Below are 55,620 nucleotides of genomic sequence, written 5' to 3' on the forward strand. Positions count from 1 at the left end.
TGCAGGCGGCCGGCGAAGACGGCAAACGGCTGCCCGTCGTCGTCACCGAGCACGGTGACCCGCTGGTGGAACCCTCCGACGCCGAGCTGGCCGACAAACTGGGCCTGTCCTCCACCCCGTCGCAGGAGTTCTACGACCTGATCGTGATTGGCGGGGGGCCCGCGGGCCTGGCCGCCGCCGTGTACGGCGCGTCCGAGGGACTGCGCACGGTGCTCATCGAGCACACCGCGACCGGCGGGCAGGCCGGGCAGAGCTCGCGCATCGAGAACTACCTGGGCTTCCCGGACGGAGTATCGGGTGGCCAGCTGGCCGAGCGGGCACGCCGGCAGGCCGAGAAGTTCGGCGCCGAGATCATCACCGCCCGCAGGGCGACCGGCCTCGAGGTGAACGGATCCAAGCGCACCGTGCGCTTCGCCGACGGCGGGTCGATCGACGCGCACGCCGTCATCCTGGCCACCGGTGTCTCCTACCGTCAGCTGAGCGCCGAGGGACTCACGGAGCTGACCGGCTGCGGCGTCTACTACGGCGCCGCGGTGTCGATCGCCTCGGACTGCGAGGACGAAGAGGTCTATGTGATCGGCGGCGCCAACTCCGCCGGCCAGGCCGCGATGTATCTGTCGCGCACGGCCAAATCGGTCAACATCGTGGTGCGCGCTCCGTCGCTGGAGGCGTCGATGTCGTACTACCTGATCCAGCAGATCGAGGCGAATCCCAAGATCAACGTGCTGACCTGCACCGAAGTGCGACGCGCCACCGGCGACGGCCACCTGGAGAAGCTGACCCTGGTCAACAACCGGACCGAGCAAGTCGAGGACGTCGCCTGCGGCCGGATGTTCATCTTCATCGGCGCCGCCCCGCGCACCGAATGGCTGGACGGGGTGCTGGCCCGCGACCACCACGGCTTCATCCTGACCGGCCCGGACCTGCGCAACGTGTGCGGCTGGACGCTGGACCGGCCACCGCATCACCTGGAAACCAGCGTGCCGGGCGTCTTCGCCACCGGCGATGTCCGCTCCACGTCCGCCAAACGGGTCGCGGCCGCCGTCGGTGAAGGGTCGATGGCCGTGATGCTGGTCCACCGCTACCTGGCCGAGTCCTAGGAGGGTCGCGCGTCATGACCGCCGATACGCCGTGTGAGCCCGACGAACTGCGCTCCCTGTTCCTGTTCGAGTCTCTGACCGACGAACAGCTCGCGGTGCTGTGCAGCAACGGGTGCATCGAGGAGTACCAGCCGGGGCCGATCTGTGTGGAAGGCGAACCGGCGACCTGCTTCTACGTGCTGCTCGAGGGCGAACTGACGATGTCCAAGCTGTCCGGCGGCCAGGACATCGAAACCAACCGCACCTCGCAACGCGGCGTGTACGCGGGGGCCTGGCGGGCGTTCACCGGCGGGAAGCAGAAGACCTACGACGCCTCGGTGCACGTGACCAAGCCGTCGCGGTTTTTCGTGATGGACGCGCCGGTGTTCGCCCAGTTCATGCGCGACCAGTTCCCGATGGCGGTGCACCTGCTCGACGGCATCGCCGTCGGCACGGACCGGACCCGCCGCATCATCGACAACCGGGAGAAGCTGCTGGCGCTGGGCCGATTGTCGGCCGGGCTGACGCACCAGCTCAACAACCCGGCCGCGGCGATCGCGCGGGCCGCAGCGGATCTGCGCGAACGCGTGGCCAATATGCGCCACAAGCTGGCGATGCTCGCCGACGGGACGATCTCCCCCGAGGTGCTGGGCGCGCTGGTGCGATTGCAGGAGCGGGTCGCCGAGCAGGTCGCCAAGAAGTCGTCCGAACACCTGAGTGCGCTGGAGACCTCGGACCGCGAGGACGCCGTCGGCGACTGGCTGGACGAGCACGGCATCGACGGCGGCTGGGACATCGCGCCGACGTTCGTCGAGGGCGGCATCGACACCGATTGGCTGGAGCGAATCGCCGCGGTCAGTGACGAGCTGGCCGCGTCGGCATCGCTGGAGATGGCGATTCGATGGATCAACTACACCATCGAGAGCGAGCTGCTGATGAACCAGATACTCGAAGCGAGTAAACGGATTTCGGCACTGGTCGCCGACGCCAAGCAGTACTCGCAGATGGATCGGGCCCCGTTCCAGGTGGCCAACGTGCACGACCTGCTCTACAGCACGCTGGTGATGTTCGCCGACCGGTTGACCAAGGACGGCAGCAAGGACGAAAAATCGATCACCCTCGTCAAGGATTTCGACAAATCGTTACCCGAAATCCCTTGCTACCCAGGCGATCTCAATCAGGTGTGGACCAACATCATCGACAACGCGCTCGCCGCGATGCGCGATACGGGCGGCACGCTGACCGTGCGCACCTGCCGCTACCACGACAACATGGCGCGGGTCGAAATCTGTGACACCGGGCCGGGCATCCCCGCCGATATCCGCGAGCACATCTTCGAGCCGTTCTTCACCACCAAACCCTTCGGCGAGGGCACCGGCCTCGGGCTGGATCTGGCGTTCAACATCGTCGTCAAGAAACATCGCGGCGACCTGCGGGTGGAATCGGTGCCCGGCGACACCCGATTCATCGTCCTGCTGCCGCTGGAGATGCCCGTCGCCGACGTCGCCGCCGTGGATGACGACGAGGATCTGGACGAGGCGGAATAGCACCCACGGCGACCGGGTTGGAGACGGCATGACCGATGCAGCTGCAAGCAAGCCCGATCTTGGCCGGTTCGGATCGTTCGGACGTGGCGTAACGCCGCAACAAGCAAAGGAAATCGAGGCACTGGGCTACGGAGCCCTCTGGGTAGGCGGGTCACCGCCAGCCGAGCTGGCCTGGGTGGAGCCCATCCTGGAAGCGACGAGCACGTTGCAGGTGGCCACCGGCATCGTAAACATTTGGACCGCACCCGCCAACGAGGTCGCCGAGTCGTTCCATCGGATCGACCAGGCCTATCCGGATCGTTTTGTGCTCGGCATCGGCGTCGGCCACCGCGAGGTGATCAGCGAATATCGCAAGCCCTACGACGCGCTGGTCGAGTACCTGGACTCACTCGACGAGTACGGCGTGCCCGCCCATCGCCGGGTGGTGGCCGCGCTGGGGCCACGGGTGCTGGGCCTCTCGGCGCAGCGCAGCGCCGGCGCGCACCCGTATTTGACGACGCCGGAGCACACCGCGCAGGCGCGCGAGCTGATCGGGCCGTCGGCATTCTTGGCACCTGAGCACAAGGTGGTGCTGACCACTGACGCCGACGAGGCCCGCGCCGTCGGGCGCAAGGCGCTGGACATCTACTTCAACCTGGCCAACTACCGCAACAACTGGAAGCGGTCGGGCTTCGGCGAGGACGAGGTCGTCCGTCCGGGCAGCGACCGCCTGGTCGACGCGGTGGTGGCCTACGGCACTGCCGACGCGATCGCCGCGCGGCTCAACGAGCATCTCGAGGCAGGGGCCGACCACGTGCCCGTGCAGGTCCTCACCAAAGATGAAAACCTGGTGTCGGCTTTGGCTGAATTGGCGGGGCCGCTCGGACTGAACCGTTCGTAATCGACCGCGGAGGGGACCTCGATGAACGACGCCGCAGCACTCAAACCCAACCTCGGCCGCTACGGCGCCTGGCTGCCGACCCGATCCATCACGCCCGAGCTGGCCGCCGAGATCGAAGCCCTCGGGTATTCGGCGGCCTGGATCGGCGGGTCACCGGACGCCGATCTGGCGTGGGTGGAACCGGCGCTGGCGCAGACCACTTCGCTGCAACTGGCCACCGGCATCGTCAACATCTGGACGGCGCCGGCCGCACCCGTCGCCGAGTCGTTCAAGCGCATCGAAAGTGCTTACCCTGGAAGGTTTTTGCTCGGCATCGGGGTGGGACACCCCGAGCACACCCAGGAGTACGTCAAGCCCTACGCCGCGCTGGTCGGCTATCTCGATGCCCTCGACGAGGCACTGGTGCCGACCAGCCGGCGGGTGCTCGCCGCGCTCGGGCCCAAGGTGTTGGCGCTGTCCGCCGAACGCAGCGCCGGTGCCCACCCGTACCTGACCACGCCCGAGCACACGGCCAGGGCGCGCGAACAGCTCGGCAATTCGGTGTTCCTGGCCCCGGAGCACAAGGTGGTGCTGACCACCGACCGCGATAAGGCACGCGAGGCCGGCCGTCAGATCGTCCAGCACTATCTGGGGCTGAGCAACTACGTGAACAACTGGCTGCGGCTGGGATTCACCGAGGCCGACGTGCGCACGCCCGGCAGCGACCGGCTGATCGACGCGGTGGTCGCGTACGGCACCCCGGAGGCCATCGTGAAGCGGCTGAGCGAGCACCTCGACGCCGGCGCCGACCACGTCGCCATCCAGGTGCTGGGCGGCTACAACGAAGAGACGCTGCTGCCCGCGCTGAGAGAACTGGCTGGGCCGCTTGGGCTGACCCCCGCGAGCTGACCGCTGCCCTCGGTTAGGGTTTGACCATGCGGCTGCTGGTCACTGGTGGCGCCGGTTTCATCGGCGCGAATTTCGTGCACAGCACCGTGCGCGAACGTCCCGACGTTTCAGTAACGGTGCTGGACGCCCTGACTTACGCCGGCCGGCGTGAATCGCTGGCCGACGTCGACGACGCGATCAGGCTGGTCGAGGGCGACATCTGCGACGCCGAGCTGGTGTCTAGGCTGATCGCCGAATCCGACGCGGTGGTGCACTTCGCCGCGGAGAGCCACGTCGACAACGCGCTGGACAATCCCGAGCCGTTTTTGCACACGAACGTGGTCGGCACGTACACGATCCTGGAAGCGGTACGCCGTCGCGGGGTGCGGCTGCACCACATCTCGACCGACGAGGTCTACGGCGATCTCGAGCTCGACGACCCGCAGCGCTTCACCGAGTCGACGCCGTACAACCCGTCGAGCCCGTACTCGGCAACCAAGGCCGCGGCCGACATGCTGGTCCGGGCGTGGGTTCGCTCGTACGGCGTGCGCGCGACGCTGTCCAACTGCTCGAACAACTACGGGCCGTATCAGCACATCGAGAAGTTCATCCCGCGCCAGATCACCAACGTGCTGACCGGCAGACGGTGCAAGCTGTACGGCGCCGGCGCCAATGTCCGCGACTGGATCCACGTCGACGACCACAACAGCGCGGTCTGGCAGATCCTGGACAAGGGCCAGATCGGTCAGACCTACCTGATCTCCGCCGAGGGCGAGCGCGACAACCTGACCGTGCTGCGCACGCTGCTGCGCATGATGGGGCGCGACGAAGACGACTTCGACCACGTCACCGACCGCGTCGGCCACGATCTGCGCTACGCCATCGATCCGTCGCTGCTGTGTGACGAATTGCACTGGGCGCCAAAGCACACCGACTTCGAAGAGGGATTGGCTGAAACCATCGACTGGTATCGGGCAAACGAATCCTGGTGGCGTCCGCTGAAGGACGCATCGGAAGCCCGCTACGAACAACGGGGGCAGTGAGATGGAAGTTCGTGAACTCAAGGTGCCCGGCGCCTGGGAAATCACCCCGAGAATTCACGGCGATTCGCGCGGCATGTTCTTCGAATGGCTGAAAAACACCGATTTCGGTTCGTTCGCCGGTCATGGGCTGAATGTGCAACAGGCCAATTGCTCGGTATCGGCCGCCGGGGTGCTGCGCGGGCTGCACTTCGCCCAGCTCCCCCCCAGCCAGGCCAAATACGTGACCTGCGTGCGAGGTGCGGTGTTCGACGTAGTGGTCGACATTCGGGTCGGCTCACCGACATTCGGCCAATGGGACTCGGTACTGCTCGACGACCAGGACCGGCGCACCATCTACATCTCCGAGGGCCTCGGGCACGGTTTCCTTGCGCTGCAAGATGATTCGACAGTGATGTACTTGTGCTCCGCGGAATACAGCCCACAGCGCGAGCACACCATCCGCGCCACCGACCCGGCCCTGGGCATCGACTGGCCGCTGGTCGACGGTGTCGCCCCAAGTTTGTCCGACCGCGACGCCGTTGCCCCCAGCTTCGCCGAAGTGCGCGCCGCCGGGCTGCTGCCCACCTGGGACGAGGCGCAGCAGTTTGCATCCCAGCTGCGCGGCAAATCCTGAAATACTGACCGCCGAACCGCAACTGCTGAAGCTTGTGGACGTCGGCGCCACCTGCGCGTAGCAAAGCGGCAACGTCGGGTTGGCATTAAACCCACGTTTGTCGCGGGTTCATCGACTAACTTGGGCATTCCGTGCGGAAATTCTGGCCGGCCGCGCGGGTCGACGACAGATACGGATTTGTACGCATGAAGTTAGCGGAGGTGTTCGATCCTCGATGTAACGCGTTGAACCTGTTTCGGCTGGGGTTGGCCGCTGAGGTCATGCTGTTTCACTCCTGGCCGATCACGGGCCACATGCCGCCGCACGCGCTACTTCAGCTGATGTTCGCGGTGGGCGTCGACGGGTTCTTCGCGATCTCGGGATTCTTGATCACCGCGAGTTGGCTCCGCGACCCGCACGTCCGTGACTATCTCGCCGCCCGAGCCCTGCGCATTCTGCCCGGGCTCTACGTCTGCCTGATCGTCACCGCGTTCGTTTTTGCCCCGCTCAGCGTCGCGGTCCAGGGCGGCTCGCCGGCGAAGCTACTGCTGTCCAGCGCGCCGTTCGAATACGTCTTGAAAAACGCCACCCTGGTGGCGGTGCTTCAGTTCGATGTCGCCGGGACACCGCTGCAGGTCGCGTCCCCGGGAATCTGGAACGCTTCGCTATGGTCCCTGATCTGGGAAGTGCTGTGCTACATCAGCATTGCCGTGATCGGCCTTGTCGGGCTTGCCAACCGCCGCTGGATTTCGCCCGCGATCCTGGTGCTCGCGGCGAGTGCCGCGACACTGTTACCGCCACTGACCTTCCCCGGGTCATGGACCATCCCCCAGCTCGCCGTGCGCTCGGCCATCATGTTTTCCGCTGGCGCCCTGATGTATCAGTGGCGTGACGTGATTCCCGCTCGGTGGTCGCTCGTCGCGGTCAGCGTGGTCATCGTCGTCGCAGCCGCCGTGCTGTTGCCGGATTACCGGGTGGTCGCTGCCCTTCCGCTGGCATACGCCGTGATTGTTTCGGGTGCCCTCATCCGCAAGAAGCGCCTGACGTTACGTACGGATCTGTCCTACGGCTACTACATTTATGCATTTCCGACTCAGCAGTTGCTAGTGGTTTTTGGGCTCGGATTCCTACATCCGGCGGTGTTCTTTGTCGTTGCGGTAGTCGCGACGCTGCCGCTGGCTGCGATGAGCTGGTTCTGCGTCGAGAAGCCGTCGATGGCGCTGAAGTCTCGTCTCAAACGGAAGTGGGCTACTCCCGTAGACGCCGAAGCTGACAATGCACAAGGCACCCCGGCGATCGATCCGACCGCCGGGCAGCCGGCTTCCGACGCTCAGGGCACGGCGTAGACAGGCCTGCTTTCGCCCTCGCTCGCCGGGGGCGTGAAATCGACTACCTTGGGCATCCGGTGCCGTATTCGGGCGCCCGACAGGGGTTGTCGAGGGATGCAGGCGGGGGCTATGAAGCTGGGTCAGATTTTTGATCCCCGAAACAACGCGCTGAACCTGTTTCGACTGGGGCTGGCCGCCGAAGTCATGCTGTTCCATTCCTGGGCGGTCACCGGCCGCACCCCGCCGCACGTGCTGCGCCAGCTGCTCTTCTCGGTGGGTGTTGACGGCTTCTTTGCGATTTCGGGATTCCTGATCACCGCGAGTTGGCTCACCGATCCGAAGCTGCGTGACTTTCTCGCGGCTCGGGCGCTGCGCATTCTGCCCGGGTTCTACGCCTGCCTGATCGTCACCGCGTTCGTGTTCGCCCCGCTCAATGCGGCGATCGCAGGTGGTTCGGCCGTGCGGCTGCTGAGGTCGTTCGCGCCGTTCGAGTACGTCCTGAAAAACGGTGCGGTGGCCTACATCCAGCACTTCATCGGCGGAACCCCGCGCGGCGTCCCCTTTGCCGTCGGTGGCTGGAACGCTTCGCTGTGGTCGCTGATCTGGGAACTGATGTGCTATCTCACCGTTGCCGGTATCGGGCTGGCCGGCCTGGCCAATCATCGCTGGATTTCACCAGTACTGCTGGGCGTGGCCACAATTGGCGCGATGTTGGTGCCGCCGCTAGCCTTCCCGGGAGTATGGACTTTCTCACAGCTCGCGGTGCGTTCGGCGATCATGTTCGCCGCGGGTGCGCTGCTGTATCAGTGGCGCGATGTGATGCCCGCTCGATGGTCACTCGTCGCGGTCAGCGTCGTCATCGTTGCGGTCGCCGCCGTCCGGCTGCCCGACTACCGGGTGGTCGCTGCCCTGCCACTGGCCTATGCCGTCATCGTTTCGGCAGCCAAGATCCACCACCGACGCTTGCGCTTGCGTACCGATCTTTCCTACGGCGTCTACATCTACGCGTTCCCGACTCAGCAGTTGCTGGCCAGTTGCGGTCTCGCGACGCTGAATCCGATAGCGTTCGCCGGTGTGTCGGCGACAGTGGTGGTGCCGCTGGCCACACTGAGTTGGTTCGCGATCGAAAAACCCGCGCAGTCTCTCAAGTTTCGGCTCAAACGGAAATGGTCTGGCGCGCAGCTCGCCACAGCGGGCAAATCCTGACGCCGGCCGGGATGGCGAACCGCGTTTTCGGGACCAAAGACCCGATGCGAAGACGACACAATGCGCTTAAATGCAGGAACAGGTTAATGCCGGGAACGGGGACGGCTGGTGATAACGGATGAAACTCGGGCAAGTATTCGATCCGCGAAGCAATGCACTGAATGCGTTGCGGCTGGCCATGGCCGCCGAAGTGATCCTTTGGCATTCGTTCGCCGTCACCGGTGGCGTCCTGCCGTCCGCGCACATACGGCAATTGCTGTTCGGGGTGGGCGTCGACGGGTTCTTTGCGATCTCGGGCTTCCTGATCACCGCGAGCTGGCTCAACAACCCGCAAATCCGTGACTATCTCGTCCACCGCGCTGTTCGCATTCTCCCCGGGCTCTATGTCTGCCTGGCGGTGACCGCGTTTGTCATCGCGCCGGTCGGTGTGGCGATTCAGGGTGGGCCGGCACTAAGGCTGCTGTTGTCCAGCGCGCCATTCGAGTACGTGGTGGAAAACGCCGCCGTCGCGGTGCTCAAGTTCGATGTCGGTGGCACGCCGACCGGAGTCCCCATTGTGGGGATGTGGAATGGATCGCTGTGGACCCTCATCTATGAGGTGCTGTGCTACGCCGGCGTGGCGATCCTCGGGCTGGTGGGACTGGCCGCGCGTCGATGGACTTCTGCGGTGGTGTTGGCATTGGCGTTGCTTCTCGCTGCGTGCTTGCCGCCCATGACATTTCCCGGAATATGGAGCAACGAGCAATGCATCGCGCGCTTCGCCATCGTGTTTGCCGCGGGCGCCTTGGTATACCAGTGGAAAGACATGATTCCCGCTCGCTGGTCACTGGTCGCGCTGTGTGTGGGCATCGTCGTGCTGAGCGGCCTGCTCCCTGACTACCGGCTGGTCGGCGCCGTTCCGTTGGCATACGCCGTCATCGTTTCCGGCGCGCTGGTCCACAACAGGTATTTGCGGTTGCCCACGGATCTGTCCTACGGCGTCTACATTTACGCTTTCCCGGTCCAGCAGTTGCTTGTTATCAGCGGGCTGGTCGGTACGAATCCCTTTGTGTTCGCTGTCATTGCGACGATCGCTACCCTGCCGCTGGCCGCTCTGAGCTGGTTCCTGATCGAAAAGCCGGCACTGGCCCTGAAATCTCGATTCAAGAAGAAGCCGGTTGACGCCGAGCTCTCCGAAGCCAGCCGAACCTGAGGCCGCCGGGAAGGTCGGCAAGCGTCCACAACAGCACGGTCAGCACTTCGGCTCCGACGCTGATCGCCGCGTACGGCGCCGGGTCCCAACCCTGCTCGGAAAAGCCGAAAAGTCCGGCGGTGCGCGACAATGCGAAGGCTACCAGCGAACCGCCGGAGATCGCGGCCCCGGCCCAGCGCAGCCACCAGGGACCACCCACCAGGATCAGCACGGCTACCGCGAACGAGACACTGGCCTGCACCAGGAACCCGGTACCGATCGTTGGAATATGCTGGTATCCATGGACATACAGGTAGGCATGGCTGGCGGCACTGGCGAGCAACGACGCGGCAAAGCCCACCCGGATCAAGATATTCATTGCAGCCTCTGTTCTTTCAACGCCAGGGCGGTCTCACCCTTGGTGTAACTGACCTCCCGAATGCCGAGCGCGTCGTGCAGCTTGCCGGCCGGCAGCGTGATCGGCTTGGGTGCCGGCCCATCGCCGGGGTGCGGCAGCGGGTAGGCGGTCGTGGTCCCGCTGTAGAACGACACATTGCCTTCAGTCTTCGAAAACACTTGGTGGACATGGCCGTTGATGCATGTCACCGAGGAAAACCGGCGCAGGTAACTGAGGGCCTGGGTGGCGTCGTCGGTGCCCCAGCCCCAGTCCGGGTACATCGCGAACAGCGGGATGTGACTGAACACGATGATCGGCGTGTCGCTGGACAGGCCCGCGACGTCCTTCTCGACGAACTCCAGCTGATCGACGCCGAGATGTCCGAGCTTGCGCAGGTTCAGCGTGTTGACCAGTGCGATCACGTGAACGCCGGCGGTGTCGAAGCTGTACCACCCGTCACCTACCGATCCCGCCCCGAATACCTTGCGGTACTTCTGACCCGCGTCGTCGACCGAGTCGTGCTCCCCCGGGACGGTGAACACGTGCGGCGTCTTCAGCCCGCCCATCATCTGCTTCACCTGGTCGAACTGCTCGGGGGTGGACAGGTGCGTGAGGTCACCGGTGTGGACGACGAAATCGGGTGTGTAGCCGAGGTTGTTGACCTGATCGATGGCGTGGCCGAAGGTGCCGGACACGTCCGGGTTGGGCGCACCGGTGAAGCCGAGGTGACTGTCGCTGATCTGGGCGAAGCGCAGGGCGGGCCGGGTCTTCGCGTGCTCGGCCGCGGCGGCCCCGGCGACATGGGAGATCACCTCGCCACCGGCGACGGCGAACCCCACCGCCGCACCGAACCATGCCCCGTGCCGGATCAGCTGCCGGCGACTCATCGTGTTGGGGCCGCGGTTGGTGTTCGTGTCGGTATTCACTGCGTCACCACCACGGTGCCGTGCATCATCGGGTGAATCGAGCAGACGTAGTCGAAAGTCCCTGCGGTGGAGAAGGTATGGGTGAAACTGGCTCCCGTCCCCATGCCGGGTGAATGAAACGAACCGTCGCTGGCGGCCACGGTGTGGGGTTCTTCGTCACGATTGATCCAGGTGACCGTGGTACCCACGCTGACCTTCAGCGTGGCGGGAGCGAACGCGAAGCCGTCGATGGTGACCTGGTTACCGCTGGCCGGTGCCGACGGCGCGGTCACCGATGGCGTCGCACCGGAATCCGGCTTCATGGTGACCGACGCGTGCGCATCGGGCCGCGACGCGGAGCACCCGGCCAGCAACAGCGCCCCCGCCGCCAGCAAGGCAAGGTGTTTTCGGAACGTGGCAATCATCATGCCCAGTGATAGGGCCGGTGGTTACACCGCTAGGCCGGCCGTTCCGGGTACGGCGGCGGGGCGAGCACCTCGACGACGCCGTTGACCTCACGAACCATCAATGTAGGCAATGGCTTTGGGGCGATCGGTAATTGATGGGTGAGCACTTCTCCCGCGGGAGAGAACGAGGTCGAGTGGCAGGGGCAGCGCAACCTGTCGTCTGGGGCGTCGAACCACAATTTGCATCCTTGATGCGTGCACACCCCGGACACCGCCTCGAGCTTGCCGTCGACGCGGCGAACGAATCCGCTGACCGATCCCAGATCGAACGCATGCATGCGGCCGTCCGGAACATCCGAACTGGCCGCGACTTGCTGCCAGCTTCCGTCGTTGGGCCTGAGTTGTCCTGCGACCGCGGGACCTTCGGTGACGCCTCCGGTCACGGCTCGATCGATCGAAACCGCGGTGACGGCGGCGGCCGCCGCGGCCGACGTGCCGACGATCACCTGGCGTCGCGTGGTGTTCTGCTTGGGTGCCGGCGGCGCGGACGGTACGCCGGACATCTGTTCGGCAAGCCGCCGGTGCAGTTCGGTGAGGAATTCCTGGCGCGGGGCGGCCCCCGCCTCGCAGCCCTGCCCGGCAGCGCGCAGCTCGATCGCCATGCGGATCTGGGCGGCCTCGAAATCAGTGGGCGCAAACGGTTTTGGCCGCCGTCCCCGCAGCATATCGTCGACGTAACGGCGCAATCCTCGCGCGTTCATGACTGGCCCCCATCGTTGACCTGTGCCGCCAGCCGCAGCGCGCGATGTTGAAGCACCTTGGCGTTGGCGACGCTGATTCCAAGTTCCGCGGCTGACTCCTTGATTGAATTGCCTTGCAGGAACCGTAGTTCCAAAATTTGTCGATAGCGGTCGGGCAGGCTTTCTAGTACGTGGGCGACACGTGCCGGCGCATTGCTGATCGCGTCCTCGCTATCGGGCGGTTGCTCGATGTCCTCCTCGATCGACGTTATCTCCCGTCCAAGGGTCTCGCGCCAGTGCGCGGCCAGTACCGTTCGCGCCGTGGCGCGCAGGTACGCGCGCACCTCACCGACGCTCGCGGTCAGCCGCAGCGGCCGCAATGCGGCCAGGAAAACCTCGGCGGTGAGATCCTCGGCGTCCGCCCGGTTGCCGACCCGGGCGAACAGCGTGCGGTACACCCAGTCCGCGTTGTCCTCGTACACGGCTTGCCAGTCGGCATAGCCATGAGCGCCTGGGTCGGGCACCGCGCGCAGGGGGCGCGATCCCGTGGGTTCGTTTCGTGACGTCACATGTCTCCCTCACCCGATCAATAACAGCGGGGGTTACACGCGGTCAGGCGCGGCGCGCGAAGATTCATCGACAATCAGCTCGTCGAGCTTCGCCGCGGTGGCGGACAGGACTGTTTTGGCCACGCCGAGGATCCGGTCGCGCACCCGGGGTTTGGCCGAGGCCGGTGGCAGCAACTGGCCCACCAGGTGACCGAAGAGATCCAGGCGCGAGCCGGACAGCCAAGCAGTCAGGTCGGGGTCGTCGAACCAGCGCAGTTGATTGCTGTAGTCGGCCAGCGCGATGCGTAACCAGTCCAGGTCGGTGTCGGGGTGCGGCAGCGGCACCCCCAGCCGGTTGCGGGTCGCGTCATCCGGATAGGCCGCCTCCAGGTGGGCGATCAGCGAGGCGCTGAATATCTGTTGGCAACCACGCACGCTTTGCAACGTGATGCGCCCCGAATCGAAAATTGGAGTGGCAGGACGCTTTTCGGCTCCGTCGGCGGTGCAGTCGATAAAGAGTGCGCGCCCGCGGATCGCCACGTCGCCGCCCTCGAGGACCATCCTGTCGTCCGCATTGTCCTTCTCAATGGCCAGCAGATGGCCCTTGCGCACGATGTCACCGATGCGGCGCAGCTGCTCCAGCTCGGCCTGGGTGACGGTCGCGCAGCGGTACATGGTGGGGCGCACGGCCGGGTCTATCCGCAGCAGGGTGCCGGCGTCCTCGAGCCGGGCGAACAGGTCGTCGGCCGAGGTGGCGTCCCTGATCGCGCGCAGCTGGGCGATGAATCCGGCTTTGATGCGGTCGGCGAACGCCGCCCCGGGCTGCATCGTGGCGCGATCCAGCAGCCACGAGTCGCGCGGCATGATCCAGGTCAGCCGGTCCGGCGCGACGCCATGGCCGAGCAGCCACAGGCAGGTGTCGACGCCCGTCTTGCCGGCCCCGACGATGACGTAGCGCTCGTGGGCGCCGCGACCCGGCAGGTCGTTGGGTGCGACGCAGACGGTGCCGGGCGCGATCGGATACGGCGGCGGGCGCATCGCGGGCACCATCACGCGCATGTAGGTGGCATCCACCACCCGGCGGGCCACGTCGACGGTGTACTCGTCGCCCGCCAGTGTGACGAAGCGGCCCGCACCGAGGTACTGGCTCATCGGGAAATAGCGGACCCGCCCGGTCGGCACCAGCTGCTGGCGCATGACGTGGTCGTAGTACGAGCAGACTTCTCCGGCCGTTGCCAGCTCGTACAACCCCCGGTTCCAGCCGGCCTGGTCGATCGTGTCGCGGCCCAGCCGCAGCGAGTTGACCCCGTAGAAAACCGACGGCTGATGCAAGCGGACGAACGGGTAGGCGGTGGTCCAATGCCCACCGGGCGCGTCGTTGCGGTCCACCACCACGACGCTGGCCTCCGTCTCGGAGACCAGCGTGTCGATGAACGCCATGCCCATGGCGCCCGCGCCGATGACCAGGTAATCGGCCTCGATGGTCTGCATACGGCTCAACGCTAACCCGCGTTGTCAGCGCGGGTAACCCACCTTGCCAAGGTCAGAACGCGGTTACTAGGATATGCAAGTATCCGCTTACGCACTGGAACAAGACCCAAGGGCACCCCATGACCACACAGATCCCGCACTTCATCGACGGGAAGCGCGTCTCCGGCCAATCCACTCGCACGGCCGATGTCTTCAACCCCAGCACCGGCGAGGTGCAGGCAGAAGTCCCCATGGCATCGGCGGCCGACGTCGACGCCGCGGTCGCCTCGGCGGTCGAGGCCCAAAAGGGCTGGGCCGCAACGAACCCGCAGCGCCGCGCCCGGGTCATGATGAAGTTCATCGAGCTGGTCAACAGCAATATGGACGAGCTGGCCGAGTTGCTGTCGCTCGAGCATGGCAAGACAGTGCCCGACGCACGCGGCGACATTCAGCGCGGCATCGAGGTGATCGAGTTCGCCATCGGCATCCCGCATCTGCTGAAGGGCGAATACAGCGAGGGCGCCGGCCCGGGCATCGACGTCTACTCGCTGCGCCAGCCCCTGGGCGTGGTCGCGGGGATCACCCCGTTCAACTTCCCGGCGATGATTCCGCTGTGGAAGGCCGGGCCGGCGTTGGCGTGTGGAAACGCGTTCGTGCTCAAGCCAAGTGAGCGCGACCCCTCGGTTCCGGTGCGGCTGGCCGAGCTGTTCCTCGAGGCCGGTCTGCCCCCAGGCGTCTTCCAGGTCGTGCACGGCGACAAGGAAGCAGTCGACGCGATCCTGGCGCACCCCGACATCAAGGCCGTCGGCTTCGTCGGCAGCTCCGACATCGCGCACTACATCTACTCGACAGCCGCGGCCAACGACAAGCGCTCGCAGTGCTTCGGCGGCGCCAAGAACCACATGATCGTGATGCCCGACGCCGACCTGGACCAGGCCGTCGACGCGCTGATCGGCGCCGGATACGGCAGCGCCGGCGAGCGCTGCATGGCGATCAGCGTCGCGGTGCCCGTTGGCGAGCAGACCGCGGATCGGTTGCGCGCCAGGCTGGTTGAGCGGATCAACCAGCTGCGGGTCGGCCACAGCCTGGACCCCAAGGCCGACTACGGCCCGCTGGTCACCGAGGCCGCCGTCACCCGGGTGCGCAACTACATCGACCAGGGCGTGGCAGCCGGCGCCGAGATCGTCATCGACGGCCGCGAGCGGCGCAGCGACGACCTGACCTTCGGTGACGCCAACCTCGAAGGGGGCTTCTTCATCGGGCCGACCCTGTTCGACCACGTCACCACCGACATGTCGATCTACACCGACGAGATCTTCGGGCCGGTGCTGTGCATCGTGCGAGCCCACGACTACGAGGAGGCCTTGCGCCTGCCGTCGGAGCACGAATACGGCAACGGTGTCGCGGTCTTCACCCGCGACGGGGATGCCGCGCGTGATTTCGTGGCACGCGTCGAGGTGGGCATGGTCGGTGTCAACGTGCCGATCCCGGTGCCGGTGGCCTATCACACCTTCGGCGGCTGGAAGCGCTCCGGCTTCGGCGACCTCAACCAGCACGGCCCGGCGTCCATCCAGTTCTATACCAAGGTGAAGACCGTGACGTCGCGGTGGCCATCCGGCATCAAGGATGGCGCCGAATTCGTCATCCCGACAATGGATTAGGTCATGTTCACCCTGAACGACGACGAACGGGTCATTACCGAGACGGCAGCGGCATTCGCTGCCAAGCGGATTGCTCCGTATGCCCTGGAATGGGAAGCAGCGCAGCACTTTCCGACCGATGTCTTGCGGGAAGCCGCCGAGCTCGGCATGGCGGCGATCTACTGCCGCGATGACGTCGGTGGCAGCGGGCTGCGCCGCCTCGACGGGGTGCGGATCTTCGAGCAGCTGGCCATCGCCGATCCCACCACCGCCGCGTTCCTGTCCATCCACAACATGTGCGCGTGGATGATCGACAGCTTCGGCACCGACGAGCAACGTAAGGAATGGATTCCGCGGCTGGCGCCGATGGACGTGATCGCCAGCTACTGCCTGACCGAGCCCGGCGCCGGATCCGATGCCAGCGCCCTGAGCACCCGTGCCGTCAAGCACGGCGACGACTACGTGCTCGACGGCGTCAAGCAGTTCATCTCCGGCGCGGGCGCTTCGGATGTCTACCTGGTGATGGCCCGCACCGGCGGCGAGGGACCGCGCGGCATTTCCGCCTTCATCATCGAAAAGGGCACGCCCGGAATGAGTTTCGGCGCGCTTGAGGAGAAAATGGGCTGGCACGCCCAGCCGACCGCACAGGTGATCCTGGAGGGCGTGCGGGTTCCCGCCGACGCGATGCTGGGCGGTGCCGAGGGTGAGGGCGCCGGCTTTGGCATCGCGATGAACGGCCTCAACGGCGGCCGGCTCAACATTGCGGCGTGTTCGCTCGGCGGTGCACAGTCGGCCTTCGACAAGGCCGGGGCGTACGTGCGCGAGCGTCACGCGTTCGGCTCCGCACTGCTCGACGAGCCCACCATCCGCTTCACCCTGGCCGACATGGCCACCGGGCTTCAGACCTCACGACTGATGTTGTGGCGGGCGGCAAGCGCATTGGACGCCGACGACCCCGACAAGGTCGAGCTGTGTGCGATGGCCAAACGCTACGTCACCGACACCTGCTTCGATGTCGCGGACAAAGCGCTGCAACTCCACGGCGGTTACGGCTACCTGCGCGAGTATGGTCTGGAAAAGATCGTCCGCGATCTTCGGGTTCACCGAATCCTCGAGGGGACCAACGAAATCATGCGGGTGGTCATCGGTCGCGCCGAGGCCGGCCGATTCCGGGCCACCGCTTAGGAAGGCAGCAATGACGGAGCATCTGACGGTGGCGTTCCTGGGGCTGGGCAACATGGGCGCGCCGATGGCGACCAACCTTGTTGCCGCCAACCACGCGGTGCGCGGGTTCGACCCGGTGCCGGCGGCCCTGGCCGCGGCAACCTCGGCCGGCGTCACCGGTTTCGACAGCGCCGCCGACGCGGTGGCCGGCGCGGACGTCGTCATTACGATGCTGCCCAACGGCGAGTTGGTCAAACGCTGTTACGCCGAGGTGCTGCCGGCCGCGCGCGCCGGCGCGCTGTTCATCGACAGCTCCACGATCTCGGTCAGCGACGCCCGCGAAGTGCACGCGCAGGCCAGGGAGCACGGGGTTGCCCAGCTGGACGCCCCGGTCTCCGGTGGGGTGAAAGGCGCTGTCGCCGGAACGCTGGCATTCATGGTCGGCGGCGAGGAAGACGCGGTGCAGCGGGCCCGCCGGGTGCTGGAACCCATGGCGGGCAAGATCATTCACTGCGGTGCGGCCGGTGCCGGGCAGGCCGCCAAGGTGTGCAACAACATGGTGCTGGCCGTACAGCAGATCGCGATCGGCGAGGCATTCGTGCTCGCCGAGAAGCTCGGGCTGTCGGCGCAATCGCTGTTCGACGTGATCACCGGCGCGACCGGCAACTGCTGGGCGGTGCACACCAATTGCCCGGTGCCGGGCCCGGTTCCGACATCGCCGGCCAACAACGACTTCAAGCCCGGATTCGCGACCGCGCTGATGAACAAGGACCTGGGGCTGGCGATGGACGCGGTGTCGTCGACGGGTTCGTGCGCGCCGCTGGGCACGCACGCCGCCGAGATCTACACTGCGTTTATCGCGTCCGACGCCTCCCACGGCGCCCTGGACTTCAGCGCGGTGATCGAGGCATTGCGGTAACAGTCGCCCGGCTGGACGCACAGCCTTGCGCAATGCGGTTGTCAGAAAGGAGCATTCGATGATCGAAGTGCTGGACGACATGCCCGCGGGAGTCACCGGCATCCGCGTATCGGGCCGGTTGAACGGTGACGATCTGCGCGACTTCAAGCCCGCCATGGAAGAGCTCGTGAGCGGCGACGAGATCAGGATCGTGGAGGTCATCGCCCCCGATTACGAGGGCTTCGGGCCCGGTGGCCTGGTTGAGGACCTCAAGCTGGGCCTCGGCAGCGTTTTCAAGCATCATTCGGCGTTCAAGCGGATCGCGGTGGTGTCCGACAAGGAGTGGGTCGCCCACACCCTGCACGCGCTGGCCTGGATGGTGCCGGGTGAGATTGCCGTGTTCGGGCTCGATGACCTCGAGCGCGCCAAACAGTGGGCCGCCGGCTAAAAGTCACCGGCGTTGCGGCGCAACGTCTCAATCGAGGACACCAGCGCCTGCGATTCGGCGGTTTCCATGCCGATGTCGGCGAACACCTGCTCGTTGAGCGTGACGGTAGCGTCCTCGACCGTGGACCGGCCGAGCTCGGTGATCTGCACCAGCGTCGTGCGCCCATCGGTGGGGTGCGGCATCCGCTGAACCAGCCCGTCGGCCTCCAGTCGGCGGATCGCGTGGCTGACGCTGGTGACGTGGACCTGCAGCCGGTCGGAGGCCTTGGTGATGGGCAGCGCCCCGGTCCGGCTGAACGCGAGCAGCCGCAGCAACTCGTAGCGCGAGAAACTCAGGTCGTACGGCCGCAGCGCCGTCTCCACACGGGCCAGCAGGATTTGATGCGCACGCATCACCGAGGTCACCGCGACCATGCCCTGCGACACATCGCCCCAGCCCGCACGTTCCCAGTTGGTGCGTGCGGCGGCGATCGGGTCGCGCTTCTTATCGGGGGCCACGCCTTTTCTTACCGCACTTGCGGCGAAAGCGGGTCAACTGGCCTGATTCAGCGGCCGTCTATTTACCGACCGCGGCCAGCACCGCGAGGGTGGATTCGCGGCTTCCCACGGTAATCCGCGCGCCACCGTCGGGATAGCAGCGCACCCGCAGCTCGCCGTCGGCGAACACATCGCTCCACGGCCGGTCGGTCTTCGACGGCAGGTACATGAAGTTCGCGTGGGCGTCGGTCGTGTATATCCCCAGCGCGGATAGCCGCATCCGCAGATACCGCCGCTCACACGTGATCATCCGGATCCGTTGCAGCAGTTCGTCTTCCGCGTTGTAGGACGCCGCGACCGCCGGCAGGCTGGTCATCGCGATACCGAACGGCAGCTGGTGTGACCACATCGTCGCGGCCAACTCGGGTGCGGCCACCCCATAGCCGATCCGCAGCCCGGCCAGCCCGTAGGCCTTGGAAAACGTCCGCACCACCACCACATTGGGGAATCGACGCGCCAGCGCCGACACCTCCACCCAGTGTTCGGGTGCGGCGAACTCGATGTACGCCTCGTCGAGCAGCACGATGGTGTCGCGATGCACCCGGCGCAGGAAACGGAACAGGTGCGACGTCGGCTCCAGCGTGCCGGTGGGGTTGTGCGGCCGGCACACCACCACAACGCGGGCACTCGCGGCCGCATCGGCCAGCCGGTCCAGATCGTTGTGGCCGCCCTTGTTCAGCGGCACCGTTACCGGGTTCAGCCGCGCCATCTGCGCGATGATCGGGTAGCCGTCGAAAGTGGGAGCCGACATGACCATCGTGTCGCCCGGAACGGTCAAAGCCTGCAAGGCCTGCAGCACCACCCCCGTCGCCCCGGCGCCCAAGACCACCTGCTCCGAACCGACCCCGATACGATTGGCGATCAGGTTGCGCAACCGCTCGGGCAGGAACTCCGGATACCGGTTGGCCGCGTCGATGGATTTGATCAACACCGATCGCACCGCGGGAAGCGGTGGGAACGGATTTTCGTTGAGCGACAACGCCAGTGGGTCGACCGCGTGCGGAACCGCGTCATCGACCTGCGCGGTGGCAGAGCTGACAAGTGGTTGCATCAGGCTCGCCCGCCCCAGCGCACCGCCGCCGCACCGGCGAAGTCGCCGGCGTGGGCGAAGCCCGCCATCAGCACCACGTCACCGGACTTGAGCTGCCCGTCGGATATCGCGCGATCCAGATTGATCGGGATCCCGGCGCCGAACAGGTTGCCGCACTCCTCGAAGGTGTCCCGGTGCCGTTCCGGTGGCAGCTCGAGCGCGTCACGCCAGTTGCGCAGAAACGCCCTGTTCGGCTGATTGGTGACCATGAGGTCAAGGTCTTTGGTAGACAATCCGATTCGGTCACAGACCGCGTACGCCACCTCGGGAACCTGCCGGTTGCCGCGGGCCAGCACCTTGGTGATCTTGCTTTCGGTGAAACCGATGCTGCCCTCACCGGGGCCGGCCTGCCACCACTGGCGGGGCGGGTCGAAGGAAAGGGTCATCTCTCCCGCGTATTCGCCGAAGGTGCGGCATTCGACATCGAGAATAGGCGACTCGTCGCCCACCTTGACGAGTCCGACCGCGGCCCCGTCACCGGGCACGGCCGACTGCGCCTTGCGGCGAATCGTCGGCTGATCGAAGAATTGACCGGCCGCGTTCTGCGCGATCGCGATCAGCGCGGTGTGCCCTTCGCCCGAAGACAGCAGTTTACGGGCCACGTTGAGCGCCAACACAAATGCCGCGCATCCACCGTTGTTCAGGTCGAGCACCCACGACGGTCGCAGGCCCAGCCGGTGGGCAATGCCGCCACCTTGCCCGTAGAACGCCATGTCGGGTACCTGCGTGTGGGTGATCAACACGTCGGCGCCTTCGACGACGTCATGGCCGTGCCGCTCGATGAGTCCCTGCACCGCGCGTTCGATCATGTCGATCGAACTCTCTTCCGGCGCAACGTGGTGGCGGAACTTCGGAGCCCGGAACATGACGTTCTCACGGAGCTCGTCGGATTCGGCGAACTGTGCGTAGTACTCGGCGGGAATCGGCTCGCCGGGCAGATAGCTGGAGACGTCGATCAGGCTGACGGTTTGGTTACCCATGATTGGCTCATCTCATCCATTCGGGGGTCACCGGCAGGCCAGTGTGGTGGCGGTACTCGGCGATTGCCTTGAGGTTCTTCAGTTCCAGCAGGTGGCCTGCGCCAAACATGTCCCAGAAGTCGCCGACCCACACCGGGCGCTGCGCAGGGGCGGTCTCCGGATACGGGTTGTGGTCGTAGAACGGGTGATGGCAATTGGTCCACAGCACAACAGAACCGGGCTTGTCGAGGACCACCTGCGCGTCGATGACGCGCATCAGGTAGATCATCCACAGATGCTTGCCTTGATCCCAAGCACAGTGATAGTCGACGGTGCGGGCCTGCTCGTTGGCGATGGTGCGCGTGTAGATCTCGGTCTGCGAGCCGAGCCGGTCGTAAGCCAGCCACAGGCCGGGCTCATCGGTTGGGGTGAAGCCGCGCAGGCTGTAGGTCCACTCTTCGAGGCTGCGCGTGTCGGATAGGTACTCGAACAGCTCGTCGGGCGGGCAGTCGATGTAATCGTTGACGGTGCAGTACTCCCCGAAGACCTGATCGTGCGGGTACACCGATCGCATCATGTCCATGATGATCGGCGTGGCCTGCTCCCTGGGGCTGGTTTCGATGCGAGTAACCCCGTCGATGAGGTCGGGGATGTCTTCAAGCGCTGGCAGCGACATTGGGGCATTTCTCCTTAACGGTCGGAATCTGGTCAATAGCAATGGTTTCTGTCTTGGCGGCGCTGAGAAATGGGGCGAACGGCGGGATCTCGTCGGCGGCACACTCGACGCTGACCACAGCGGGGCCGTCGATGCCGAGTGCCGTGCCCATTGCGGCGGCGAGCTCTTTGGCGTCGCTGACGTCGATCGACCTCAGCCCGGGGAACATGGCCGCCAGCCCGGCACCGAGCCGGCTGCGGCGAAATCGGTTGTAGCTGTAGAGGTTGTCGTAAAACAACTGCTCGCGGGTCACGCACATCGCATGCGCGTTGTTGTTGAACAACACGAACGTCACCGGCAACCGGTACTGGACGGCGGTGTGAACTTCCATGCCGTGCATGAAAAAAGCTCCGTCGCCGGCGATTACCACGGTCCGGCCCCTCGGTCGTCCGCTGTTGGCCCGTCCGAAAGCCATCCCGATACCGGCCCCGAAGCTGTAGCCCATACCGCCCATTCCGAGTGCGACGGTGAATCTGCCGTCACGCCGGGCCGGCAGGTAATGCACCGCGGACGCACCGGTGTTGCCCGCGTCGACCACGATGTCGGTGCCGTCGGGCAGCACACCGTCGAGCACCGCCATGGCATCGCGGTAGCGCAAACCCTCGCCAACCCAGGACGGAGGCGTCAATTCGGAGCGCGACACGGCGTCGGGCACCCGCACGCCGGTCGGACGGCCACTGCCGGACAAGGCATGAGTCAGCATCCGCAGCGACGTGCGCAGGTCGTCGGTGTGCACGTGTGTACACGGAACATAAGGCCGCGCAGAGCCGATCGATACGGTGCGCACCGTCGCCAGGGCGTCGTCGAGACCGGCACGTGCCGTGACGGAGAGACGGGTGCCGATCACGAGGCACACCGCGCTGGCGGTCAACGCCTGGGCCACCCCCGGGTGCCCCATCACGCCGGTCACCCCGAGCGCGGATGAGCAGCCGAATCCCGGTGTACCAGAAGCATCCTTGGCGTCGGGCACAGTAGCGACCCGGGCTCGCAGCAATGCGCGCAGCTCTTCGAGCTCGGCGCGAGCATTGTCGCGGGCCACCTGCTCGCCGGCGATGATCGTGATCGGCCCGGTGATGTTGCGGAGCACCGGAACGATCGGCTGCGGGTTCCCGATCGGCCGCGGCTCGACAGCAACAGAGCCCGATCGGTCTGCGTAGACGAATGCCTGCTGAATGTCCTTGGGCAGCAATAACACTGCTGGCCCACCCGTGCACGCTGCCGCGATGGCCCGGGACATCGCCGCGGCGATATCGGCCGGCCGCAGCACCCGCTCGCAGGACACCGACACCGCGGAGAACACCGCTTCGGCGTTCAGAGATCCATTGTTGCCGCTGGTGTCCTGGAAGCTGCCGCGGCCATCCATGGTCGCCGGAGTCTGCCCGACCAAAGCCAACACCGGGACCCGGCTCGTCAGTGATTCCCCAAGTGCCGCAACGAGGTTCAGTGCACCGCCGCCCGAAGTAGCGGCTACCACACCGAGCCCGGCACCGCTGCGGCTGTAGCCGTCGGCCATGGTGGCGGCGGAAAACTCGTGTTTGGCCAGGACCGCGGTGACCTCGGAGCGGAAATGTGCCGCGTCGTAAAGGTCTTCGATGTTGGCGCCATCCACTCCGAAGATGTGGTCGACACCGATTGACGCTAGGCATTCGACGATATGGTCAACAACCCGGTGCTTCCGAGGCATCTGCTCACCTAAGTTCGATTGAGACGATGCCTAAGGCACGAGTCAGGTGAGCCGCCGGTTCACCTGAGGAGGTTCTACAGCGAACGCTGCAACAAAACCTGACCACTGTCGGCGGCGACCACCTGCACGGCGGCGATCTGCTCGATCGGTGTCGAGATGCTCGCGGCGGGCGTCGCGGTGTGGCCGGGTTCGGCCACCCAGGTCGCCAGCCGGGTTTGGCTGCCGTCGCGGCCGACCACAACCATCGCCAACGTGTCGTGGTGCGCATACGGCGGCGCCAGGCAGACGCACTTCAAGTTGATGGACGTCCCCCAGTGCTGGCTGGAAATCTGCACCGTCGACGCCAGCAGGTTGGTACCCACCTGCGCCATCTCCGACGAAGCGGCCACCGGCTGCGGCGGGGTCGCCGACGGGCTGTGACCCTGAATGCCGACGAACACGCCCACCGCTAATACCGCGGCCGCGGCGGACGACGCCACCCAGGTGATCGCCCGCGTCCGGCGGCGGCGCCACGCCACCTTCGCCAGCAACGACGGCAAGAGCTCGGGTGAGGGCTCCGGCGCCGTCGGTGGGAGATCACCGGACTCCGCGATCGCGGCGACTTCTTCGCGATCGAGTTGCGAAAGCAGGGCCGGCACTCCACTGAGCTCGGCGACGGCGTCCCGGCAAGCCGGGCATTGCAGCATGTGCCCTTCGAATTCACGGCGGTCGACCGACGACAGCGACCCCAGCACGTATGCGGCATCCCACATCGCGTAGCGGTGATTGTCGCCCATGATCAGTCCAAAGACCTCGTTGTCGCCGGGCGGGCCTACCCCCGGAATCGGCGTCTTCATTTCATCCATCTCCTGTCACCCTTCAAGCATTCGGAGCCGATGACCACCCGGACTGGTGCCCCGAGAAGGCATCGCGCTGTCATCGAGTAACTCCGAGTTCCTGCAGAGTGAGCCGCAAAGCCCGCACGGCATAGTGTAGTCGCGACTTCACGGTTCCTTCGGCAATGTCAAGGTCGGCAGCAATCTGCGCGGTGGTCCATCCGCGGTAGTACGAACGCTCGATAACGGCGCGGTGTTCCGCGGACAATTGCGTCATCGCGTCGGCGATCAGCAACCGGTCCAGCGCCGCGTTGACCTCGTCGGGCGTGGCCTGCTCGGGCGCTCCGTCTTCGTCGAGCGAGCCGACCACGTTGCGATACCGGGCACTGCGGCGATCGTCGATGATCATGTTGCGGGCCACGGTGAACAACCAGGCCCGCGCCGACCGCTCGGTGTCGCCGACGACTTCCGGATGCTGCCAGGCCCTCAGCAGCGTTTCCTGAACGACGTCCTCGGCGTGGGCGGCATCGCCGGTCAGCCGCAGCGCATAGCGCCACAAGACCGCCGCGTGCTCGTCGTAGAGCGCCTTCATCAACGCAGCTTCTGCCGTCCCCGAAGCCCGCCAAGTACCAGCGCCCCGAGCCACTCGATCACCTCCTGCCCATTGAAACGAGGGGAACAGGCGTTTAGTTCGAGATCAGCTCACGGTGAGAATGCGGGGCCCGTCCTCGGTGACCGCCACGGTGTGCTCCCAGTGCGCCGCACGTGAGCCATCGGTGGTGGTGACCGTCCAGTCGTCGTCGAGAACCAGCGTTTTACCTGTTCCGAGGGTCAACATCGGCTCGATGGCCAGCACCGAACCGGGGGCCAGCAGCGGTCCGCGGCCGGGTGATCCCTCGTTGGGCAGGAACGGGTCCATGTGCATCTGCCGGCCGATGCCGTGGCCGCCGTAACCCTCGACGATGCCGAAGGCGCGACGGTGGCGAACCTCGGCCGCCCGCGTTCCCATTTCGATGGCGTGCGCGACGTCGGTCAACCGGTTGCCCGGGATCATGGCCGCGATGCCGGCTTCCAGCGACTCCCGGGTCGCCGCGGAGAGGGCCTCGTCGTTGGGATCGAGTGCTCCGATCCCGAACGTGATCGCGGCATCGCCGTGCCAGCCGTTCAGGACCGCACCGCAGTCGATGGAGACCAGGTCACCGTAGGCGAGAACTTCCGCGGCGGAGGGGATGCCGTGCACCACCCGGTCGTTGACCGACGCGCAGATCGACGCCGGGTAACCGTGATAGCCCAGGAACGACGGCGTCGCCCCGGCCTCCCGGATCACCGACTCGGCGATTTCGTCCAGGCTCAGCGTGGATACTCCGGCAACCGCGGCCGCGTGCACCGCCTGCAGGGCGTTGGCCACCACGGCGCCGGCCGCAGCCATCGCGTCGAGTTCGCCGGCGCTGCGCTGCGGCACTACCTTGCTTCTGCGCAGCCGCGCCAGCGCGCGCATCACTACTTGCCCAGCGCTCGCAACGCGCGCGCGAATACCTCGTCCAACGATCCGATGGCGTCGATCGTCTTGAGTTCGTCGCGGTAGTACTCCAGCAGCGGCGCGGTCTCGTCGTTGTAGACCTTGAACCGGTTGATGATGACGTCCTCGGTGTCGTCGGCGCGGCCGCGGCCCTTGAGGCGCTGCAGCAACTCGTCCTCGGACACCCGGAACTCCAGCACCGCGTCGATGTCGGTGCCGCGGCGTTCCAGCATTTCGTGCAGCGCTTTGGCCTGCTCGATCGAGCGGGGATACCCGTCCAGGATGAAGCCGTTGGCGGTGTCCGGGTCGTTCAGCCGGTCGTCGACGAGCTGGTTGGTCAGTTCGGAGGGCACCAGGTCGCCCGCGTCCAGGTAGCGCTTGGCCTCCAGGCCGAGCTTGGTGCCCTGCCCGATGTTGCTCCGGAACAGGTCCCCGGTGGAGATCTGCGGAATGCCGAGCTTTTCGCTGAGTTTCTCCGACTGTGTGCCCTTACCCGCCCCCGGTGGCCCCAGCAAAACGACTCTCACTTGAGGAACCCTTCGTAGTTGCGCTGCATCAGCTGACTCTCGATCTGTTTGACGGTATCCAACCCGACGCCAATCATGATCAGAACCGCCGTACCACCGAATGGCAGATTCTGCACCGTCCCGGCGTTCCCGATCTGCAGGAACAGGTTGGGCAGCACCGCGATCGCACCGAGGTAGATCGAGCCCGGGAGCGTGATCCGGCTCAGCACGAAACGCAGGTAGTCGGCGGTGGGCTTGCCCGGCCGGATGCCGGGGATGAAGCCGCCGAACTTCTTCATTTCGTCAGCGCGCTCGTCGGGATTGAAGGTGATCGACACGTAGAAGTACGTGAAGAAGATGATCAGCCCGAAGTAGATGCCGATGTAGACCGGATCGCTCGGGTCCGACAGGTAGGTGCCGACGAACTTGTCCCACCAGCTGTTGCCCACACCTCCGCTGCCGCTGCGGATCAACTGGGTGATCAGATGCGGGATGTAGATCAGCGACGAGGCGAAGATGACGGGGATAACACCGGCCTGGTTGACCTTGAGCGGCAGATACGTCGAGGTGCCGCCGTACATGCGCCGGCCCACCATGCGCTTGGCGTACTGCACCGGGATCCGGCGCTGGCCCTGCTCGACGAACACCACGCCGACGATGATCAGCAGCGCGGCGAGCAGCACGGCGGTGAAGATCATCCCGCCGCGGCTGTCCAGGATCGTCTTGCCTTCGGACGGAATGCGGGCGGCGATGCCGACAAAGATCAGCAGCGACATGCCGTTGCCGACGCCGCGCTCGGTGATCAGCTCACCCATCCACATCACCAGCGCCGCCCCGCTCGTCATGACGAGCACGATGACGACCAGGGTGAAGATGCTCTGGTCGGCGATGATGTCCAGCGAGCAGCCCTGCAGCAGGCCGCCGTTGGCCGCCAGAGCCACGATGCTGGTGGCCTGCAGGATGGCCAGCGCGATCGCCAGATAACGCGTGTACTGCGTCATCTTGGCCTGGCCGGACTGGCCCTCTTTGCGTAATTCCTCGAACCGTGGAATGACCACGGTGAGCAGCTGCACGATGATGCTCGCGGTGATGTAGGGCATCACGCCCACCGCGAACACGGTGAGCTTGAGCAGCGCGCCGCCGGAGAACAGGTTGATCAGCGAATAAATCTGCCCGGCTTCGCCACCGCTGGCCTCTTTAATGCACTGCTGCACGTTCGGGAAGTTGACGCCGGGCGATGGTAAAGCGGCGCCGAGGCGATACAGCACGACAATGCCAAGCGTGAAGAGGATCTTCCGTCTCAAGTCGACTGTTCGCAGCGACGAGATGAAAGCCGAAAGCACTTCTATCCTCCTGCGCGGCCGGGGGTATTCCTGCGTTTACGCGCGCTCAACACCCGCAGGCCAGGACGTACGGCGTCACGCGTCAAATCGTGTACGAGACTAACAGCTGGTCGGAGTAGATCCTTAAAAGGGCGTCATGGAGGCGCACCAAAAGGGCTCAGAAAATTCAGGAAGCGGACAGCAACCAGGCGTAGAGTTCTGAGAGCTCGTTGCATTTGCTAAGTATCAAAGCTGGCTGCCGAGGATCGAGGAGCACGATGACACGCACTGACCAAGACAGTTGGGATCTGGCCTCGAGCGTCGGCGCCACGGCCACGATGGTCGCCGCGGCCCGCGCGGTGGCCAGCAACGAGGAAAACCCGATCATCAACGATCCATTCGCGGGACCGTTGGTGCGGGCGGTCGGGCTGGACTTCTTCACGCGGGTGGTCGACGGCAATCTGACCACGGCCGAGACGCCCGAGGGCGGCCTGGGCGACCTGCAGGTCGAGACCGACTCGATCGCGGTGCGCACCCGCTTCTTCGACGATTTCTTTCGGGCCGCCGCTCGTGACGGCATCCGCCAGGCGGTGATTCTGGCCGCCGGACTCGACGCGCGCGCCTATCGGCTGTCCTGGCCGGACGGCAGCGTCGTTTACGAGGTAGATCAGCCCCAGGTCATCGAATTCAAGACCACCACGATGTCCAGTCTGGGCGCCCTACCGTCCGCGCAGCGACGCACCGTCAGCATCGACCTTCGTGATGACTGGCCAACGGCCTTGCGCAGCAGCGGGTTCGACGTGACCCAGCCGACGTCGTGGAGTGCCGAGGGGTTGCTGATGTATCTGCCCCCAGATGCCCAGGACCGGCTCTTCGACAACATCACCTCGCTGTCGGCACCCGGCAGCATGCTGGCCACCGAGTTCCATCCGCCCTCGGAGACGACGATGTCCGAGCGTGCGCAGGAGTTCAACCAGCGCTGGCTCAATCTGGGCTGCGACATCGATCTGTCGCAATTGTTCTTCGACGGCGATCGCAGCGACGTCGTCGAGTACCTGAGCGACCTCGGCTGGCAGGTGAGCTCGCGGCCACGGCGCGAACTTTTCGCCGACTACGGCCGCGATTTCCATGACAGCGAAGCCCTGTCCCAACTACGCAACATCGTCTCGGTTACCGCCACTCTCGGTTAGGAGCGCAGGCATGACGAGCGCCGACAGCAAGCGATTCGACGGCGACAGCTGGGATTTGGCGTCCAGCGTGGGCGCCACCGCCACCGCGGTGGCGGCCCGCCGGGCCATGGCGTCCAAGGGCCCCGATCCGTTGATCGACGATCCCTTCGCCGAGCCGCTGGTCAACGCCGTCGGGGTGGACGCCTTCATCCGGATGATGAACGGCGAGGTCGAACTCTCCGACGACGATCCGGCGTTCACTGCGCAGCGGCTCAGCGAGGGCATGGCCGTGCGAACCCGGTACTTCGACACCTTCCTCCTCGATGCCGCCGAGGCCGGGGTGCGCCAGGCGGTCATTCTCGCGTCCGGGCTGGACACCCGCGCCTACCGGTTGCCGTGGCCGGACGGAACCGTGCTCTACGAGATCGATCAGCCACAGGTGATCGAGTTCAAGACCCGCACCCTGGCCGACCTCGGCGCGGCCCCGACCACCGAGCGCCGGACGGTGGCGGTGGATCTGCGCGACGACTGGCCCGCCGCGTTGCGCGGCAACGGATTCGACTCGACGCAGCCGACCGCCTGGATCGCCGAGGGTCTGCTCGGGTACCTGCCGCCGGACGCCCAGGATCGCCTGTTCGACAACATCACGGCGCTGTCCGCGCCCGGCAGCCGGATCGGTACCGGCTACGTCCCCGACATGCGTGACCGGGTCGAAAAGCGGGGCCGCGAAATGAGTGAACGGTGGCGCCGGATGGGCCTGAACCTGAACTGGTCCGAACTGGTTTACACCGGCGAGCGCAACGACGTATCGGCCTACCTCACCGAACGGGGCTGGCAGACGACGGTGCACAGCACTCCGGAGATGTACGCGCACAACGGTTTTGAATTTCCCACCGAACCGTCCATGGTCGCGTTCGGTGACATCCGATACTTGTCCGCAACGCTGGGGGGTTGAGCGTGGCACGCACCGATCAAGACACCTGGGACCTGGCCTCGAGCGTGGGGGCGACCGCGACCTGGGTCGCCGCCTGTCGCGCTCTTGCCGGCAAGGGCCCGGACGCGCTGATCCACGACCCGTTCGCCGATCCGCTGGTGCGCGCGGTGGGTGCGGATTTCTTCATCCGAGTACTCGACGGCGAAATCACCGATGAGACCGGCGGTCTCGACCCCGACGCGGACCCCGATGCAGAATTCAATCTGCAGCGAATGGTCAACATGATGGCCGTGCGCACTCGGTATTTCGACGACTTCTTCACCGAGGCGACCGCCGCGGGCGTGCGCCAGGCCGTGATCCTGGCCGCGGGCCTGGATTCGCGTGCCTATCGGTTGGACTGGCCCGCGGGCACCGTCGTGTACGAGGTCGATCAACCGGCGGTCGTCGAGTTCAAGACCACCGCGCTGTTGAACCTGGGCGCCGAACCCACGGCCCAGCGCCGGACCGTTGCCGTCGACCTGCGCGACGATTGGCTAAACGCGTTGCGCCAAGCAGGTTTTGACGAGACAAAGCCCGCGGCGTGGAGCGCCGAGGGACTGCTGATGTACCTGCCGCCGGAGGCGCAGGACCGGCTGTTCGACGCGATCACGACCCTGAGCGCGCCGGGTAGCTGGCTGGCGACTGAATACCATCGCGACGGCAGCATGCCGCTGCTGCAACGGCGCGCCAAGGCGATGGCCGACCGCTGGGGCAAGTTCGGCTTCGACGTCGACGTGTCGACACTGGTCTACTACGGCGAGCGCACCCCGGCAGCGGATTACCTGACCGCGCAGGGCTGGCAGATAACGGCGCGCACCCGCGCCGATCAGTTCGCCAAGGCCGGGCTGCCCGTGCCGCCCGGCGAAGGACTCGAGGCGCTGGAGAACCACATTTCGGTGGTTGCCACCTTGCCGTAGCGGTTACTCCGGTTTGGCCGCCGGCGCCCTGACCACCAATGGCACGGCGGGAAAGCACCATGCCAGCTCCGAGCGCGACTTGCGCAGGGCAGCGGTGCCGTAGCCGTGCTTGCGGTGCTCGGGGTGAATCCAGATCCGCACGTTCACCTCGCCGGCGAGGAGCTCGCCGAACACCATTCCGACCTTCTCGCCGGAATCGATCGCCACGAACCAGGCGGCCTCTTCGTCGTCCACCCGCTTGAGGGCAGCACGGATCTCGTCGTCGATGTTCCCGGCAGGGACCCGAGAACCATCGCCGGCCTCGCCGATTTCCGCGGTGCGCGTCGCGAACAGGTCGCGGTCCTCGGCAGCGGAGAACGGCCGCAGCTCTAGGCTCTCCCCCGAGCTCGCCGGCCGCTCGCCGAGCGTGAAGCTCAGCTGCTTGTTCAGGTCTTCGAGTTCGGTGAGGATCTTGCGGCGCGAATCGATGGTGAGCTGCTCGAAGCACATACCCATTACCGCTTCGGCGGCGGCGTGGGAGGTGTCGAGCAGTTTGACGATCCCCTCGACGGCGACTGCCTTGTTTTCCGACTCCACCACGACGTCGGCTATTTCATGCCGGCGTTCAAGAGCTTTCAGAAGGGCGTCTGCGATCTCTCTGCGGGCGGCTTTGCGGTCCTGGTCAGTCATTGCACCAGACTAGAACGCCAACCCGAGTATCGCGCTAGATCCTCGACTCCGATCGGCGCGACGGGCGCTCGCCCAGTTCCAGGAAACGCCGGTAGCGGTCCTGCACCGCGGCTGTCCAGGCGGGATCGGGGTCGACGATGCGCCCGGTGCGGGCCCAGCGGGCGGCGTCGGCGATCGACGTTTCCAGCCCGGCGGCCATCCGGGCCAGGAAGGCCGCTCCCAGCGCCGCGCCCTCGGCCACCGCGGATACCTCCACCGGACGGCCGGTGGCGTCGGCGATGGCCTGCATCCATGGCTGCAGCCGGGTGCCGCCGCCGGTGGCCACGATGCGCGACACCGGCGCTGCACTGAGCTCGATCAGCTGACGAACGACGAATCCCGAAGCCTCGTACGCGGCTCTGCGCAATGCGCCGGGGCCGTGGGTCAGGTCGATGCCGTCGAGCACGGCGCGGCGGTCCGGGTCGTGGAACGGCGTGCGTTCGCCGCGAATGTAGGGCGACCACACCGGGATCCGGCGCGGATCGATCGGAGGGAAGACGTCGCCGGGTCCGGCGGGTCCCAGGACGCGATCCACCCAGCCGAGAAACAGCCCGCCCGCATTGCTGGCGCCGCCGATCTGGCTCTTGGGCGCCTTGGTGTGCGGAATGGTCCACAGCCCCGGCACCTGGCGGGCCTCGGGAATGATGACCCACACGATCAGGGTGGTTCCGCACATCACCAGCACCTCGCCGTCGCGATCGGCGCCGGCCACCATCTGCTCGCACAACGCGTCGACGGCACCCGTGCCGAGCACGGTTCGGGTCCCGGGTAGCTGCCCGGCCGCGGCGCCGATCGTCTCCACCCGCGGCAGCTGCGCCGGGGCGGCGCCGCGTTCGGCGCAGGCGGCCTGATTCCAGCCGGTGCCGTCGAACAGGGGGTACGTGGTGGCGGCGGTGGCGAAGTCGATCACCGCCTCGCCGGCCAGCGCGTGGTTGGCCACCGCCGGCGCCGGCCAGTACCCGGCCGCCCCGGGCGCTTCGGCGGCCGTCCAGCGCAGGAACTCGGCGGCTTCCCCCAGCGCGGGAAGCGATTGATCGCCGTCGACCCGGCCACGCTCGTCGCCGTACAGCAGTCCCGGGGTAACCGGCCGGCCCGCGGCATCGACGGCGGTCAGCGAGGGAACCATCGCCGAAACGGCCACCGCACGGGGTTCGGGCCCGGGAGCCAGCTGCCGCACCTGATCGAGGGCGGCCACCGGGCCGCGCCGCCACGCCTCGTCGGCGTCGTGCTCGAGCCGGTTGGGCGCGGGCACCCGAACGTGATGGGGAATGCGCACCCGCGCCGTCACGCGGCCGTCAGCGTCGGCGGCGACCGCTTTGACCGCCGTTGTCCCGATGTCGATGCCGATTGTGACGCCGTTGCGTGACACGGGCGTCACCGTACGCCAGCATTGGCATTCGTGACATCAAGACCGCGTGCCCTGGTGACGGCCCCGCTGCGTGGGCCGGGATTCGCCAGACTCCGCCAGCTGGCCGATGTGGTGTACGACCCCTGGATCGAGGCGGCCCCGTTGCGGATCTACGGCCCCGAGCAGCTGGCCGAACGGATCACCGCCGAAGCCGCCGACGTCGTTGTGGTGGAGAGCGACTCGGTGCGCGGACCGGTGTTGGAGGTGGGTCTGCGTGCGATCGCATCCACCCGCGGCGACCCCAACAACGTCGACATCGCCGGAGCCACCGCGGCAGGCATCCCGGTGCTGAATACGCCGGCCCGCAACGCCGATGCGGTCGCTGAGATCGCGGTAGCCCTGCTGTTGGCCGCCACCCGCCACGTGCTGGTCGCTGACTCGGATGTGCGCAGCGGCAACATGTTTCGCGACGGCAGCATTCCCTATCAGCGCTTCCGGGGGTGGGAGATCGCGGGGCGCACCGCCGGGCTGGTGGGGCTTGGCGCCGTCGGCCGGGCGTTGCGATGGCGGTTGACCGGGCTGGGCATGCGGGTCATCGCGCACGACCCGTATCACGACGAAGCCCGGCACAGCCTCGACGAACTGCTGAGCGAGGCCGACGTCATCTCGTTGCACGCACCGGTCACCGACGACACCACCGGGATGATCGGCGCGAAGGAATTCGCCGCGATGCGCGACGGCGTGGTTTTCCTCAACACCGCCCGCGCGCAACTGCACGACACCGACGCGCTCGTCGACGCGCTGCGCACCGGCAAGGTGGCCGCGGCGGGTCTGGACCATTTCGTGGGCGAGTTTCTGGCGACGGACCATCCGTTGGTCGGTATGCCCAATGTCGTGCTGACACCACACATCGGCGGGGCCACCTGGGACACTGAGGCACGGCAGGCGCAGATGGTCGCCGACGATCTGGAAGCCTTGCTATCCGGCAACACGCCCGCCCATATCGTCAACCCGGAGGTACTGGGGTCATGAAGTTCGTCGACAACCCGGAAACCGCGGTGCTGGACGCGGCCAAGGACATGCTGCGTCGCGGGCTCGTCGAGGGAACCGCCGGCAACATCTCGGCACGACGCCGCGACGGCAACATCGTGATCACCCCCTCGTCGGTCGACTATCGCGACATGGAGCTCGACGACTTGGTGCTCATCGACGAACACGGCGCCGTACAGCACGCAAAGGACGGCCGGGCGCCGTCCTCGGAAATGCAACTACACCTGGCGGCCTATCACGCATACGACGACATCGGCAGCGTCATCCACAGTCATCCGGTGTGGGCGACCATGTTCGCGATAGCCCATGAGGCGATTCCAGCTTGCATCGACGAATTCGCGGTCTACGTCGGCGGCGACGTTCGGTGCGCCGACTACGCCGCGTCCGGAACCCCCGACGTCGGGGTCAACGCGGTCAAGGCACTGGAGGGCCGCGGCGCCGCGCTGATCGCCAACCACGGCCTGGTCGCGGTGGGACCACGCCCGGACAAGGCCCTGCACATCACCGCCCTCGTCGAACGCACCGCTCAAATCGTCTGGGGTGCAAGGGCTCTCGGCGGACCGGTGCCGATTCCCGAGGACATCAATCGCAACTTCGCCGGTGTCTACGGCTACCTGCGCGCCAATCCCCGATGAGCCGCGTGCAGCTCGGCCGCGCCTGCGTGACGCGCATCGTGGAATTCCAGTTCGAGTTGGGGACAAAGTCTTTCGCGCAAACACCGCGTGACGGTTGGCACGACAACGCCGATCTGCTGGTGCCGGACTTCTTCGACCCCGACAGCGAGAAATGGCGCATCGCGGTGCAAAGCTGGGTCGTCGAGGTCGACGGGCTGACCGTCGTCGTGGACACCGGCGTCGGCAACGACCGTCAGCGCCCTCACATGCCGCCGCTGGATCAGCTGGACACCGCCTTCCTCACCGCCTGGGAGTCAGCCGGCATCGACCGCGCCGCGGTGGACGTGGTGATCAACACTCACATTCACTCCGACCACGTCGGGTGGAACACGATGCTCGACGGCGACGTGTGGGTCCCGACGTTTCCCAACGCCCGATACCTCGCGCCCGCAGCCGATTACCGTTACTTCGCCCCCGACGGACCGGTGGCGCGACGATCGCCGCGCACCGAGCAGGAGGCGACCCAGCAGCGCGGTGATCAGTTGGTGTTCGCCGATAGCGTGCTGCCCATCGACGAGGCCGGGCAGCTCGTCTGTTGGTCGGACGACTACCAGATCAGCCCGTCACTGCGCCTGCGGCCGGCCGCGGGACACACCCCGGGTTCCGCGGTGCTGTGGCTGGACGCGGGGGTGCCCACGGTGTTCGTCGGCGACATCACGCACAGCCCGCTGCAGGTGCGCCGTCCCGCAGACCCCTGCGCGTTCGACGTGGACGCCGCCGCTGCCGCGGCGACCCGGCACCGGATCTTCACCGAAGCCGCGCAGACACACGCCACCGTGATCCCCGCGCACTATCCCGGCCACGGCGGCGCGTCGCTGCGCGCCGTCGACGACGGATTCGAAGTCGACGAGTGGTTGGAGATCGAAAAGCTATGACTTATCGAGTAGTTCAGTGGTCGACTGGCAACATCGGCAAGCGAGCACTCGGTGCCCTGATCGACCGCGACGATTTCGAGGTGGTCGGCGTTCACGCGTTCGGGCCCGACAAAGTCGGTTGTGACGCAGGAGTTCTCGCCGAGCGTCCCCCGATCGGTGTGGCCGCGACCGACGATGTCGACGCGTTGATCGAGCTGGCACCGGATTGCGTGAACTACATGCCGCGCGCCATCGATTTCGAATTGGTGGACAGGCTGCTGCGCAGCGGCATCAACGTAGTGACCACCGGAGACTTCCTGACCGGTTCACACCACCCAATCGAGCGTGTGGCGCTGCAGGAGGCGGCGCTTCATGGCGGCGCGACGTTCCTGGGAACGGGATTCGAGCCGGGGTTCATCAACGTCGTCGCCGGCTTCCTTACGGGCGCGTGCCGAAAAGTGCACAGCGTCAAGCTTGTTGAGACGTTGGACTGCACCACTTATCCCGTCCAAGACGTATGGAAGGTGCTCGGCTTCGGCAAGCCGCCCCGAGAGCCAGTGACGCATCTCGACCCGTCGGCACAACGCTACGGGCTCGGCTACTTCGAGACGCTCGACATGATCGCCACCATGCTCGGCGTCGAACTCGACTCCAAGGAAGCATTCGTCGAGCCCGCGGTGCTGACCCGGGATCTGGATCTGGGGTGGGTCCGGTACGCCGCCGGCACCGCCGGGGGCCAGCGCCGCACCTATCGCGGTCTGCGCAACGGCCGCCCGGTGATCGAGCTCGCGATTTGCTGGACGATGAGCAGCGACGCGCTGGATCCGCAATGGGAAGACCCCGAAGGTTTCAGTGTGGTGATCGACGGCGAACCCTACGTCGACGCGACGATCCGGTTCGGCCATCCGGGCCAGGATGCGATGACGGTGTTGATGGACAGCACCGCGGTCGCGGCGGTCAACGCCATCCCCTTCCTCTGCGACGCGGCCCCTGGCATCATCACCCCAATTGATCTGCCGATCATGGGATCTCACGGCGCGATGGACTAGGCGGCGCGGCGGCGCCAGTCCCGCGGCGGCATGCCGTGCTCCCGGGTGAACTGCCGGCTGAAGTAACCGGGATCGAAAACCCCAACTCGCCGGGCGATCTCGGCGACCGGAAGGTCGGTTTCCTCCAGCAAGGTGCGTGCTTGCGCCATCCGGCGTTCGATGATCCACTCACCCACGGTGCGTCCGGTGCGGCGGCGCACCACCGTGGTGAGATGCCCCGGCGTGATGCCGAGTTCGCCCGCCACGTCACGCAGCGACAACGCCTCGCCCTTACGACGGTCGATCACCGCGAACACGTCGGCCAGCAGCGGCTCACCGCTGCGCTTGAGATCGGCCACCACATCGCGGGCCAGCCGCGCGAGCTCGATCAGCAGTAGGGTCAAGTGCGCCAGGGCGGCCTGTCGATGGCCCTCCTGCCGGGCAGTGAGTTCGGCTTCGATTGACCGGATCGCGTTGTCCCACATGGGCCGTCGGTCTTGAGGTATCTCCAGGCGCAATACCCCGCCGGAAAGTCCGTGCAAAAACGGGAAGAGCAGCGGATGCCCCCGCCAGGCCGGCCAGGGCGAACGGCCGTCCTCACCGAGCGCGGCCGGATCGAAGAACACCGCGACTCCGGCATCCAAGTCTTCCAGCCGCGCCGGGTCGAGCACCTCGCCGGCCGCGGCCACGTACACCAGGCCTGCCGCAGGGACGTACCACAGCGCCGGGAAGTCGTGGATGTGACGGCCCCGCTCGCCAAGGTCGCCCATGTGGCGGTGCAGCGACACCGGAGACATGTCCGGATCGGTGCGATATTGATAGATCGGCACACCGGCGCGGTGGCCGACCAGCCGAGGTGCCCGCGTCATGATTGCAGAATATAGTCCTACTTTTGTCGATGATCACCTAATTATGCAGTGCCCCAACCGTACATTATGGAGCACATGACTAAACATCATCCACATGACTACCTGCCAGCGACCGGTCACGCCGCTTTTCTGCCCGCGTACGACGTGATCGCCCGGGTCATGGGCCTGGGCAGCGTCTATCGGCGGCTCATCACTCAAGCCGAAATCGCCGACGGTCATCGAGTCCTGGAGATAGGCTGCGGGACAGGAAATCTCGCGATTCGCGCCAAGCGTGCCCAGCCTTCGGCGGACGTGACCGGTTGCGACCCGGACCCGCGAATCCTGGCGGTCGCGAAGCGAAAGGCGGCCCGATTGACCGGCATTCGGTTCGAACAGGGTTATGCCGAGCGGCTTCCCTACGCCGACGGCGAATTCGATCGGGTGCTGTCGTCGATGATGCTGCATCACATCAACGACGATGCGAAGCCCGCCGCGGCCGCGGAAATATTTCGGGTGCTGCGTCCGGGCGGGAGGCTGCACCTGGTGGACATCGGCGGGGATGAGACCAGCGGCGGCTTGCTGGCACGGCTCATCCGGCACAACCCGCACGCGGCCGGCAACCGCGGGGACGCGGTGCCCAGACTGCTGCGCGCGGCGGGATTCGACTGCGCCGAACTCGCCACCACGCGGCAACGCATCGTCGGCCAACTCACCTTTTACCAGGCCACCCGGCCCGCTTAGGCGCAAGATTGACCGGCGTTGCGTACGCCATTCGTCGAGGTTGCCCCGAATCGCGGGAAGCGTACAGTGGTGGAAGCTTGTTATATCAGCTAAGTATTAGCGAAGGTAAGCTAAATACATCCTATTGAGGGGGCACCACATGACTTCTTCCACCAGATACGAGGGCGATACCTGGGACCTGGCGTCCAGCGTGGGGGTCACGGCCACGATGGTCGCGGCCGCGCGCGCGATCGCGTCCCGCGCCGAACGCCCGCTGATCAACGACCCGTTCGCCGAACCGCTGGTCAAGGCCGTCGGTGTGGACCTGCTCTCCCGGCTGGCCAGTGGCGAACTGGACCCGGCCGAGCTGAACGACGTCCACGACGGCGCGGCGGGATCGGCCGGGGCGATGTCACGCATGGCCGACAACATGGCCGTGCGCACCAAGTTCTTCGACGAGTTCTTCACCGACGCCACGGACGCGGGTATCAAGCAGGTTGTGATCCTGGCGTCCGGGCTCGACTCTCGGGCCTATCGGTTGGCGTGGCCCGCCGGCACGGTGGTCTACGAGGTGGACCAGCCGCAGGTCATCGAATTCAAGACCAACGCGCTGGCGAACCTGGGCGCCGCACCGACCGCCGATCGCCGGGTGGTGGCCATCGATCTGCGCGACGACTGGCCCACCGCGCTGCGCACCGCCGGCTTCGACCCCGCCCAGCCGGCGGCATGGAGCGCCGAAGGCCTGCTCGGCTACCTGCCGCCCGAGGCCCAGGACCGGCTGCTGGACACCATCACCGCGCTGAGCGCGCCGGGCAGCCGGCTGGCCACCGAGAGCGCGCCAACCCAGGAGCCCGGTGAAGAGGAAAAGATGCGCGAGCGCATGCAGACCATCACCGAACGCTGGCGTGCACACGGGTTCGACCTGGACATGGCGGGTCTGGTCTACCTCGGCGACCGCAACGAGGCGGTCGAATACCTGGCCGAACGCGGCTGGCGTCTGCAGAGCAGCAGCATCCGGGAGTTGTTCGCGGACAACGGCTTTGAACCGCTCGAGGACGACGACATGCGGATGGGCGAGATGCTCTACACCAGCGGCACCCTGGAAAAGAAAGCGAAATAGATGAGCACTGACTCAGGACGTACCGAAGGCGACAGCTGGGACCTGGCCAGCAGCGTGGGAGCGACGGCCACCATGGTCGCCGCGTCCCGCGCCGTGGCGTCGCAGGGACCCGACGCGCTACTTGACGACCCCTACGCGGATCCGCTGGTGCGGGCCGTTGGGCTGGATGTCTTCGTCCGCGTGATCGACGGCAAGATCGATTTCGAGGACGACGCGCTGCTCAACCGCCAGGCGCGGATCCATCAGATGACCGTGCGCACCAGGTTCTTCGACGACTTCTTCACCAGCGCAACCGAAGACGGTGTGCGGCAGGCGGTGATCCTGGCGTCGGGTCTGGACACCAGGGCTTACCGGCTGCCGTGGCCGGCCGGCACGGTGGTATACGAGATCGACCAACCCCAGGTCATCGCGTTCAAGACCGAAACACTGGCCGGTATCGGCGCCGAGCCGAGCGCGCAACGCCGTACCGTCGCGATCGACCTGCGCGCCGACTGGCCCGCGGCGCTGCGGGCGGCCGGCTTCGACGTCACGCAGCCGACCGCCTGGAGTGCGGAAGGGCTGCTGCCCTACCTGCCGCCGGAAGCCCAGGACCGGTTGTTCGACCACATCACCGCGCTGAGCGCGCCGGGCAGCCGAGTCGCCACCGAGCATGTGCCAGACCCCAACGCGTTCACCAACGAGCGCTTGCAGCAGATCAGCGACCGGTGGCGCAGCTTCGGGTTCAACCTGAACGCGGCCGACCTGTTCTACCAGGGCGAGCGCAGCGTCGTGGTGGACTATTTGAACACGCACGGCTGGCAGGTGGAGGCGCATTCCGCCAAGGAGCTGTATGCCCGCAACGGGTTTGAGTTTCCGTCCGACGAGATGACGGCCGCCTTCGGCGACATGAGCTATGTGGACGCGACGCTGAAGTAGGGCTTGGTTAGGGTCGTCTCATGCCTCGCGCACACGACGATAATTGGGATCTGGCGTCCAGCGTGGGCGCGACCGCAACCATGGTCGCGACCGGGCGTGCCATGGCGACGAAGGATCCCCGCGGCCTGATCAACGATCCGTTCGCCGAGCCTCTCGTGCGCGCGGTCGGCGTGGATTTCTTCACCAAGATGATGGACGGCGAGCTCGACCTGTCGGCCATCGAGAACGCCACCCCGGTCCGCATGCGGTCGATGGTCGACGGGATGGCGGTGCGCACGAAGTATTTCGACGACTACTTCGTCAACGCCACCGCCGCCGGCGTGCGCCAGGTGGTGATCCTCGCGTCCGGGTTGGACTCGCGCGCCTACCGGTTGCCGTGGCCCGCCGAGACAGTGGTGTACGAAATCGACCAGCCGCAGGTAATCGATTTCAAGACAACCACTTTGGCCGATATCGGAGCACAGCCGACCGCTATCCGGCGCACCATTCCGATCGATCTGCGCCAGGACTGGCCAGCCGCACTTCGGGCCGCCGGGTTCGACACCAACACGCCGACCGCGTGGTTGGCCGAGGGGCTGCTGATCTACCTGCCGCCCGAAGCCCAGGACCTGTTGTTCGACAACATCACCGCCCTGTCCGTGCCGGGCAGCACGATCGCCACCGAATTCGTTCCGGGCATCGTGGATTTCGATGCCGATCGGGTGCGCGAGATGTCGGGCTCTTTCCGGGAGCACGGCGTCGACATCGACATGGCGTCGCTGGTGTACGCGGGGCAGCGCAACCACGTCGTCGACTATCTGGGCACTAAGGGCTGGACCGTCGAGGGCGTCACGCGCACGGAGTTGTTCGGCCAAAACGGCCTGGAGGTGCCGCCGCCGGAAAACGATGACCCGCTCGGCGAGATCATCTTCATCAGCGGCCGGCTCGACGGCTAGAGGCGATCGCCAGCGCGGCGTACCCGGGCGCGTGGGGGCACCTCTCGCTTGCGGGGGAGGGTCGCCTCCATCGAGCTAGAAGCGCGACTCCCCCAGCCACAGCACGCTGGCCCCACTGACGGCCTGCTCGAGGTTCTCCACCACCGCGGCAACCGTACGGCCGAGCAGTGCGCCCAGCGCGTCCGGCAGCGATGCGGCGGCCGGCTGCGCGGACGCCCGGGGGCGCACCAGCGCAAGCAACGAGGATCCCGGGAAGTTGGCGACCCGGACATCGGCGTCCTCGTCCAGGCCGGCCAGGACCTTGGCGCGGCGCACCGCGGTGCGCAGACCGCCGAGTTCGTCGACCAGGCCGCGTTCGAGTGCGTCAGCTCCGGTCCAGACCCGCCCCTGGGCGACAGCGTTGACGGCCTCGGTGGTCAGGTTGCGACCGTCGGCCACGCGCTGCACGAAGTCGTCGTAGATCAGGTCCGCCTCGGCCTCTCGATCGGCCCGCTGCTGCGCGGTGAAGGGCACGTCGGTCGACCACGCGTCCGCATTGGCGTTGGTGCGCACCGCATCTGAGGACACTCCGAGGCGCTCCTTGAGATCGCGAAACACCAGCTTGCCGGTGATCACACCGATCGAACCGGTGATCGTGGCCGGACTCGCGACGATCGCGTCGGCGGCCATCGCGGCGTAGTAACCGCCGGACGCGGCGACCGAGCCCATCGATGCCACTACCGGCTTGCCGCGTTCGCGGGCCCGCGCGACCTCGCGCCAGATGGTCTCCGACGCCGTGACCGAACCGCCGGGGCTGTCGATGCGCAGCACGATCGCCGCTACCGAATCGTCGCGCGCGGCTTCCCGCAGGGCCGCCGCGATCGTGTCGGCGCCGGCGCTGGAGTTGCCGAACGGCAGGAACTGCGGGCCACCGCGGCCGTTGACGATCGGGCCCTGCAGCGTGATCACGGCGAACGTGGGCTTGGGGCGGCGGCCGGGAATCGGCGGCGCCGGCGGCACCAGCCGCGTCCGGGACGCTGCCGCGTAGCGCGTCAGGTTGAGCCGCGGACCCAGCTTTTCGGTGTCGGTGTCGTCCGAAACATCCTCCACACCAACGAGTTCCGCGATTCGCGCATGTGCCTGATCACGGAAGCCGATCCGGTCGACCAGACCGGAGGACACCGCGTCATCGCGCAGCAGCGGGGCCCGGTCGGCCAGTGCGTCGAGCCCGGCCGCATCGATCTTGCGTGACTCGGCGATCCCGTGCCACACCTGGTCCTGCAGACTTTCCAGCATCCGGGTGACCGCTTCGCGATGGGCTTCGGTAAAGCCCTCTTCGGTGAAAACGTTTGCCGCGGACTTGTATTCGCCTCTGGCGACGAACTCGGCCTCGATGCCCGCCTTGTCCAGCGCGGTGCGCAGGAAGGTCGCGTTACTCGCGAAGCCGATCAGTCCGACGCTACCCGAGGGTTGCATCCAGACCTCGCTGAACGCCGAAGCCAGGTAGTAGGACAACGTCCCGGGGTAGGTTTCGGCCCAGGCCAGCGATGGCTTGACCGCGCTGAACGAGGCGATCGCCTCGCGCAGCTCCTGGACCGCGGCCGGCGGTGCGGCCGCGAGTTGCACGCGCGCGATCAGTCCGGCCACCCGGGAGTCTTCGGCGGCCCGGTGGATCGCGGCGACCGCCTGACGCAGCGTTATCGGCCGCTCCGCGCCGGTGACGAACGCCATCGGGTCGAAGCCCGCCGTCTCGGGCGGCACCGAGCGCAGGTTGAATTCCAGCACGCAGCCATTGGGTACACCGCGGTGGCGAGCCGTATCGACGCGGCCGGCCAGGGCACGTACGTCGTCGACACCGGGCAGCGAAGGCAGAAAGGCGAACATGCTCTGCAGCGTACCGATCGACGCCCGTAGGGTGAGTCCGTGAGGTTCTCGATCGCCATCCCGCAGTTCGACTACGACGTCTTCGACACCGAGGGGATGCGCTCCTATGTGATGCGCGCCGAAGAACTGGGGTTCGAAGGAATCTGGACGCTCGAGCAAACCATCGGCCGAGGGCCGCTGCTGGCACCGCTGGAACTGCTGTCGTACTGCGCGGCCTTCACCGAGCGAGTGCGACTGGGGGTGGCCGTGCTGGTGACGTCGCAGCACGAGCCGCTGCAGCTGGCTTCGGCGGTGACCACGGTCGACCGGATCAGTCACGGCCGGCTGGACATCGGTGTCGCACCGGGGCGCGGCGGGCCCACACTCGCGGCGTTCGGCGTCGAAAAGGACACGTTCATCTCGTATTTCACCGAGGGCCTGACCCTGATGAAGGCGGCTTGGTCCGACGAGCCGACGGTGAACTTCCATGGCCGGTTCCGTGACGTCGCCGACCTGCCGTTCCAACCCAAGCCGGTGCAGCGTCCGCACCCGCCGATCTGGTTCGGCGGGTTGGCCCCCAAGGCCTTAGCACGGGCGGTGCGCCACGGGGACGCCTACATGGGTCCGGGCGCGTCACCCACCGAAGCCTTCGCCGCGGCCGTCCCGATCGTGCGCCGCGAACTCGACGAACAGCAGAAGGACCCGGCCGACTTTCCGATCAGCAAGCGCGTTTATCTGATGGTCGACGACGACGCGACACGCGCCCGCGAGCGGGTGCTCGCCGGGCTAGAGCGCACCTACAGCGGAGTGATACCCGGCGTCGAGGCGGTTCCGGTGTCCGGAACGCCCGATGACGTCATCCGTGGGCTCCAAGAGGTGCTCGACGCCGGCGCCCAGACGCTGCTGCTCAATCCGCTGGGCGCCGACGTGGGAGAAAATCGCGAGCAGATGGAACGCCTTGCCGCGGAAGTGATTCCGCAGCTCGGTTAGTCAGCGTCCAAGCTTCTTGCGCAGCCAGGCACCGATCTCGGCGATCGCGTCGTCGACCTCGGGCACCCAGCCCGCGCTCATGATGAAGGAGTGCTGCCCTCCCTCGACTTCGCCCGCCAAGATGTCGTTTCCGGCCGCTTCGAGGCGGCGGGCGAACTCGGCATCCTCGCCGGCGAGCACTTCGTCGCCGCCCCAGAACACCGCGGTCGGCGGCAGTCCCGACAGGTCCGCGGCAAGCAGACTCACGCGGGGGTCGTCGAAACCGACCCCGGTGTCGTCCAGCCAGCATGACCTGAAGAACTCCGCGAGCGGACGCGACAGCAGCCGGTCGCGTTCGGCATTGCTGTCGTAGGTCTCGTTCGTCATCGTCAGGTCGACCCACGGCGAGATCGACACGATCGCGCCCGGCAGGGCGGCCCCTTCGTCACGCAGCGCGATCGCCAGCCCGACCGCGAAGTTACCGCCGATCGAATGGCCAACGCTGGCAATGTTTTCCGGCCGATAATCCTGCGCCAGCAGCCAGTTGTAGGCGGCGCGTACGTCTTCGACCTGCGCGGGGAATTTGTGTTCCGGCGAGCGCCGGAAGTTGAGTACCAGGGATCGCGCCCCCGCCGCCTTCGCGAGGTGCGCCGCCGCCTTGCGGTCGGAGTGCATGGATGCCACGACAGTGCCACCCAGGTGGCCGTGCAGCAACACCCGGTCCGGGTCACTGTCGACGGGAATGCACCACAGCGCCTCCACCCCGCCGGCGTCCACTTCGGCATAGGTCACGCCCTCGGGTTCCTTGGTCGCCAGATGCATCGTCTCGATGACGTCGCGCACCGTGTCCAAGTCGAAGTTGGGGTTGGCGGACCGCGCGCTCAGGGCGCCGAAGAAGTCGGCGAACTCTTTTGCCTGCGTGCTGACCATCGGGATTGCCTTTCACGTCGGGTATTGAGTAACGATCGTTATCGTAACGGACGTTATCCTATGATGGCAGAAGCGTCAACCCCAGGGAGAACCCGTGCGATATCCACCGGATCAGAAGGCACGCGCGCGCGACGCACTCGTTCGCGCCGGCACCCGCTCGCTCAAGACGAGCGGATTCAACGGCGTCGGCGTCGACGGGCTGGCCGCCGCCGCGGGCGTCACGTCGGGCGCGTTTTATTCGAACTTCCCGAACAAGACGTCGATTCTCGAGGCCGTCATCGAGGCGGGAGTGGGTGAACCGTTCGTCACCGACACCGCCGCGATGGACCACGACGAAGCACGGGCGCACATGATCGGGTTTGTGCGCGAATACATGAACGCCGACCACAGCCACGATGTGGCGGGTGGGTGCGTGATGCCCGCGTTGAGCGCGGACGTATCCCGCGCCGAACCGCCCGTCAAGGAGGCTTACCAGCGCAAGATGCTCGCACTGGTCGAGCGGATCACCGAGTTGCTCGACGGAGAAGAGTCCGACCGGCGCCGACGAGCATGGAGCATCGTCGCCTTGATGGTCGGATCGGTACTGATCTCGCGCGGTATGCCTGATCAGAGCGAAACCCGAAGCGCGGCATTGGATTCCGCGCTCGGTACGGCGTCCGCACTAATGGACGCGGGGTCCGCGGACTAAGAGACCTCGGTGGCCGAGCCGCCCGCGGCGGTGATCTTCTCGCGGGCGCTGCCGCTGAACTTGTGCGCGGAGACGTCGACCTTGACGGCAAGGTCGCCGTCGCCGAGGACCTTCACCAACGAGTTCTTGCGAACCGCGCCCTTGGCGACCAGTTCGGCGACGCCGATGGCACCGCCCTCGGGGAACAGCCGGCTGATGTCACCGACGTTGACGATCTCGTACTCGGTACGGAACCGGTTCTTGAATCCCTTGAGCTTGGGCAGCCGCATGTGGATCGGCATCTGACCACCCTCGAAGGTCACCGGCACGTTCTTGCGTGCCTTGGTGCCCTTGGTGCCGCGGCCGGCCGTCTTACCCTTCGAGCCCTCACCACGGCCAACGCGGGTGCGCGCCGTCTTCGACCCGGGGGCCGGCTTCAGGTCGTGCAGTTTGATGGTCATTTGGTCTCCTCCACCTCAACCAGGTGGCTCACCTTCGCGATCAGCCCGCGGGTCTGTGGGTTGTCCTCGCGGACCACCGACTGGCGAATCTTTCGCAGCCCCAGGGTGCGCAGGGATTCGCGCTGCTTCCAGCGCGCCCCGATGGTGCCGCGCACCTGGGTGATCTTCAGCTGGCTCATTGCTGTGCCGTTCCTTCACGCGCTGCACTGGCGGCCAGCGCTTCACTTTCCCGTCGCGCCTTCAGCATTCCGGCCGGGGCGACATCCTCGATCGGCAGGCCGCGGCGAGCAGCCACCTCCTCCGGGCGCTGCAACAGCTTGAGCGCGGCCACCGTGGCGTGCACCACGTTGATCGCGTTGTCGCTGCCCAGCGACTTGGCCAGGATGTCGTGCACCCCAGCGCATTCCAGCACGGCGCGCGCGGCACCGCCGGCGATCACACCGGTACCGGGGCTGGCCGGGCGCAACAGCACCACACCCGCGGCCGCCTCGCCCTGCACCGGGTGAGTGATCGTCCCGCCGATCAGCGGGACCCGGAAGAAGCCCTTACGCGCCTCTTCCACGCCCTTGGCGATCGCGGCCGGAACTTCCTTGGCCTTGCCGTAGCCGACGCCGACCATGCCGGCGCCGTCACCCACGATGACCAGAGCGGTGAAGCTGAAGCGCCGACCACCCTTGACCACCTTGGAAACACGGTTGATCGCGACGACCCGCTCCAGGTAGTTGCTCTTGTCTCCGTCGCGGTCACGGTCGCGGCCGCGGCCACCGCCGCCGTCGCGCCGACCCCGCCCGTCACGGGAGTCGCGGGAATCGCGGCCGTCACGGCTGTCCGGGGCGCCTTGCCCCCCAGCGGACTGCTCCGCCATTATGCGGTCCTTCCAGTTGTCATCAGAATTTCAATCCGTTCTCGCGCGCGGCGTCGGCCAGCGCGGCGATCCGTCCGCCGTAGCTGTATCCGCCACGGTCGAACACCACGCTGTCGATGCCGGCGGCCTTGGCGCGCTCGGCAATCAATTGGCCGACCCGCACACTGTGGGCCTTCTTGTCGCCGTCGAGTCCGCGAACGTCGGACTCGATGGACGACGCGGCCGCCACCGTGGTGCCGTTGAGGTCGTTGACCAACTGCACGTGAATGTGTCGCGCCGACCGGTTCACCACCAGCCGCGGACGCTCCGAGGTGCCGGAGATCTTCTTGCGCAGCCGGGCGTGCCTGCGCAGCCGCGCGACGCGGCGAGTCGCGGAGATGTTCTTCCCCACCGGCTTTTGCGTTTCAGCCTGTGTTTTCGCCATGGCTACTTACCTGTCTTTCCGACCTTGCGGCGGACCTGCTCACCCTCGTAACGCACGCCCTTGCCCTTGTACGGGTCGGGACGGCGCAGGCGGCGGATGTTCGCCGAAATCTGGCCGACTTTCTGCTTGTCGATCCCCGTGACGCTGAACTTCGTCGGCGTCTCCACCGCGAACGTGATGCCCTCGGGCGCCTCGATCAACACTGGATGGCTGTATCCCAGCGCGAACTCGAGGTTGCGGCCCTTGAGCTGCACCCGGTAGCCGACCCCGAAGATCTCCATCTTGGTGGTGTAGCCCTCGGTGACGCCAGTGACCAGGTTGGACACCAGCGTGCGCGAAAGCCCGTGCAGCGAACGGTTTTCCCGCTCGTCGTCCGGACGGTTGACCACGATCGCACCGTCTTCGCTGCGAACCACCGTGATCGGCTCGGCGACGGTCAGGTCCAGGCTGCCCTTGGGCCCCTTGACCGAGACCTTCTGGCCGTCGATCGTTACGTCGACTCCGGCGGGAACCGGAATCGGCTTCTTACCAATGCGCGACATGGTTACCCCCTCACCACACGTACGCGAGGACTTCGCCGCCCACGCCTTGTCTGGCTGCCTGACGGTCGGTGAGCAGACCTGACGACGTCGAGATGATCGCCACGCCCAGCCCGCCGAGCACGCGCGGCAAGTTGGTGGATTTCGCGTACACCCGCAGACCGGGCTTGGAGACCCGGCGCAGGCCGGCAATGCTGCGTTCCCGGCTGGGTCCGTACTTGAGCTGAACGACCAGCGCCTTGCCGACCCGAGCATCTTCGGTCCGGAAGTCGCTGATGTACCCCTCGCTCTTGAGGATCTGGGCGATGTTGGCCTTGATCTTGGAGTGAGGCAACGTCACCTCGTCGTGATACGCCGAATTGGCGTTGCGCAGACGTGTCAAAAAGTCTGCGATCGGGTCCGTCATTGTCATGACAGCGTCTGTAACCTTCCTCGCGATGGTTCCCGTTAGGGGCCTGTCGCGCACCTGTTCTGGGTTGGTCTCTCGTCCTGTGCCTGTTACCAGCTGCTCTTCTGCACGCCGGGCAGTTCGCCCGCGTGCGCCATTTCGCGCAGGCAGATCCTGCACAGCCCGAACTTGCGGTAAACCGCACGCGGACGTCCGCACTTGTTGCAGCGGGTGTAGCCACGCACCGCGAAGCGCGGTTTGGCGTTGGCCTTGTTAACCAGTGCCTTCTTAGCCATCTACTCAGTTCTCCTTGAACGGAAAGCCGAGAGCCCGCAACAGCGCTCGTCCTTCGTCGTCGTTCGTCGCCGAAGTGACGACGTTGATGTCCATACCGCGAACCCGGTCGATCTTGTCCACGTCGATCTCGTGGAACACCGACTGCTCGGCCAGTCCGAAGGTGTAGTTGCCGACGCCGTCGAACTGCTTGGGCGAAAGCCCGCGGAAGTCACGAATACGCGGCAGCGCAATGGAAGTGAGCCGGTCGAGGAACTCCCACATCCGGTCGCCCCGCAGCGTGACCCGCGCGCCGATCGGCATGCCCTCGCGCAACTTGAACTGCGCGATGGACTTGCGGGCCTTGCGAATTTCGGGCCGCTGCCCGGTGATCAGGGCCAGGTCGCTGACCGCGCCGTTGATCAGTTTTGCGTCCCGGGCGGCGTCGCCGACACCCATGTTGACCACGACCTTGGTCACGGTCGGGATCTGCATCACGTTGCCGTAGTTGAATTCCTTGTGCAACGCATCACGAATCTCGTTGCGGTAGCGCTCTTTCAGGCGCGGCTGCACTTTTTCTGCAGTGCTCATCAGATGTCCTTGCCGTTGGTCTTGGCGATACGGACGCGCTTACCGGTCTCCTCGTCGACCCGGTAGCCGACGCGGGTCGGCTTGCCATCGGAGTCGACCACCATCACGTTGGAAATGTGAATGGGCGCTTCCTGAGTGACGATTCCGCCCGAGCGGGCGCCGCGCTGGTTGGTCGAAACAGCGGTGTGCTTCTTGATCGCGTTGACACCCTCCACCAGCACGCGGTCGCGGTCCGGGTAAACCTTCAGCACTTTGCCTTTGGCGCCCTTGTCCTTGCCCGCGATCACCAGGACGGTGTCGTCCTTCTTGACCTTCATCTACAAAACCTCCGGGGCCAGCGAGATGATCTTCATGAATCGCTTCTCGCGCAGTTCGCGCCCGACGGGCCCGAAGATGCGGGTACCGCGCGGGTCGTTGTCGGGCTTGATGATTACCGCGGCATTCTCGTCGAACTTGATGTAGCTGCCGTCGGGACGCCTGCGCTCCTTGACGGTGCGCACCACGACGGCCTTGACGACGTCACCGCGCTTGACGTTGCCACCCGGGATGGCGTCCTTGACGGTGGCGACGATGACGTCACCGATGCCGGCGTAGCGTCGCGACGAGCCACCGAGCACCCGGATGCACAAGATCTCCTTGGCGCCGGTGTTGTCGGCGACCTTCAGCCGCGATTCCTGCTGAATCACTCGATCTCCTGACTGAGTTCACGTGTGCACGGCAGGAGAACACCTCGGCAAGCCTCAAGAAAGCAAGGCCCACCACAAACCTGACGTGCGCGGTCTTTGTTACCGAAGGGCACGCGGGGCCTGTGACGTTCGCACGCACCGGCCGAGGTCTGCCCAAGGCAACCCCTAGAGTCTAGGTGAAGACCTGCTCAGCGCCAAATTCCTGGCCGGCCGAAGCTCGCAGACGTCAGTCGCCCTGGCGGATCCAGGCCAGGATGTACAAAGTCATTGCCGTTACCAGCGCGAGCAGCACCCACTGCACGACGGCCTGGTCGATCCACGAGCCCGGGGGTGGTGACCCGGGCAGGATAGTTCGCAGCGGGACGATCGCGAACAGCATCGCGGCGTACCACGTCCCGAACGGCGGCACGAACTTCCTGCGGCCCATCACCATCGGAATGGCCACCGACAAGCCCAAGATCGGCAGCGTGACGAGCACGATGCAGATGAATATGTCGAAGACCAACGGCCCCTTGGCTCGCTTCATCGTGATGACCAGCTGAGCGTCGTCGAGGCCACGCGAGTTCACTTTGCTGGTTTCGTCGTCGCGGCTGACGGTGACATCCCAGCCGTCCAACCCCCCGGTCACCTCGACGCGGGCGGGTAATTTTCTGCGGTCGTCACCGGATCCGATGAAGGTGTCGGCGGAGATCTTCTCGGTGCGGTAGGTGTCGAGCGGCCAGTTGGCCGGATCACCGTGGGCCTCGATGGTGGTTTCGACCTGTGCCGGCGCCTTGCCTTTCGGGAACTGCAGATCGCCGAGGTCGTTCGTCGGATACAGACGCACCGCGACGTCGGTGTTCAGCACGTCGAATCGCTTGTCGTACAGCGTGTCCGGGGGATAGACCAGGACATCCACCTTGAGACGATTGGACGTGGTTTTGAAGTCGTCCAGACGCAACTGCACGATCGTGTCGTTGCCGCCGCCCTCGCTGAGGTCCAGCGGCGGAAGCGGCCCCTCCGATCGCTGCAAGTAGTGCACACCGAACAGCGAGAGGACGTAGACGCCGATCACCACGGCCAGAATGAACGCGCCCAGTGACAGGCGCGGGCGGTGCCGGTTCAGATAGCCGAGGAGGCCCGACTTCTTCGCCGATGGTTCCTCCGAGGGCGCCTGTGTCGGCGGGGTTTCGGTGGTCATCGGTCCCGGCCGGCAACTCGCTGGCGAAGTCCAGCTTGACGGGGCGACACGGGCAGATGGTAGCGAACATCCGCACTGCCCGCGCAACTAAACCTCACGCCCCGGGGACTACTGTCACCTGCCCGAAAGCCGTCGTTCACGCTCGGTGCCGGATCCGGGGTCGGCCACGCAGCGAAACCCGATGTGAGTGGTCGCGGTGTCCTGCGATTGCGGCGACCGGGCGGCCGGACGGTAGCGGTGGCAGTACTCCGGCGCGCACAGGTGCGAGCCGCCCTTCAGGGCCTGGCTGACGGCCGGGTCGGCGGGCCCCGAGGGGGTGCAACACGCCTTCGGGGGCTGATCGAGCCGATGGTGCGCGGAAAACTCGGTGGCGGTCCACTCCCAGACGTTGCCGATCATGTCGTGCAGTCCGAACCCGTTCGGCGCAAACGTCCCCACCGGCGACGTGCCCACCCAGCCGAGGGCACCGTCGTTGCGGTACGGGAAGTTGCCCTGCCATGTGTTGGCCATCAGTTGCCCGCCGGGCTTGGGCTCGTCTCCCCACGCGTAGGTGGTCGCGCTGCCGCCGCGGGCCGCATACTCCCATTCCGCCTCCGTCGGCAGCCGCCGCCCGGCCCAGCGCGCGTAGGCGGCCGCGTCCGGATACGCGACCTGAACGACCGGATGATCGGCCCGGTCCGCGACATCGCTGTCCGGTCCGAACGGGTGCTTCCAGCTCGCGCCCGGCACCCACTCCCACCACTGCCGCCAGTCGCGCAGGTCGACCGGGCCCGGGGTGGGACGGAAAACCATCGCGCCCGCGCTGAGCTCGCCGGGATCGATGCCGGGGTACAGCCGCGGATCGATCGGCTGCTCGGCGACCGTGACATAGCGTGTGGCGGCGACGAATTCGGCAAATTGGGCGTTTGTCACCGGATGCCGTTCCACCGCGAACGAGCTCACCGTCACGGTGTGGATCGGCGCCTCTTCGGGATAGAAGCTCGTGGAGCCCATCCGGAAGGCTCCGCCGGGCAGATCGACCAACTCGGTGAGCACAATTTCAGGGTAGGCGGCGCCTGACCCGCGTTAGTCGGATCGCCGGTACCACGCGAACATGTACAAGCCCATCGCCCCGACAAGGGCGATCAGCACCCAGATCACCAGCGCTTGGTCGATCCAGGCACCCGGCGGTGGGGCCCCCGGTAGGAAGTTGCGGATCGGGATGACCGCGAACAGCAGCGCGGCAAACCACCCGCCGAACGGGGGCACCACCTTCCGCTTACCGATCACCATCGGAATGACGACCGCCAACGCGATGGTGGGCATCGCAAACAGGACCAGGCAGATTCCCAGATCGAAGATCAGCGGCGCCTTGGACCGGTGCAGCGTGATGATCACGCTGTCGCCGCCTTCGCCTACCCGCGCAACGCTGACGTCCCAGCCTTCCAATTTTCCGGTCACCTCGATACGGGCCGGCTTGTATTTGCGGTCGTCACCGGATCCGACGAGCACGTCGGCCGAGAGGGTGTCCGTCTCGTAGGAGTCGAACGGCCAGATCTCCGGGTCGCCGTGGGCCTCGACCGTGGTGGCCACCTGGGCCGGCGACTTCCCCGCCGGATAGACCAGGTCCCCCAGGTCGTTCGGCGGATCCATCCGCACCGCGGTGTCCTGTTTCAAGACGTCCAGGCGCGAGTCCCACATGGCCTCCTGCGGGTACACGAGCACCTTCACCCCGAGGCGATTGGCGACCGTCTTGAGCTCCTCGACACGGATCAAAACGACGGTGTCGTCGGATGCGTTGAGATCGGGGGCCTTCAGTGGCGCCGCGGACTCTCCCAGCAGAACAAACCCGAACAACGACAACGCGTACACCACGACGAAGCCGCCGAGGATCGCTATGCCCAGCAGCCGGTGGCGCTTCGGTTTTTCCGGTGGCGCCGGGGCGGCGTGCGCAGGCGGGGCTTGAGCGGTCATCGGTCACCTCCACGGCGGACAACTGGCGGCGGCTCGCAATTCGCTGGGCGATTCCAGCTAACCGGAGCCGACACGAAGTCAGATGGTAATCAACGCGCGGCAATCGCGCTCGAAATGCGGCTTTTCGCAAACTGCCTTCGTCATTCCCTCCATCGGGTGCGAACCGCCAATTCACCCGATGTTTGTTTGCGCGTCGCTTCGATAGCTGTAAATGTCGACGTGTGTCGAAAGCGGGGTGGACATGCACCCCGAAACCGGGCTCGCCGCCGATGCCGGGCGCCGTCTGGCACGTCGGGGCTGGCCACGCTGCCGGAGACCGAGTGCACAGCTGCCGGCCCCTGTTCCGATTGACGCGGTTACCCCAGGTCACCGCTCCCACGAACCACCCCGCGTCGCTAGACTTCGATCACAGCTCAAGGCCGTCTCACCCCCGGCCGTTCCCAAGGAGGCATTCAACGTGAAGCACAACAGACCGGCTGCCGCCATAAGCGTGCTGACCGCGGCCGCACTGGTGCTCTCGGGATGCGGAAAACCCCACACCTCGCTGTCTTACGCCAACGGAGCGCGAGTCGATTGCGGCGGCAAACAAGACCTCACCGCCAGCGGTTCGACCGCGCAGGCAAATGCGATGAAGCGCTTTGTCGACGCCTACGCGAAAGCCTGCAAGGGACAAAGTCTGTCCTACACCGCAAACGCTTCCGCCGCAGGCGTCGAGGACTTTCTGGCGGGCAAAACCGACTTCGCCGGATCCGACCTGCCCCTCACCGGTGACCAGTACGCGGCCGCCAAGCAGCGCTGCGGCGGCGCCGACGCGTGGAACCTTCCGGTGGTGTTCGGGCCGATCGCCATCACCTACAACCTCAACGCCGTTGATTCCCTGGTGCTCGACGCGCCCACGCTGGCCAAGATTTTCAACGGCACCATCACGCGCTGGGACGATCCGGCCATCACCGCGATGAATACCTCGATGCCGCCGGAAAACATTCACGTCATCCACCGCGCCGACCCGTCCGGCACCACCGCCAACTTCCAGGCCTACCTGCAGGCCGCATCCGGCGGGGCCTGGGACAAGGGCACCGGCAAGATCTTCAACGGCGGCGTAGGCACCAGCGCCCACGGCAACGTCGGCACGTCGTCGGAGGTGAAGAACACCGAGGGCGCGATCTCTTACAACGAGCTGTCGTTCGCGTTGGACCAGGGCCTGTTCGCCGCCCAGATCAAGACCCCGGCAAGCCGCAAATCATTGCGCCCGGTCCGCATTGGGACCGACACCGTCGGCAAGACCATCGCCAACGCCAAGATCGTCGGCAAGGGTAACGATCTCGTGCTGGACACCACGCCGTTCTACAACCCCACCCAGCCCGACGTGTACCCGATCGTGATGGTCACCTACGAGATCGTCTGCTCGAAGTACACCGACCCGGCTGTCGGCCAGGCGGTCAAGGCGTTCCTGCAGGCGGCCGTCGGACCGGGCCAGGTCGATCTCGACAAGAACGGCTACATCCCGTTGCCGCCTGACTTCCAGTCACGCGTCTTCACCGCTATCGACGCCATCACCTCGTCGTCGATAGAGAATGTGCGCTAAGACTTTTCGCGCTCTAGGTCTTCTTAGGCGTTCTTCGATCTCGTTGCCGCCACCAGCCGACCAGGAACAAGGCCAAGGCGACGACGAGCGCGATCAGCACCCATAGCACGACGGCCTGGTCGATCCAGGAACCGTACGGTGGATTGCCCGGCAGGATATTACGCAGCGGGACAATGGCGAACAGCATCGCGCCGTACCAGGTTGTCAGCGGCGGCAAGAACGAAGTCCGGCCCAGCGCCACCGGAATGGCCACCCACAACGCCAGCATCGGCAGGGCGACGAGTACCAGCACCACGCCGACATCGAAGATCAGCGGTCCCTTGGACCGGTGCAGCGTGATGACGACGTTGTCCATGACGTTGGGATCGGCATCGTCGGGGTCGTGGACCCGGGTGACGCTAGCGTCCCAACCGTCCAGCCTTCCGGTGACTTCCACGCGGGCAGGCGCCTTTTCGCGGTTTTGGCCGGTTCCCGTGAATACGTCGGCCGCGATGACTTCCGTCTTGTACGAGTCGAAAGGCCAGTTACCCGGATCGCCGCGCGCCTCGATGGTGGTGGTCACCTGCGCCGGTGCCTTACCAATCGGGTACTGCAGGTCGCCGAGGTCGTTATCGGGATACAGGCGCACCGCCGCATCGGTGGTCAGCACACCGAAGTTCTTGTCGTACAGCGAATCTTTGGGGTAGACAAGCACATTCACCGTCAGGCGATTCGCCACCGTTTTCAGCTCGCTCAGGTTCACCTGCACGACGCTGTCTTCGGCCTCGACCTTGCTGAAGTCGACGGCGGGCAACGGCGGCGCCGATTTGGCCAACAGGTGCACGGCAATGAGGGATAGGACGTAGACGCTGATGACTGCTACGAGAATCCCGAAGGCTATTGCGATTTGGCGACCGCGCGTTCCTGATTTCGACGGCGGCAGCGGCGGGGCTTCAGCGGTCATCGGACATCACCACCACGAGTAGAACGGATAGTTTGACGCCTTTCCCGGCAGGCACGGGGTCAGATGCTAGCAGTCAGGCGGCCTGTTTCACGGGATAACGACCGCGAATTGCTGCATCACCGTGGATTTCGCCGCACTGAAACCGGGGGCACCCGGAGACCCCTGCAGATGGACGACCACGAGAAATGCCTTGGTGTTCGTCCAGATGTGGGTGATGCGGTCAGCGAAGGCGAGCCCGCCGGTGCTGCCGGCGAGCAACTGGCTGCTGTAGCCGCAGAACTGAGCCGCTTCGACGCTGACCTGCACGCCCGGGTTGGCGGTGCGCAGATCGGCACCGTAGCGCAGGAACGCCCCGCCGGGTTCGAGGTCGGTCGGGGTGATCGTCACCCTGGCCGATAATCCGTCGGACCCGCTCGCGGTCAGTGCGACATCACCACTGCCGGGGGCCGAGTTCCAGCCGTCGGGCAGCGGCACGGTGAGCCTTGGGGCCACCGGATCCGATACCGATGCCGCCGTCATCCGGCCGTTGCCGGTGGCGGCGGGCAGGCAGGCCAGGGCGTTGGGCGGAATGTGATCGGGCGGTGTGGCC

At 66.1% G+C, this 55,620-nt stretch carries 63 protein-coding genes (2 of these 63 running past the window's edge); 27 read left to right on the forward strand and 36 right to left on the reverse strand.

The window, feature by feature from the left end; all coding sequences use genetic code 11:
- From AAHS21_RS00525 to AAHS21_RS00565, 9 genes are all read left to right on the forward strand, one after another.
- Window positions 1-1,100, forward strand: partial view of an FAD-dependent oxidoreductase gene (locus AAHS21_RS00525; RefSeq protein WP_342925802.1) — the 3' portion only. Its footprint begins 577 nt before the window's first position; 1,100 of the gene's 1,677 nt are visible here — the last part of the coding sequence; its start codon lies off the left edge, out of view; its stop codon occupies window positions 1,098-1,100.
- 14 nt (window positions 1,101-1,114) lie between these two features.
- Window positions 1,115-2,626 (forward strand): ATP-binding protein, encoded by a 1,512-nt coding sequence (locus tag AAHS21_RS00530; RefSeq protein WP_342925803.1) that lies wholly within the window; start codon window positions 1,115-1,117, stop codon window positions 2,624-2,626.
- 28 nt (window positions 2,627-2,654) lie between these two features.
- Window positions 2,655-3,506, forward strand: coding sequence for an LLM class F420-dependent oxidoreductase (locus tag AAHS21_RS00535; protein WP_342925804.1), 852 nt, complete (start codon window positions 2,655-2,657; stop codon window positions 3,504-3,506).
- A 21-nt stretch (window positions 3,507-3,527) separates the two neighbouring features.
- Complete coding sequence (locus AAHS21_RS00540) at window positions 3,528-4,394, forward strand: LLM class F420-dependent oxidoreductase (protein WP_342925805.1); 867 nt, start codon at window positions 3,528-3,530, stop codon at window positions 4,392-4,394.
- A gap of 26 nt (window positions 4,395-4,420) precedes the next feature.
- Window positions 4,421-5,416, forward strand: coding sequence for a dTDP-glucose 4,6-dehydratase (gene rfbB, locus AAHS21_RS00545; protein ID WP_342925806.1), 996 nt, complete (start codon window positions 4,421-4,423; stop codon window positions 5,414-5,416).
- Between the two features lies 1 nt (window position 5,417).
- Window positions 5,418-6,029 (forward strand): dTDP-4-dehydrorhamnose 3,5-epimerase, encoded by a 612-nt coding sequence (rfbC, locus tag AAHS21_RS00550; protein WP_342925807.1) that lies wholly within the window; start codon window positions 5,418-5,420, stop codon window positions 6,027-6,029.
- Window positions 6,030-6,214: 185 nt separating this feature from the next.
- Window positions 6,215-7,354 (forward strand): acyltransferase, encoded by a 1,140-nt coding sequence (locus AAHS21_RS00555; protein WP_342925808.1) that lies wholly within the window; start codon window positions 6,215-6,217, stop codon window positions 7,352-7,354.
- 111 nt (window positions 7,355-7,465) lie between these two features.
- Complete coding sequence (locus AAHS21_RS00560) at window positions 7,466-8,542, forward strand: acyltransferase (RefSeq protein ID WP_342925809.1); 1,077 nt, start codon at window positions 7,466-7,468, stop codon at window positions 8,540-8,542.
- A 118-nt stretch (window positions 8,543-8,660) separates the two neighbouring features.
- Window positions 8,661-9,734, forward strand: coding sequence for an acyltransferase (locus AAHS21_RS00565; protein WP_342925810.1), 1,074 nt, complete (start codon window positions 8,661-8,663; stop codon window positions 9,732-9,734).
- On the opposite strand, the gene AAHS21_RS00570 is transcribed toward AAHS21_RS00565, so the two are convergent.
- Genes AAHS21_RS00570 through AAHS21_RS00595 form a run of 6 tightly spaced genes read right to left on the reverse strand, consistent with a single transcriptional unit; the run spans window position 9,685 to window position 14,201 of the window.
- Window positions 9,685-10,092, reverse strand: coding sequence for a hypothetical protein (locus tag AAHS21_RS00570; protein WP_342925811.1), 408 nt, complete (start codon window positions 10,090-10,092; stop codon window positions 9,685-9,687). The genes AAHS21_RS00565 and AAHS21_RS00570 overlap by 50 nt on opposite strands.
- Window positions 10,089-10,997 carry a metallophosphoesterase gene (locus AAHS21_RS00575; RefSeq protein WP_342926522.1) on the reverse strand — a complete coding sequence of 303 codons (909 nt, stop codon included), beginning with the start codon at window positions 10,995-10,997 and terminating at the stop codon, window positions 10,089-10,091. Before AAHS21_RS00575 ends, AAHS21_RS00570 begins: the two co-directional genes overlap by 4 nt.
- A gap of 35 nt (window positions 10,998-11,032) precedes the next feature.
- Window positions 11,033-11,443 carry a cupredoxin family copper-binding protein gene (locus AAHS21_RS00580; RefSeq protein ID WP_342925812.1) on the reverse strand — a complete coding sequence of 137 codons (411 nt, stop codon included), beginning with the start codon at window positions 11,441-11,443 and terminating at the stop codon, window positions 11,033-11,035.
- A gap of 29 nt (window positions 11,444-11,472) precedes the next feature.
- On the reverse strand, window positions 11,473-12,183 hold the full coding sequence (locus tag AAHS21_RS00585) for a Rieske (2Fe-2S) protein (RefSeq protein ID WP_342925813.1): 711 nt from the start codon (window positions 12,181-12,183) through the stop codon (window positions 11,473-11,475).
- Window positions 12,180-12,731: a sigma-70 family RNA polymerase sigma factor gene (locus AAHS21_RS00590; protein WP_342925814.1), complete on the reverse strand. Its 552-nt coding sequence runs from the start codon at window positions 12,729-12,731 to the stop codon at window positions 12,180-12,182. Before AAHS21_RS00590 ends, AAHS21_RS00585 begins: the two co-directional genes overlap by 4 nt.
- Window positions 12,732-12,764: 33 nt before the next feature.
- Window positions 12,765-14,201, reverse strand: coding sequence for an NAD(P)-binding protein (locus AAHS21_RS00595; protein WP_342925815.1), 1,437 nt, complete (start codon window positions 14,199-14,201; stop codon window positions 12,765-12,767).
- 119 nt (window positions 14,202-14,320) lie between these two features.
- On the opposite strand from AAHS21_RS00595, the gene AAHS21_RS00600 reads away from it, so the two are divergent.
- From AAHS21_RS00600 to AAHS21_RS00615, 4 genes are read left to right on the forward strand one after another with little or no spacing between them, the layout of a single operon-like run.
- On the forward strand, window positions 14,321-15,841 hold the full coding sequence (locus AAHS21_RS00600) for a CoA-acylating methylmalonate-semialdehyde dehydrogenase (RefSeq protein WP_342925816.1): 1,521 nt from the start codon (window positions 14,321-14,323) through the stop codon (window positions 15,839-15,841).
- Between the two features lie 3 nt (window positions 15,842-15,844).
- Window positions 15,845-17,005: an acyl-CoA dehydrogenase family protein gene (locus AAHS21_RS00605; protein ID WP_342925817.1), complete on the forward strand. Its 1,161-nt coding sequence runs from the start codon at window positions 15,845-15,847 to the stop codon at window positions 17,003-17,005.
- A gap of 10 nt (window positions 17,006-17,015) precedes the next feature.
- Window positions 17,016-17,903 (forward strand): 3-hydroxyisobutyrate dehydrogenase, encoded by an 888-nt coding sequence (mmsB, locus tag AAHS21_RS00610; RefSeq protein ID WP_342925818.1) that lies wholly within the window; start codon window positions 17,016-17,018, stop codon window positions 17,901-17,903.
- A gap of 58 nt (window positions 17,904-17,961) precedes the next feature.
- Complete coding sequence (locus tag AAHS21_RS00615; RefSeq protein WP_342925819.1) at window positions 17,962-18,330, forward strand: STAS/SEC14 domain-containing protein; 369 nt, start codon at window positions 17,962-17,964, stop codon at window positions 18,328-18,330.
- Here AAHS21_RS00615 and AAHS21_RS00620 read toward each other — a convergent pair.
- From AAHS21_RS00620 to secY, 10 genes are all read right to left on the reverse strand, one after another.
- Window positions 18,327-18,827: a MarR family transcriptional regulator gene (locus AAHS21_RS00620; RefSeq protein WP_342925820.1), complete on the reverse strand. Its 501-nt coding sequence runs from the start codon at window positions 18,825-18,827 to the stop codon at window positions 18,327-18,329. The genes AAHS21_RS00615 and AAHS21_RS00620 overlap by 4 nt on opposite strands.
- Before the next feature lie 58 nt (window positions 18,828-18,885).
- Window positions 18,886-19,917 carry an aminotransferase class I/II-fold pyridoxal phosphate-dependent enzyme gene (locus tag AAHS21_RS00625; protein ID WP_342925821.1) on the reverse strand — a complete coding sequence of 344 codons (1,032 nt, stop codon included), beginning with the start codon at window positions 19,915-19,917 and terminating at the stop codon, window positions 18,886-18,888.
- Window positions 19,917-20,936, reverse strand: coding sequence for a 3-oxoacyl-[acyl-carrier-protein] synthase III C-terminal domain-containing protein (locus AAHS21_RS00630; RefSeq protein WP_342925822.1), 1,020 nt, complete (start codon window positions 20,934-20,936; stop codon window positions 19,917-19,919). The genes AAHS21_RS00625 and AAHS21_RS00630 overlap by 1 nt, the downstream gene beginning before the upstream one ends.
- Before the next feature lie 7 nt (window positions 20,937-20,943).
- Window positions 20,944-21,591: an SRPBCC family protein gene (locus AAHS21_RS00635; protein WP_342925823.1), complete on the reverse strand. Its 648-nt coding sequence runs from the start codon at window positions 21,589-21,591 to the stop codon at window positions 20,944-20,946.
- On the reverse strand, window positions 21,572-23,314 hold the full coding sequence (locus AAHS21_RS00640) for a thiamine pyrophosphate-binding protein (RefSeq protein ID WP_342925824.1): 1,743 nt from the start codon (window positions 23,312-23,314) through the stop codon (window positions 21,572-21,574). The genes AAHS21_RS00635 and AAHS21_RS00640 overlap by 20 nt, the downstream gene beginning before the upstream one ends.
- A gap of 74 nt (window positions 23,315-23,388) precedes the next feature.
- Entirely contained in the window at window positions 23,389-24,159 is a 771-nt protein-coding gene (locus AAHS21_RS00645) for a zf-HC2 domain-containing protein (protein WP_342925825.1), read from the reverse strand.
- A gap of 70 nt (window positions 24,160-24,229) precedes the next feature.
- Window positions 24,230-24,775, reverse strand: coding sequence for a sigma-70 family RNA polymerase sigma factor (locus AAHS21_RS00650; protein ID WP_342925826.1), 546 nt, complete (start codon window positions 24,773-24,775; stop codon window positions 24,230-24,232).
- A 51-nt stretch (window positions 24,776-24,826) separates the two neighbouring features.
- A complete protein-coding gene (gene map, locus AAHS21_RS00655; protein WP_342925827.1) occupies window positions 24,827-25,627 on the reverse strand; it encodes a type I methionyl aminopeptidase in 801 nt (266 codons plus the stop codon).
- A 2-nt stretch (window positions 25,628-25,629) separates the two neighbouring features.
- Entirely contained in the window at window positions 25,630-26,175 is a 546-nt protein-coding gene (locus AAHS21_RS00660; RefSeq protein WP_342925828.1) for an adenylate kinase, read from the reverse strand.
- Window positions 26,172-27,497: a preprotein translocase subunit SecY gene (gene secY, locus AAHS21_RS00665; RefSeq protein WP_342925829.1), complete on the reverse strand. Its 1,326-nt coding sequence runs from the start codon at window positions 27,495-27,497 to the stop codon at window positions 26,172-26,174. Before secY ends, AAHS21_RS00660 begins: the two co-directional genes overlap by 4 nt.
- A gap of 257 nt (window positions 27,498-27,754) precedes the next feature.
- On the opposite strand from secY, the gene AAHS21_RS00670 reads away from it, so the two are divergent.
- Genes AAHS21_RS00670 through AAHS21_RS00680 form a run of 3 tightly spaced genes read left to right on the forward strand, consistent with a single transcriptional unit; the run spans window position 27,755 to window position 30,535 of the window.
- Entirely contained in the window at window positions 27,755-28,666 is a 912-nt protein-coding gene (locus tag AAHS21_RS00670; protein WP_342925830.1) for a class I SAM-dependent methyltransferase, read from the forward strand.
- Window positions 28,667-28,676: 10 nt separating this feature from the next.
- Complete coding sequence (locus tag AAHS21_RS00675) at window positions 28,677-29,600, forward strand: class I SAM-dependent methyltransferase (protein ID WP_342925831.1); 924 nt, start codon at window positions 28,677-28,679, stop codon at window positions 29,598-29,600.
- A gap of 2 nt (window positions 29,601-29,602) precedes the next feature.
- Window positions 29,603-30,535, forward strand: coding sequence for a class I SAM-dependent methyltransferase (locus tag AAHS21_RS00680; protein WP_342925832.1), 933 nt, complete (start codon window positions 29,603-29,605; stop codon window positions 30,533-30,535).
- Window positions 30,536-30,538: 3 nt separating this feature from the next.
- Here the strand turns inward: AAHS21_RS00680 and AAHS21_RS00685 are convergent, their stop codons facing one another.
- Window positions 30,539-31,204, reverse strand: coding sequence for a GNAT family N-acetyltransferase (locus AAHS21_RS00685; RefSeq protein WP_342925833.1), 666 nt, complete (start codon window positions 31,202-31,204; stop codon window positions 30,539-30,541).
- A gap of 34 nt (window positions 31,205-31,238) precedes the next feature.
- Complete coding sequence (locus AAHS21_RS00690) at window positions 31,239-32,612, reverse strand: FGGY-family carbohydrate kinase (RefSeq protein WP_342925834.1); 1,374 nt, start codon at window positions 32,610-32,612, stop codon at window positions 31,239-31,241.
- Between the two features lie 30 nt (window positions 32,613-32,642).
- Between AAHS21_RS00690 and AAHS21_RS00695 the strand changes: the two genes are divergently transcribed.
- The 4 genes from AAHS21_RS00695 to AAHS21_RS00710 are packed head-to-tail and all read left to right on the forward strand — an operon-like array spanning window position 32,643 to window position 36,218.
- Window positions 32,643-33,623 (forward strand): NAD(P)-dependent oxidoreductase, encoded by a 981-nt coding sequence (locus AAHS21_RS00695; RefSeq protein ID WP_342925835.1) that lies wholly within the window; start codon window positions 32,643-32,645, stop codon window positions 33,621-33,623.
- Complete coding sequence (locus AAHS21_RS00700; RefSeq protein ID WP_342925836.1) at window positions 33,620-34,276, forward strand: L-fuculose-phosphate aldolase; 657 nt, start codon at window positions 33,620-33,622, stop codon at window positions 34,274-34,276. Before AAHS21_RS00695 ends, AAHS21_RS00700 begins: the two co-directional genes overlap by 4 nt.
- Window positions 34,273-35,190, forward strand: coding sequence for an MBL fold metallo-hydrolase (locus AAHS21_RS00705; RefSeq protein ID WP_342925837.1), 918 nt, complete (start codon window positions 34,273-34,275; stop codon window positions 35,188-35,190). Before AAHS21_RS00700 ends, AAHS21_RS00705 begins: the two co-directional genes overlap by 4 nt.
- A complete protein-coding gene (locus tag AAHS21_RS00710; protein WP_342925838.1) occupies window positions 35,187-36,218 on the forward strand; it encodes a dihydrodipicolinate reductase in 1,032 nt (343 codons plus the stop codon). The genes AAHS21_RS00705 and AAHS21_RS00710 overlap by 4 nt, the downstream gene beginning before the upstream one ends.
- Here the strand turns inward: AAHS21_RS00710 and AAHS21_RS00715 are convergent.
- The gene (locus AAHS21_RS00715; RefSeq protein ID WP_342925839.1) at window positions 36,215-37,066 is read right to left on the reverse strand and encodes an AraC family transcriptional regulator; all 852 of its coding nucleotides are present in this window, start codon (window positions 37,064-37,066) and stop codon (window positions 36,215-36,217) included. The genes AAHS21_RS00710 and AAHS21_RS00715 overlap by 4 nt on opposite strands.
- A 66-nt stretch (window positions 37,067-37,132) precedes the next feature.
- Between AAHS21_RS00715 and AAHS21_RS00720 the strand changes: the two genes are divergently transcribed.
- From AAHS21_RS00720 to AAHS21_RS00735, 4 genes are all read left to right on the forward strand, one after another.
- Complete coding sequence (locus AAHS21_RS00720) at window positions 37,133-37,786, forward strand: class I SAM-dependent methyltransferase (protein ID WP_342925840.1); 654 nt, start codon at window positions 37,133-37,135, stop codon at window positions 37,784-37,786.
- Window positions 37,787-37,925: 139 nt separating this feature from the next.
- A complete protein-coding gene (locus AAHS21_RS00725) occupies window positions 37,926-38,885 on the forward strand; it encodes a class I SAM-dependent methyltransferase (RefSeq protein WP_342925841.1) in 960 nt (319 codons plus the stop codon).
- Complete coding sequence (locus tag AAHS21_RS00730; RefSeq protein ID WP_342925842.1) at window positions 38,886-39,800, forward strand: class I SAM-dependent methyltransferase; 915 nt, start codon at window positions 38,886-38,888, stop codon at window positions 39,798-39,800.
- Between the two features lie 20 nt (window positions 39,801-39,820).
- A complete protein-coding gene (locus tag AAHS21_RS00735; RefSeq protein WP_342925843.1) occupies window positions 39,821-40,735 on the forward strand; it encodes a class I SAM-dependent methyltransferase in 915 nt (304 codons plus the stop codon).
- Between the two features lie 75 nt (window positions 40,736-40,810).
- Here the strand turns inward: AAHS21_RS00735 and sppA are convergent, their stop codons facing one another.
- Window positions 40,811-42,598 carry a signal peptide peptidase SppA gene (sppA, locus tag AAHS21_RS00740; RefSeq protein WP_342925844.1) on the reverse strand — a complete coding sequence of 596 codons (1,788 nt, stop codon included), beginning with the start codon at window positions 42,596-42,598 and terminating at the stop codon, window positions 40,811-40,813.
- A gap of 39 nt (window positions 42,599-42,637) precedes the next feature.
- Between sppA and AAHS21_RS00745 the strand changes: the two genes are divergently transcribed.
- Complete coding sequence (locus tag AAHS21_RS00745) at window positions 42,638-43,567, forward strand: LLM class flavin-dependent oxidoreductase (RefSeq protein ID WP_342925845.1); 930 nt, start codon at window positions 42,638-42,640, stop codon at window positions 43,565-43,567.
- On the opposite strand, the gene AAHS21_RS00750 is transcribed toward AAHS21_RS00745, so the two are convergent.
- The gene (locus AAHS21_RS00750) at window positions 43,568-44,476 is read right to left on the reverse strand and encodes an alpha/beta fold hydrolase (RefSeq protein WP_342925846.1); all 909 of its coding nucleotides are present in this window, start codon (window positions 44,474-44,476) and stop codon (window positions 43,568-43,570) included. It abuts the gene before it with no gap.
- A 94-nt stretch (window positions 44,477-44,570) separates the two neighbouring features.
- On the opposite strand from AAHS21_RS00750, the gene AAHS21_RS00755 reads away from it, so the two are divergent.
- Window positions 44,571-45,164: a TetR/AcrR family transcriptional regulator gene (locus AAHS21_RS00755; RefSeq protein WP_342925847.1), complete on the forward strand. Its 594-nt coding sequence runs from the start codon at window positions 44,571-44,573 to the stop codon at window positions 45,162-45,164.
- Here AAHS21_RS00755 and rplO read toward each other — a convergent pair.
- The 13 genes from rplO to AAHS21_RS00820 form a co-directional block, all read right to left on the reverse strand.
- On the reverse strand, window positions 45,161-45,604 hold the full coding sequence (rplO, locus tag AAHS21_RS00760; protein WP_096284807.1) for a 50S ribosomal protein L15: 444 nt from the start codon (window positions 45,602-45,604) through the stop codon (window positions 45,161-45,163). The two genes, AAHS21_RS00755 and rplO, sit on opposite strands and share 4 nt — an antisense overlap.
- Window positions 45,601-45,783, reverse strand: coding sequence for a 50S ribosomal protein L30 (gene rpmD / locus AAHS21_RS00765; RefSeq protein WP_330976193.1), 183 nt, complete (start codon window positions 45,781-45,783; stop codon window positions 45,601-45,603). The genes rplO and rpmD overlap by 4 nt, the downstream gene beginning before the upstream one ends.
- The gene (gene rpsE, locus AAHS21_RS00770; RefSeq protein WP_096284803.1) at window positions 45,780-46,469 is read right to left on the reverse strand and encodes a 30S ribosomal protein S5; all 690 of its coding nucleotides are present in this window, start codon (window positions 46,467-46,469) and stop codon (window positions 45,780-45,782) included. The genes rpmD and rpsE overlap by 4 nt, the downstream gene beginning before the upstream one ends.
- Before the next feature lie 22 nt (window positions 46,470-46,491).
- Window positions 46,492-46,860 (reverse strand): 50S ribosomal protein L18, encoded by a 369-nt coding sequence (gene rplR, locus AAHS21_RS00775; RefSeq protein ID WP_342926523.1) that lies wholly within the window; start codon window positions 46,858-46,860, stop codon window positions 46,492-46,494.
- Between the two features lie 35 nt (window positions 46,861-46,895).
- Entirely contained in the window at window positions 46,896-47,435 is a 540-nt protein-coding gene (gene rplF / locus AAHS21_RS00780) for a 50S ribosomal protein L6 (protein WP_096284799.1), read from the reverse strand.
- Between the two features lie 10 nt (window positions 47,436-47,445).
- Entirely contained in the window at window positions 47,446-47,844 is a 399-nt protein-coding gene (gene rpsH, locus AAHS21_RS00785; RefSeq protein ID WP_036466727.1) for a 30S ribosomal protein S8, read from the reverse strand.
- Between the two features lie 86 nt (window positions 47,845-47,930).
- Complete coding sequence (locus AAHS21_RS00790) at window positions 47,931-48,116, reverse strand: type Z 30S ribosomal protein S14 (RefSeq protein ID WP_090600437.1); 186 nt, start codon at window positions 48,114-48,116, stop codon at window positions 47,931-47,933.
- A 4-nt stretch (window positions 48,117-48,120) separates the two neighbouring features.
- Window positions 48,121-48,684 (reverse strand): 50S ribosomal protein L5, encoded by a 564-nt coding sequence (rplE, locus tag AAHS21_RS00795; protein WP_342925848.1) that lies wholly within the window; start codon window positions 48,682-48,684, stop codon window positions 48,121-48,123.
- Entirely contained in the window at window positions 48,684-49,001 is a 318-nt protein-coding gene (gene rplX, locus AAHS21_RS00800) for a 50S ribosomal protein L24 (protein WP_342925849.1), read from the reverse strand. Before rplX ends, rplE begins: the two co-directional genes overlap by 1 nt.
- A complete protein-coding gene (gene rplN, locus AAHS21_RS00805; RefSeq protein WP_003403649.1) occupies window positions 49,002-49,370 on the reverse strand; it encodes a 50S ribosomal protein L14 in 369 nt (122 codons plus the stop codon).
- 226 nt (window positions 49,371-49,596) lie between these two features.
- Complete coding sequence (locus AAHS21_RS00810) at window positions 49,597-50,550, reverse strand: DUF4436 domain-containing protein (protein WP_342925850.1); 954 nt, start codon at window positions 50,548-50,550, stop codon at window positions 49,597-49,599.
- Window positions 50,551-50,664: 114 nt separating this feature from the next.
- Window positions 50,665-51,585, reverse strand: coding sequence for a formylglycine-generating enzyme family protein (locus AAHS21_RS00815; protein WP_342925851.1), 921 nt, complete (start codon window positions 51,583-51,585; stop codon window positions 50,665-50,667).
- Window positions 51,586-51,615: 30 nt separating this feature from the next.
- The gene (locus AAHS21_RS00820; protein WP_342925852.1) at window positions 51,616-52,503 is read right to left on the reverse strand and encodes a DUF4436 domain-containing protein; all 888 of its coding nucleotides are present in this window, start codon (window positions 52,501-52,503) and stop codon (window positions 51,616-51,618) included.
- 457 nt (window positions 52,504-52,960) lie between these two features.
- On the opposite strand from AAHS21_RS00820, the gene pstS reads away from it, so the two are divergent.
- Window positions 52,961-54,088, forward strand: a complete 1,128-nt coding sequence (gene pstS, locus AAHS21_RS00825) for a phosphate ABC transporter substrate-binding protein PstS (protein WP_342925853.1) — start codon at window positions 52,961-52,963, stop codon at window positions 54,086-54,088.
- 13 nt (window positions 54,089-54,101) lie between these two features.
- Here pstS and AAHS21_RS00830 read toward each other — a convergent pair whose 3' ends face one another.
- Entirely contained in the window at window positions 54,102-55,031 is a 930-nt protein-coding gene (locus AAHS21_RS00830; protein WP_342925854.1) for a DUF4436 domain-containing protein, read from the reverse strand.
- A gap of 87 nt (window positions 55,032-55,118) precedes the next feature.
- Window positions 55,119-55,620, reverse strand: the 3' portion of a protein-coding gene (locus AAHS21_RS00835; protein WP_342925855.1) for a hypothetical protein. Its footprint extends 197 nt past the window's final position; 502 of the gene's 699 nt are visible here — the last part of the coding sequence; the start codon falls outside the window, past its right edge — the gene reads right to left on this strand; the stop codon is at window positions 55,119-55,121.

Origin of the sequence: Mycobacterium sp. 050272, from assembly GCF_039023525.1 — a bacterium.
GTDB lineage: Bacteria > Actinomycetota > Actinomycetes > Mycobacteriales > Mycobacteriaceae > Mycobacterium.

Coding starts and splice junctions, on each gene's coding strand:
- AAHS21_RS00625 (WP_342925821.1), bottom strand. CDS start 19,917: ATGCAACCACTTGTCAGCTCTGCCACCGCGCAGGTCGATGACGCGGTT.
- map (WP_342925827.1), bottom strand. CDS start 25,627: ATGCGCGCGCTGGCGCGGCTGCGCAGAAGCAAGGTAGTGCCGCAGCGC.
- rpsE (WP_096284803.1), bottom strand. CDS start 46,469: ATGGCGGAGCAGTCCGCTGGGGGGCAAGGCGCCCCGGACAGCCGTGAC.
- AAHS21_RS00560 (WP_342925809.1), top strand. CDS start 7,466: ATGAAGCTGGGTCAGATTTTTGATCCCCGAAACAACGCGCTGAACCTG.
- AAHS21_RS00605 (WP_342925817.1), top strand. CDS start 15,845: ATGTTCACCCTGAACGACGACGAACGGGTCATTACCGAGACGGCAGCG.
- mmsB (WP_342925818.1), top strand. CDS start 17,016: ATGACGGAGCATCTGACGGTGGCGTTCCTGGGGCTGGGCAACATGGGC.
- rplX (WP_342925849.1), bottom strand. CDS start 49,001: ATGAAGGTCAAGAAGGACGACACCGTCCTGGTGATCGCGGGCAAGGAC.
- rplE (WP_342925848.1), bottom strand. CDS start 48,684: ATGAGCACTGCAGAAAAAGTGCAGCCGCGCCTGAAAGAGCGCTACCGC.
- rplF (WP_096284799.1), bottom strand. CDS start 47,435: ATGTCGCGCATTGGTAAGAAGCCGATTCCGGTTCCCGCCGGAGTCGAC.
- AAHS21_RS00585 (WP_342925813.1), bottom strand. CDS start 12,183: ATGAACGCGCGAGGATTGCGCCGTTACGTCGACGATATGCTGCGGGGA.
- AAHS21_RS00715 (WP_342925839.1), bottom strand. CDS start 37,066: ATGACGCGGGCACCTCGGCTGGTCGGCCACCGCGCCGGTGTGCCGATC.
- AAHS21_RS00670 (WP_342925830.1), top strand. CDS start 27,755: ATGACACGCACTGACCAAGACAGTTGGGATCTGGCCTCGAGCGTCGGC.
- rpmD (WP_330976193.1), bottom strand. CDS start 45,783: ATGAGCCAGCTGAAGATCACCCAGGTGCGCGGCACCATCGGGGCGCGC.
- AAHS21_RS00700 (WP_342925836.1), top strand. CDS start 33,620: ATGAAGTTCGTCGACAACCCGGAAACCGCGGTGCTGGACGCGGCCAAG.
- AAHS21_RS00615 (WP_342925819.1), top strand. CDS start 17,962: ATGATCGAAGTGCTGGACGACATGCCCGCGGGAGTCACCGGCATCCGC.
- rfbB (WP_342925806.1), top strand. CDS start 4,421: ATGCGGCTGCTGGTCACTGGTGGCGCCGGTTTCATCGGCGCGAATTTC.
- rplO (WP_096284807.1), bottom strand. CDS start 45,604: ATGACCATCAAACTGCACGACCTGAAGCCGGCCCCCGGGTCGAAGACG.
- rpsH (WP_036466727.1), bottom strand. CDS start 47,844: ATGACAATGACGGACCCGATCGCAGACTTTTTGACACGTCTGCGCAAC.
- AAHS21_RS00830 (WP_342925854.1), bottom strand. CDS start 55,031: ATGACCGCTGAAGCCCCGCCGCTGCCGCCGTCGAAATCAGGAACGCGC.
- AAHS21_RS00730 (WP_342925842.1), top strand. CDS start 38,886: ATGAGCACTGACTCAGGACGTACCGAAGGCGACAGCTGGGACCTGGCC.
- AAHS21_RS00540 (WP_342925805.1), top strand. CDS start 3,528: ATGAACGACGCCGCAGCACTCAAACCCAACCTCGGCCGCTACGGCGCC.
- AAHS21_RS00570 (WP_342925811.1), bottom strand. CDS start 10,092: ATGAATATCTTGATCCGGGTGGGCTTTGCCGCGTCGTTGCTCGCCAGT.
- sppA (WP_342925844.1), bottom strand. CDS start 42,598: ATGTTCGCCTTTCTGCCTTCGCTGCCCGGTGTCGACGACGTACGTGCC.
- rfbC (WP_342925807.1), top strand. CDS start 5,418: ATGGAAGTTCGTGAACTCAAGGTGCCCGGCGCCTGGGAAATCACCCCG.
- AAHS21_RS00565 (WP_342925810.1), top strand. CDS start 8,661: ATGAAACTCGGGCAAGTATTCGATCCGCGAAGCAATGCACTGAATGCG.
- AAHS21_RS00530 (WP_342925803.1), top strand. CDS start 1,115: ATGACCGCCGATACGCCGTGTGAGCCCGACGAACTGCGCTCCCTGTTC.
- AAHS21_RS00725 (WP_342925841.1), top strand. CDS start 37,926: ATGACTTCTTCCACCAGATACGAGGGCGATACCTGGGACCTGGCGTCC.
- AAHS21_RS00645 (WP_342925825.1), bottom strand. CDS start 24,159: ATGGATGAAATGAAGACGCCGATTCCGGGGGTAGGCCCGCCCGGCGAC.
- AAHS21_RS00735 (WP_342925843.1), top strand. CDS start 39,821: ATGCCTCGCGCACACGACGATAATTGGGATCTGGCGTCCAGCGTGGGC.
- AAHS21_RS00710 (WP_342925838.1), top strand. CDS start 35,187: ATGACTTATCGAGTAGTTCAGTGGTCGACTGGCAACATCGGCAAGCGA.
- AAHS21_RS00675 (WP_342925831.1), top strand. CDS start 28,677: ATGACGAGCGCCGACAGCAAGCGATTCGACGGCGACAGCTGGGATTTG.
- AAHS21_RS00555 (WP_342925808.1), top strand. CDS start 6,215: ATGAAGTTAGCGGAGGTGTTCGATCCTCGATGTAACGCGTTGAACCTG.
- AAHS21_RS00720 (WP_342925840.1), top strand. CDS start 37,133: ATGGAGCACATGACTAAACATCATCCACATGACTACCTGCCAGCGACC.
- AAHS21_RS00820 (WP_342925852.1), bottom strand. CDS start 52,503: ATGACCGCTCAAGCCCCGCCTGCGCACGCCGCCCCGGCGCCACCGGAA.
- AAHS21_RS00750 (WP_342925846.1), bottom strand. CDS start 44,476: ATGGTCAGCACGCAGGCAAAAGAGTTCGCCGACTTCTTCGGCGCCCTG.
- AAHS21_RS00705 (WP_342925837.1), top strand. CDS start 34,273: ATGAGCCGCGTGCAGCTCGGCCGCGCCTGCGTGACGCGCATCGTGGAA.
- AAHS21_RS00575 (WP_342926522.1), bottom strand. CDS start 10,997: ATGAGTCGCCGGCAGCTGATCCGGCACGGGGCATGGTTCGGTGCGGCG.
- AAHS21_RS00580 (WP_342925812.1), bottom strand. CDS start 11,443: ATGATGATTGCCACGTTCCGAAAACACCTTGCCTTGCTGGCGGCGGGG.
- AAHS21_RS00640 (WP_342925824.1), bottom strand. CDS start 23,314: ATGCCTCGGAAGCACCGGGTTGTTGACCATATCGTCGAATGCCTAGCG.
- AAHS21_RS00600 (WP_342925816.1), top strand. CDS start 14,321: ATGACCACACAGATCCCGCACTTCATCGACGGGAAGCGCGTCTCCGGC.
- AAHS21_RS00630 (WP_342925822.1), bottom strand. CDS start 20,936: ATGGGTAACCAAACCGTCAGCCTGATCGACGTCTCCAGCTATCTGCCC.
- AAHS21_RS00535 (WP_342925804.1), top strand. CDS start 2,655: ATGACCGATGCAGCTGCAAGCAAGCCCGATCTTGGCCGGTTCGGATCG.
- AAHS21_RS00685 (WP_342925833.1), bottom strand. CDS start 31,204: ATGACTGACCAGGACCGCAAAGCCGCCCGCAGAGAGATCGCAGACGCC.
- AAHS21_RS00595 (WP_342925815.1), bottom strand. CDS start 14,201: ATGCAGACCATCGAGGCCGATTACCTGGTCATCGGCGCGGGCGCCATG.
- AAHS21_RS00635 (WP_342925823.1), bottom strand. CDS start 21,591: ATGTCGCTGCCAGCGCTTGAAGACATCCCCGACCTCATCGACGGGGTT.
- AAHS21_RS00810 (WP_342925850.1), bottom strand. CDS start 50,550: ATGACCACCGAAACCCCGCCGACACAGGCGCCCTCGGAGGAACCATCG.
- AAHS21_RS00790 (WP_090600437.1), bottom strand. CDS start 48,116: ATGGCTAAGAAGGCACTGGTTAACAAGGCCAACGCCAAACCGCGCTTC.